This is a genomic window from Streptomyces sp. AA4 (assembly GCF_000158875.1).
Classification (GTDB): domain Bacteria; phylum Actinomycetota; class Actinomycetes; order Mycobacteriales; family Pseudonocardiaceae; genus Amycolatopsis.
In genome coordinates this window covers 8,264,260-8,311,221 of sequence record NZ_GG657746.1, presented here as the reverse complement: position 1 = coordinate 8,311,221, position 46,962 = coordinate 8,264,260, and the positions used below count along the sequence as shown (strand labels likewise).

At 68.8% G+C, this 46,962-nt stretch carries 44 protein-coding genes and 1 tRNA gene; 32 read left to right on the top strand and 13 right to left on the bottom strand.

What is annotated here, in order from left to right; genetic code table 11:
* Nucleotides 1-138: 138 nt before the first annotated feature.
* On the bottom strand, nt 139-711 hold the full coding sequence (locus SSMG_RS38040) for a hypothetical protein (RefSeq protein ID WP_009085072.1): 573 nt from the start codon (nt 709-711) through the stop codon (nt 139-141).
* Between the two features lie 136 nt (nt 712-847).
* Between SSMG_RS38040 and SSMG_RS38035 the strand changes: the two genes are divergently transcribed.
* The 3 genes from SSMG_RS38035 to SSMG_RS38025 are packed head-to-tail and all read left to right on the top strand — an operon-like array spanning nt 848 to nt 4,907.
* A complete protein-coding gene (locus SSMG_RS38035) occupies nt 848-2,710 on the top strand; it encodes a thioredoxin-like domain-containing protein (protein WP_199786106.1) in 1,863 nt (620 codons plus the stop codon).
* Between the two features lie 40 nt (nt 2,711-2,750).
* Nucleotides 2,751-3,044, top strand: coding sequence for a co-chaperone GroES (locus SSMG_RS38030; RefSeq protein WP_286157094.1), 294 nt, complete (start codon nt 2,751-2,753; stop codon nt 3,042-3,044).
* 24 nt (nt 3,045-3,068) lie between these two features.
* Nucleotides 3,069-4,907: a VanW family protein gene (locus tag SSMG_RS38025; protein ID WP_009085066.1), complete on the top strand. Its 1,839-nt coding sequence runs from the start codon at nt 3,069-3,071 to the stop codon at nt 4,905-4,907.
* Here SSMG_RS38025 and SSMG_RS38020 read toward each other — a convergent pair.
* A complete protein-coding gene (locus SSMG_RS38020; RefSeq protein WP_037716236.1) occupies nt 4,897-5,229 on the bottom strand; it encodes an MmcQ/YjbR family DNA-binding protein in 333 nt (110 codons plus the stop codon). The genes SSMG_RS38025 and SSMG_RS38020 overlap by 11 nt on opposite strands.
* A gap of 115 nt (nt 5,230-5,344) precedes the next feature.
* Nucleotides 5,345-7,033 (bottom strand): bifunctional UDP-sugar hydrolase/5'-nucleotidase, encoded by a 1,689-nt coding sequence (locus tag SSMG_RS38015; protein WP_009085061.1) that lies wholly within the window; start codon nt 7,031-7,033, stop codon nt 5,345-5,347.
* Between the two features lie 169 nt (nt 7,034-7,202).
* Here SSMG_RS38015 and SSMG_RS47435 point away from each other — a divergent pair, with 169 nt between their 5' ends.
* Together SSMG_RS47435 and SSMG_RS38010 are read left to right on the top strand one after the other, a co-directional pair.
* On the top strand, nt 7,203-7,328 hold the full coding sequence (locus SSMG_RS47435) for a hypothetical protein (RefSeq protein WP_255409791.1): 126 nt from the start codon (nt 7,203-7,205) through the stop codon (nt 7,326-7,328).
* Nucleotides 7,329-7,431: 103 nt separating this feature from the next.
* Nucleotides 7,432-8,073 carry a VanZ family protein gene (locus tag SSMG_RS38010; protein ID WP_009085055.1) on the top strand — a complete coding sequence of 214 codons (642 nt, stop codon included), beginning with the start codon at nt 7,432-7,434 and terminating at the stop codon, nt 8,071-8,073.
* A 183-nt stretch (nt 8,074-8,256) separates the two neighbouring features.
* Here the strand turns inward: SSMG_RS38010 and SSMG_RS38005 are convergent, their stop codons facing one another.
* On the bottom strand, nt 8,257-8,895 hold the full coding sequence (locus SSMG_RS38005) for a bifunctional 2-polyprenyl-6-hydroxyphenol methylase/3-demethylubiquinol 3-O-methyltransferase UbiG (protein WP_037716234.1): 639 nt from the start codon (nt 8,893-8,895) through the stop codon (nt 8,257-8,259).
* 29 nt (nt 8,896-8,924) lie between these two features.
* On the opposite strand from SSMG_RS38005, the gene mug reads away from it, so the two are divergent.
* From mug to SSMG_RS37985, 4 genes are all read left to right on the top strand, one after another.
* The gene (gene mug / locus SSMG_RS38000) at nt 8,925-9,503 is read left to right on the top strand and encodes a G/U mismatch-specific DNA glycosylase (RefSeq protein ID WP_009085050.1); all 579 of its coding nucleotides are present in this window, start codon (nt 8,925-8,927) and stop codon (nt 9,501-9,503) included.
* Between the two features lie 276 nt (nt 9,504-9,779).
* Nucleotides 9,780-10,541, top strand: coding sequence for a response regulator transcription factor (locus tag SSMG_RS37995; RefSeq protein WP_199786105.1), 762 nt, complete (start codon nt 9,780-9,782; stop codon nt 10,539-10,541).
* A 158-nt stretch (nt 10,542-10,699) separates the two neighbouring features.
* Nucleotides 10,700-12,544 carry an acyl-CoA dehydrogenase gene (locus tag SSMG_RS37990; RefSeq protein ID WP_009085048.1) on the top strand — a complete coding sequence of 615 codons (1,845 nt, stop codon included), beginning with the start codon at nt 10,700-10,702 and terminating at the stop codon, nt 12,542-12,544.
* 159 nt (nt 12,545-12,703) lie between these two features.
* On the top strand, nt 12,704-12,979 hold the full coding sequence (locus SSMG_RS37985) for a GlsB/YeaQ/YmgE family stress response membrane protein (protein WP_009085047.1): 276 nt from the start codon (nt 12,704-12,706) through the stop codon (nt 12,977-12,979).
* Nucleotide 12,980: 1 nt separating this feature from the next.
* On the opposite strand, the gene SSMG_RS37980 is transcribed toward SSMG_RS37985, so the two are convergent.
* Entirely contained in the window at nt 12,981-13,511 is a 531-nt protein-coding gene (locus tag SSMG_RS37980) for a GNAT family N-acetyltransferase (RefSeq protein WP_009085044.1), read from the bottom strand.
* An 8-nt stretch (nt 13,512-13,519) separates the two neighbouring features.
* Nucleotides 13,520-13,897 carry a nitroreductase family deazaflavin-dependent oxidoreductase gene (locus tag SSMG_RS37975; protein ID WP_009085038.1) on the bottom strand — a complete coding sequence of 126 codons (378 nt, stop codon included), beginning with the start codon at nt 13,895-13,897 and terminating at the stop codon, nt 13,520-13,522.
* Between the two features lie 115 nt (nt 13,898-14,012).
* Here SSMG_RS37975 and SSMG_RS37970 point away from each other — a divergent pair, with 115 nt between their 5' ends.
* From SSMG_RS37970 to SSMG_RS37955, 4 genes are all read left to right on the top strand, one after another.
* A complete protein-coding gene (locus SSMG_RS37970) occupies nt 14,013-14,681 on the top strand; it encodes a hypothetical protein (RefSeq protein ID WP_199786104.1) in 669 nt (222 codons plus the stop codon).
* A gap of 2 nt (nt 14,682-14,683) precedes the next feature.
* Nucleotides 14,684-15,334, top strand: coding sequence for a hypothetical protein (locus SSMG_RS37965; RefSeq protein WP_037716230.1), 651 nt, complete (start codon nt 14,684-14,686; stop codon nt 15,332-15,334).
* A 130-nt stretch (nt 15,335-15,464) separates the two neighbouring features.
* Nucleotides 15,465-16,838, top strand: coding sequence for an amino acid permease (locus tag SSMG_RS37960; protein WP_009085034.1), 1,374 nt, complete (start codon nt 15,465-15,467; stop codon nt 16,836-16,838).
* A 52-nt stretch (nt 16,839-16,890) separates the two neighbouring features.
* The gene (locus tag SSMG_RS37955; protein WP_009085032.1) at nt 16,891-17,154 is read left to right on the top strand and encodes a hypothetical protein; all 264 of its coding nucleotides are present in this window, start codon (nt 16,891-16,893) and stop codon (nt 17,152-17,154) included.
* Nucleotides 17,155-17,208: 54 nt separating this feature from the next.
* Here SSMG_RS37955 and SSMG_RS37950 read toward each other — a convergent pair.
* Nucleotides 17,209-17,279 (bottom strand) — tRNA-Gly (locus tag SSMG_RS37950).
* Nucleotides 17,280-17,393: 114 nt separating this feature from the next.
* On the opposite strand from SSMG_RS37950, the gene SSMG_RS37945 reads away from it, so the two are divergent.
* On the top strand, nt 17,394-18,614 hold the full coding sequence (locus SSMG_RS37945) for an oxygenase MpaB family protein (RefSeq protein WP_009085030.1): 1,221 nt from the start codon (nt 17,394-17,396) through the stop codon (nt 18,612-18,614).
* The gene (gene dcd, locus SSMG_RS37940) at nt 18,601-19,182 is read left to right on the top strand and encodes a dCTP deaminase (RefSeq protein WP_037354328.1); all 582 of its coding nucleotides are present in this window, start codon (nt 18,601-18,603) and stop codon (nt 19,180-19,182) included. The genes SSMG_RS37945 and dcd overlap by 14 nt, the downstream gene beginning before the upstream one ends.
* Here the strand turns inward: dcd and SSMG_RS37935 are convergent.
* Nucleotides 19,179-20,375: an NAD(P)/FAD-dependent oxidoreductase gene (locus SSMG_RS37935; protein WP_009085027.1), complete on the bottom strand. Its 1,197-nt coding sequence runs from the start codon at nt 20,373-20,375 to the stop codon at nt 19,179-19,181. The genes dcd and SSMG_RS37935 overlap by 4 nt on opposite strands.
* 71 nt (nt 20,376-20,446) lie before the next feature.
* Here SSMG_RS37935 and SSMG_RS37930 point away from each other — a divergent pair, with 71 nt between their 5' ends.
* From SSMG_RS37930 to SSMG_RS37915, 4 genes are all read left to right on the top strand, one after another.
* The gene (locus tag SSMG_RS37930) at nt 20,447-20,917 is read left to right on the top strand and encodes a MarR family winged helix-turn-helix transcriptional regulator (RefSeq protein ID WP_009085025.1); all 471 of its coding nucleotides are present in this window, start codon (nt 20,447-20,449) and stop codon (nt 20,915-20,917) included.
* 63 nt (nt 20,918-20,980) lie between these two features.
* Nucleotides 20,981-24,976, top strand: a complete 3,996-nt coding sequence (locus tag SSMG_RS37925) for a DUF11 domain-containing protein (RefSeq protein WP_009085024.1) — start codon at nt 20,981-20,983, stop codon at nt 24,974-24,976.
* A gap of 174 nt (nt 24,977-25,150) precedes the next feature.
* On the top strand, nt 25,151-27,742 hold the full coding sequence (rph, locus tag SSMG_RS37920; RefSeq protein ID WP_009085022.1) for a rifamycin-inactivating phosphotransferase: 2,592 nt from the start codon (nt 25,151-25,153) through the stop codon (nt 27,740-27,742).
* A 103-nt stretch (nt 27,743-27,845) separates the two neighbouring features.
* The gene (locus SSMG_RS37915; RefSeq protein WP_234392903.1) at nt 27,846-28,535 is read left to right on the top strand and encodes a CAP domain-containing protein; all 690 of its coding nucleotides are present in this window, start codon (nt 27,846-27,848) and stop codon (nt 28,533-28,535) included.
* Here the strand turns inward: SSMG_RS37915 and SSMG_RS37910 are convergent.
* Nucleotides 28,529-29,521 (bottom strand): cation diffusion facilitator family transporter, encoded by a 993-nt coding sequence (locus tag SSMG_RS37910; RefSeq protein ID WP_009085020.1) that lies wholly within the window; start codon nt 29,519-29,521, stop codon nt 28,529-28,531. The two genes, SSMG_RS37915 and SSMG_RS37910, sit on opposite strands and share 7 nt — an antisense overlap.
* 155 nt (nt 29,522-29,676) lie before the next feature.
* Nucleotides 29,677-31,968, bottom strand: a complete 2,292-nt coding sequence (locus SSMG_RS37905) for a (Fe-S)-binding protein (protein ID WP_009085019.1) — start codon at nt 31,966-31,968, stop codon at nt 29,677-29,679.
* Between the two features lie 169 nt (nt 31,969-32,137).
* Between SSMG_RS37905 and SSMG_RS37900 the strand changes: the two genes are divergently transcribed.
* The 3 genes from SSMG_RS37900 to SSMG_RS37890 are packed head-to-tail and all read left to right on the top strand — an operon-like array spanning nt 32,138 to nt 33,469.
* A complete protein-coding gene (locus SSMG_RS37900) occupies nt 32,138-32,464 on the top strand; it encodes a multidrug efflux SMR transporter (RefSeq protein ID WP_037716225.1) in 327 nt (108 codons plus the stop codon).
* Nucleotides 32,461-33,021 (top strand): TetR/AcrR family transcriptional regulator, encoded by a 561-nt coding sequence (locus SSMG_RS37895; RefSeq protein WP_009085017.1) that lies wholly within the window; start codon nt 32,461-32,463, stop codon nt 33,019-33,021. The genes SSMG_RS37900 and SSMG_RS37895 overlap by 4 nt, the downstream gene beginning before the upstream one ends.
* 22 nt (nt 33,022-33,043) lie before the next feature.
* Nucleotides 33,044-33,469, top strand: a complete 426-nt coding sequence (locus SSMG_RS37890) for a GNAT family N-acetyltransferase (protein ID WP_009085016.1) — start codon at nt 33,044-33,046, stop codon at nt 33,467-33,469.
* A 66-nt stretch (nt 33,470-33,535) separates the two neighbouring features.
* Here the strand turns inward: SSMG_RS37890 and SSMG_RS37885 are convergent, their stop codons facing one another.
* Nucleotides 33,536-34,075 (bottom strand): YbhB/YbcL family Raf kinase inhibitor-like protein, encoded by a 540-nt coding sequence (locus tag SSMG_RS37885; RefSeq protein WP_009085015.1) that lies wholly within the window; start codon nt 34,073-34,075, stop codon nt 33,536-33,538.
* Nucleotides 34,076-34,248: 173 nt separating this feature from the next.
* On the opposite strand from SSMG_RS37885, the gene SSMG_RS37880 reads away from it, so the two are divergent.
* From SSMG_RS37880 to SSMG_RS37850, 7 genes are all read left to right on the top strand, one after another.
* Nucleotides 34,249-35,025 carry a DUF4097 family beta strand repeat-containing protein gene (locus SSMG_RS37880; RefSeq protein ID WP_009085014.1) on the top strand — a complete coding sequence of 259 codons (777 nt, stop codon included), beginning with the start codon at nt 34,249-34,251 and terminating at the stop codon, nt 35,023-35,025.
* Between the two features lie 19 nt (nt 35,026-35,044).
* Nucleotides 35,045-35,263, top strand: a complete 219-nt coding sequence (locus SSMG_RS37875; protein WP_009085013.1) for a hypothetical protein — start codon at nt 35,045-35,047, stop codon at nt 35,261-35,263.
* Nucleotides 35,260-36,666: an alpha/beta hydrolase gene (locus SSMG_RS37870; protein WP_009085012.1), complete on the top strand. Its 1,407-nt coding sequence runs from the start codon at nt 35,260-35,262 to the stop codon at nt 36,664-36,666. The genes SSMG_RS37875 and SSMG_RS37870 overlap by 4 nt, the downstream gene beginning before the upstream one ends.
* Nucleotides 36,667-36,853: 187 nt before the next feature.
* Nucleotides 36,854-38,719: a molecular chaperone DnaK gene (gene dnaK, locus SSMG_RS37865; protein ID WP_009085011.1), complete on the top strand. Its 1,866-nt coding sequence runs from the start codon at nt 36,854-36,856 to the stop codon at nt 38,717-38,719.
* On the top strand, nt 38,716-39,423 hold the full coding sequence (gene grpE, locus SSMG_RS37860) for a nucleotide exchange factor GrpE (RefSeq protein WP_009085010.1): 708 nt from the start codon (nt 38,716-38,718) through the stop codon (nt 39,421-39,423). Before dnaK ends, grpE begins: the two co-directional genes overlap by 4 nt.
* A gap of 33 nt (nt 39,424-39,456) precedes the next feature.
* Nucleotides 39,457-40,638 carry a molecular chaperone DnaJ gene (gene dnaJ / locus SSMG_RS37855; RefSeq protein WP_009085009.1) on the top strand — a complete coding sequence of 394 codons (1,182 nt, stop codon included), beginning with the start codon at nt 39,457-39,459 and terminating at the stop codon, nt 40,636-40,638.
* A 5-nt stretch (nt 40,639-40,643) separates the two neighbouring features.
* Nucleotides 40,644-41,078, top strand: a complete 435-nt coding sequence (locus tag SSMG_RS37850; RefSeq protein ID WP_037718648.1) for a heat shock protein transcriptional repressor HspR — start codon at nt 40,644-40,646, stop codon at nt 41,076-41,078.
* Nucleotides 41,079-41,103: 25 nt separating this feature from the next.
* On the opposite strand, the gene SSMG_RS37845 is transcribed toward SSMG_RS37850, so the two are convergent.
* The gene (locus tag SSMG_RS37845) at nt 41,104-41,694 is read right to left on the bottom strand and encodes a TetR family transcriptional regulator (RefSeq protein ID WP_009085007.1); all 591 of its coding nucleotides are present in this window, start codon (nt 41,692-41,694) and stop codon (nt 41,104-41,106) included.
* 100 nt (nt 41,695-41,794) lie between these two features.
* On the opposite strand from SSMG_RS37845, the gene SSMG_RS37840 reads away from it, so the two are divergent.
* Nucleotides 41,795-42,727, top strand: a complete 933-nt coding sequence (locus SSMG_RS37840) for an SDR family oxidoreductase (protein WP_009085006.1) — start codon at nt 41,795-41,797, stop codon at nt 42,725-42,727.
* A gap of 47 nt (nt 42,728-42,774) precedes the next feature.
* On the opposite strand, the gene SSMG_RS37835 is transcribed toward SSMG_RS37840, so the two are convergent.
* Nucleotides 42,775-43,971: a globin domain-containing protein gene (locus SSMG_RS37835; RefSeq protein WP_199786102.1), complete on the bottom strand. Its 1,197-nt coding sequence runs from the start codon at nt 43,969-43,971 to the stop codon at nt 42,775-42,777.
* Nucleotides 43,972-44,297: 326 nt separating this feature from the next.
* Here SSMG_RS37835 and SSMG_RS37830 point away from each other — a divergent pair, with 326 nt between their 5' ends.
* Together SSMG_RS37830 and SSMG_RS37825 are read left to right on the top strand one after the other, a co-directional pair.
* Entirely contained in the window at nt 44,298-44,783 is a 486-nt protein-coding gene (locus tag SSMG_RS37830; RefSeq protein ID WP_009085003.1) for a MarR family winged helix-turn-helix transcriptional regulator, read from the top strand.
* Between the two features lie 11 nt (nt 44,784-44,794).
* Nucleotides 44,795-46,936, top strand: coding sequence for an MFS transporter (locus SSMG_RS37825; protein ID WP_199786101.1), 2,142 nt, complete (start codon nt 44,795-44,797; stop codon nt 46,934-46,936).
* Nucleotides 46,937-46,962: the final 26 nt, after the last annotated feature.

The window sequence follows — 46,962 nt, the reverse complement described above, 5'->3', positions numbered from 1 at the left end:
ACCCGACCCGAACACGGGATCGTGTCGGCGTCTGGCGGGAGCGGCGTGCGCGGCCCCCGGCCGGGTGCGTCGTTCCCGTCAGACGCCGACTTGAAGGCGATCCCGCCGCGCCGGCGAAGCCGGCGCCAAAGACACAGCTCACTCCACGAAACGCGACCAGAACTCCACGACCCGGACGTTCGCCGGTTCCTCCCCCAGCGGCTCCCCGCCGAACTCGTGCCGCAGGTAACTGCGCAGGTCCCAGCCGTAATAGACCACGTCGGTCTGGTACACCGACAGCACCGGATACCCGGATTCCCCGGCCGCCCCGGGCAGATACCGATGCCCGCACACCGGCACGAGCTGCGGCACCGTCGCCAGCTGCCGTCGCGCGACCGCCAGCGCGTTGCACATCGACCGCGGCCGGGCGCCCCATTCGGGAAGCCACAGGTCGTTGTTCTCCACGTCGTACAGGACGCCGTCGACCGGCCAGTCCAGGCGTTTGCGCAGCTGGTCCGGGTCGCCGTGGCGCCAATCCGGCCAGCGGTCGCCCACCGGCACGCCGGCGGTGAGGAAAATCCGGTGGTCGTCGGAAAACGTGAACCCGAACTGGTCCTCGACGTCGCTCAGTTCGGCGGGCGTGAGGCCAGGCCGCAAGGGCTCGCCGAGATTCTGCTGCAGGACGCGGGCCTCCTCCACGGTGAAGGCTTCGGCCGGCTGAACGTTTGTCATGCCCGAAGCGTACGTAGCGCCCGGCCGCGTCCGCGCGTCCTTTTTCGCCGGAATGAGCTCCCTCGGCGGGGTGAGGTTCTTCTCTCCAGCCGTGGTTGGCGGAACACTGCGTGACCGGATGTAGTTCACTCCTCCCGTGACTTCCTCACCGCAAGCCCGGCAAGCCCGCGTGCGCGCGCCCGAGCTGACCGGCGACGTCTGGCTGAACACGGGCGGCCGCCAGCTGTCCTTGGCGCAACTGCGCGGACGCGTGGTGCTGCTGGATTTCTGGACCAGCGGCTGCATCAACTGCCTGCACGTGCTCGACGAACTGCGTCCGCTGGAACAGGAATTCGCCGACGTCCTGGTCACCGTCGGGGTGCACTCGCCGAAGTTCAGCCGCGAGGGCGAGCGCACGTCGATCGAGGCCGCGGTGCGCCGGTACGAGGTGCACCATCCGGTGGTCAACGACCCGAAGATGGAACTCTGGTCGCAGTACGCCGTGCGGGCCTGGCCGACACTGGTCGTCGTCGACCCCGAGGGCTACGTCGTGCACGTCGCGGCCGGTGAGGGCCACGGCGAGGCGCTACGCCGCGTGATCGCCGACCTCGTCGCCAAGCACGACGCGAAGGGCACGCTCCGGCGCGGCGGCAACCCGTACGTGCCGGTCGAGGAACAGCGCACCGAACTGCGTTTCCCCAGCAAGGCCGTGGTCACCGCGGGCGGGCGGATCCTGGTGGCGGACACCGGACATCACTCCATCGTCGAGTTCGCCTCCGACGGCGAGACCGTCATCCGCCGCTTCGGCAGCGGCGTGCGCGGGACGCAGGACGGGCCGTTCGACCTGGCCCAGTTCGCCGAACCGGCCGGAATCGCCTTGCTGCCCAACGAAGTCGCCGAGCGCGCCGGCTACCACGCGATCGTCGCGGACACCGCCGGGCACCGCCTGCGCGGCCTCGACCTCAACACCGGCGAGGTGAAAACCGTTGCCGGTACCGGGAAACAGTGGCGCGACGGCACCGACACCGGCAAGGCGCTGGACATCGACCTGACCAGCCCGTGGGACGTCACCTGGTGGGCCCCGGCGGGCGGCGTCGTGGTCGCGATGGCCGGAAACCACACGTTGAGCGTGTTCGACCCGGTCTCCGGCACCATCCGCCGGTTCGCCGGCACCACCGTCGAGGGCCTGCGCGACGGCGACGTGCACGAAGCGTTCTTCGCCCAGACCTCCGGATTCGCCGTGGACGGCCAGAAACTGTGGCTCGTCGACGCGGAAACCTCGGCCCTGCGCTGGATCGAACCGGCCGGCGAATCGTTCTCCGTGCACACCGCGGTCGGCACCGACCTGTTCACCTTCGGCCACGCGGACGGCCCGTCCGACCAGGCGTTGCTGCAGCATCCGCTCGGCCTCGCCGTGCTGTCCGACGGCCGGATCGCGATCGCCGACACCTACAACGGCGCGATCCGCCGCTACGACCCGTTCACCCGCGACGTCACGACGCTCGCGACCGGGTTCGCCGAACCGCAGGGCCTGGTGCGCCACGACGGCGAGCTGTACGTCGTCGAGTCGGCGGGCAACCGGGTTACCCCGCTCGGGGGCAATGGCCAGGCGACCGCCGTCGCGGGCAAACGGCAAGCCGTGCGGCGTCCGCCGACCGTGCTCGCTCCCGGCGAGGTCGAGTTCTCCGTCGTCTTCACCCCGCCGCCGGGCGAGAAGCTCGACGAGCGCTACGGGCCCTCGACGCGGCTGGAGATCACCGCGTCGCCGCCGGAGCTGCTCGCCGACGGGGCCGGGGTCGGAACTGATCTCGTTCGGCGGATCAAGTTCGCGCCGGGCGCGACCGAAGGGGTGTTGCAGGTAGTGGCGCAGGCCGCGAGCTGCGACGACGGCGGCGAGCACCCGGCGTGCCGGATCACCCGGCAGGACTGGGGCGTTCCGGTGCGGTTCGAGAACGGAGGGGGGAAGGCGCTGAGCCTGATGATGGCGGGCGAGCCCAAGGCCCCGGCAACCGGTCAGTAGCATGGCTGGCGTGCCGGACACGCCCAAGCTCGAGATCCAGATGCTGCACGACCGCGTTCTCGTGCGGTTGTCGCAGGAGGAAGGCGAGCGCCGCAGCAGCGGCGGCATCGTGATCCCCGCCACCGCGCAAGTCGCGCGCAGGCTGATGTGGGGTGATGTACTGGGTGTCGGCAACAGCGTGCGGAACGTCAAGCAGGGAGACCGGGTTCTGTTCAACCCGGAGGACCAGCTCGAGGTCGAGATCCAGGGCGAAGGCCATCTGGTGATGCGCGAACGCGACATCCACGCGGTGGCCACGGAGCGGACCGAACACGGCACGGGGCTGTACCTGTAGCTCCCGTACCAGGGGAGGCAGGCGTTGCGTGAAGAAGACCGTTCGTCGGCTTTCGCCGACGACCTGCTGAGCGACGAGCTGCTGAACGACCCCGCCCTGGTCAGCGAACCCGATCTGGCCACGGAGATCTTCGCCGTCGCCGACGCGCCCCCGCCGCCGGACACGCCGTTGCGCCGCTTGCGCAAACGCGTCGGCCGCAGCTTCATGATCGTCGGCTGCCTGCTCGGGCTGTTCGTGCTGCTCTACACCGTCGACCTGATGACCAGCGCCGGCGACGTCCCGCGCGGCGTGCAGGTGGCCGGGGTCGACGTCGGCGGCCTGTCGTACGCCGAGGCGGAAGCCAAGCTGCACACCGAACTCCAGCCGCGGCTGACCCGTCCGGTGCCGATCCACGCCGGGGACGTCACCGCGACGCTGGTCCCCGCGGATTCCGGACTCGGCCTCGACTGGCCGGGCACCCTCGCCCAAGCCGGGCACCAGCCGTGGAGCCCGGTCACGCGTCTGCTGTCGTTCTTCACCACCCGCGAGGTCGGCGTCGTGACACGCAGCGATCAGCTCGAGGTGACCGACGCCGTTCAGCAGCTCGCCGGGAAGCAGCTCAACCATCCGCTGGTCGAGGGCAGCATCGGGTTCACGCCGAAGGAAGGGAACGGGGTCGCCGCGTACGCGGTCGAGCCGCGGCAGGGCCAGGAGTTGACCGATGTACCGGCCGCGGTGCAAGCCGTGGTGGCGGACTGGCTTTCGCCGCGCGGAGTCACGCTGAAGATGGCGGTGACGCCGGCCAAAACCACCTCCGCCGACGTGCACCGGCTGCTGGACACCGTGGTCGCGCCCGCGGTCGCCGCGCCGGTGGTGCTGCACGGCGAGGGCAAGGACGCCACGCTGCCGCCGTCCGCGATCGCGTCCTCGTTCCAGTTCCAGCCCAACGGGGGCGGCGGTCTCGAACTGCGGATCGACCAGGAGAAGCTGCGCGCGGCTGTCCAGCCGGACCTGGCGTCCACCGAGGCGGACAGCAAGGACGCGCGGATCACCCTCGACTCCGGCACCCCAGCCGTCATCCCGTCCGAGGACGGGCGAAAGATCAACTGGGCCAACACTTTCCAGACCCTCACCCAGGTGCTCGCGAAGCCGACCGGCCGCGATCTGCAGGTCGCCTACGACCCGAAACACCCGACCCTGACCACCGACGGCGCGAACGCGCTCGGCGTCAAGGAGGTCATCGGCGAGTACACCACCGGCGGGCTCAGCGGTCCGGCGGCGGACAACGTCGCCACGCTCGCCGGGCGCATCAACGGCGTCGTCGTGAAGCCGGGGGAATCGTTCAGCCTCAACGACTATCGCGGCGGCGGTTACGCGTCCGCGCCGGTCGACGAGGACGGCACCGGTCCGGCGGTGCCCGGCGGCGGACTGTCGCAGCTTTCGTCCACTTTGTACAACGCGGCTTACCTGGCCGGGCTGGGCGACGGCGGCCACGCGGCACACGACCACTTCGTCAACCGCTATCCGGCCGGTCGGGACGCGGTCGCCGTGGACAGTTCCGGCAACGCGGTGGATCTCAAGCTGGGCAACAACGATCCGACCGGATTCGCGATCCAGGCGAGCGCCAGCGGTGGCTCGGTGACGGTGAAGATCTGGGGCACCAAGCACTTCCGCGTCGAAGGCCGCAGCGGTGCGCCGTCGAACCAGGTGCCGCCGCCAGTGCAGTTCGGGCCTGGTCCGGACGGCCAGTGCCACGCGTCGCCGGGCGCGTCCGGGTTCACCGTCAACGACACCCGGGTGTTCTACGACCTGGCCAGCGGCGGCGAGGTCCGGGAGGAAAGCCGCAGCACGACGTATTCGCCGCAGCCGATCGTCATGTGCTGAGCCGGGCCGGGGCTTTCGCCCGCCAGGACTCGGTGAGCAGTTCCCGCAGTTGCTGCGGATCGACGCGGTCGAGGTGCACGAGGATCGAGCCGTGGCCGTCGTAGTGCGGCGTGGTGAAGAAGGCCGGATCGCCGGACGCGAGCAGCGCGGCCTTCTCGTCGAGCCCGACGAACAGCACCAGCCCGCCTTCGGCCTCGGTGCGCAGCCGGGCGTAACCCTTGCCCGCGACCTTCAGCGCGGGCGTCCGGTACCAGGTCGCCACCTCGGTTTCCGGCAGCTCCTCCTGTGCCCACGCGGTCACGTCGTCCCAGGTCATCGTCATGCCGACCATCCTCCCCCGCCGTCTCACCCTTGTCTTGGACAAACGAGAGCCCGAAAGCCGTGAGGGGAACCCTGAGGGACTCTGAGTCCCGCAGGGTTCCCCTCACGGACCTTGCTTACGGAGTCGCGGTGATCCGGTCCGCGGGCGGCGGAGCGATGCCCGGATGCGCGCCGAGGTAGGCGATGAACGCGTCCAGGTCCACCGGCCCGCCCGCCAGGTCGGTGCCCTTCTTGAACTCGGTGAACCCGTCCCCGCCCGCGGCGAGGAAGTTGTTCACCGACACGCGGTACTTGGCCGCCGGGTCGACCGGCGTGCCGTTGACCGTGATGTTCGAAACCCGCGAGCCGACCGGGGCCCCCGCCGAGTACGTGTAGTGCAGCGACTTCGAGATCTGCAGGATCTTGGTGCCGCCGGACTGGCCCCACTGCTGTTCCAGCACGTTCTTCAGGTTCGCGCCGGTGAGCGTGATCGTCTGCATGATGTTCGAGAACGGCTGCACGGTGAACGCCTCGCCGTAGGTGACGACTCCGTCGCCTTCGCCGGCCGACGACGATTTGTACGTCAGGTCAGCGCGGATGCCGCCCGGGTTCGTCATCGCGATCACCGCGTTGTTGGACTTGGTCGCCTCGAGTTGCGCGTCGGCGATCACGTCGCCGAGCGGCGATTCGCCGGACGGCCCGCCCGCCGCGGGCAGGTCCGCGGTGATGGTGCCGACCTGCTTGTTCGCGATCGGCGCGGCCTTCGTCTTGGCCTCGTCGACGAGCTTCGTCACGGCCGGGTCCGGCGTGACGTCGCGGGTGACGATCTCGTTGTGCGCCTTGGTCTGCGAGCGGACCACGTCGCGCGTGCGGCGGTCGATCTTCAGGTCCACCACCGAAAGCAGCCGGCCGAACGACGCGCCCTGGATCACCGGACGCGGCTGGCCCGCCGGATCGTTGACGACGCAGTTGTACTGCTGGTGGCTGTGCGCGGTGAAGATCGCGTCGACCTTCGGGGTCACGTTCTTCGCGATGGTCGCGGCGGCGCCGTCCGGCTGGACCTTGCAGTCGTTCGGACCCGCGCCGGGCAGCGCTTCGTCACCCTGGTGCAGCAGCACGACCTGGGCCTTCACACCGAGCCGGTCGAGGATGTTCGCGGTGCGGTTGATCGCCTCGACCTCGTCGCCGAACTTGAGGCCCTTGATGGCTTCCGGCGTCACGACCGACGGCAGGTCCTTGAGCGTCGCGCCGATGACGCCGATCGGGACGCCGCCGGAGTACTGGATGCTGAACGGCAGCAGCGCGGGCAGCCCGTTGTCGAAGTACACATTGGACCCGAGCAGCGGGAAGCGCGCGCCGTCGTAGCTCTTGCGGAACTGGCAGCCGTCGGTCTTGTTGCAGCCGCCGAACTGCATGCGCAGCAGTTCCTGGTAGCCCTCGTCGAACTCGTGGTTGCCCACCACGGACGCCTTGACGCCGAGTTCGTTGAGGAAGTCCATGGTCGGTTCGTCGTGGAACAGCGCCGAGATCACCGGCGACGCGCCGATGTTGTCGCCCGAGGACAGCACCATCGAGTTGCGCACCTGCGCCTCGAGCTGTTTGACGTGCGTCGCGAGGTAGGCCGCGCCGCCCGCGTCCACCTTGGACCCGTCCGGCAGCGTGATCCGCCCGCTGGAGCCGGACGGCGGTTCGAGGTTCCCGTGCAGGTCGTTGAACGCGATGATCCGGACGTCGGTGGTCTGTGCGGCCTCGGCGGGCGCGCTCGTGACGGCCACGGTGGCCAATGCGGCCGCGGCGGTGGCCGCGAGCCGGGTGAAGAGCTTCATGTTTCCTCCGGTGTTCGCGCCCGCCTGACCCCTGATGCGGACGCCCGGCGAAGCAGTCTGCCCAAATCGGACGGTCCTGACCAGGGCAGAACGGCCGGAGCCGGAGGAAATTTCGGTAACGTTCGCCCGCCCGGCGCCGATCCGTGCGTTAGGTGCCGAGGGAGATGAAATGGAATTGCAGCTCGTCGTGCTGACGCTCGCTGTAGTGCTTTTGCTGATCGCCGGCACCGTCTTCGCCGCCTGGCGCTCGGAGCGGGTCGACCGCGACGACGAACCGCCTTCGCGCGACGGCTGACCGATCGGTCGGCGAGCACTCGGCCATCTGGCCGATCCCCGCCCCGCTGCCTCGGGCTCTTCGACCGAAGTGCGCGCGCGGGAAGATCAATAGCGTTTTCGGTATGACGAACGCACAGGTCACCGCCCTGCAGTACGGGTTCATCGGGTTTCTCGCCGTCTGGGCGACGATCCTGATCCCGCAGCTCGTGCTCCAGTTCGCGCGCCACGGCCGCCTGCGGTTGCGCAGCCTGGTGACCACCGCGGCGGTCGTCTTCTACGCGTGCATGGCGCTGGCGGTCGTCCTCCTCCCGCTGCCCGGCCCGCACAGCAGGCGGCTGGAGCAGACGGTGCAGCTGGAGCCGTTCCAGTGGATCGCGGACATCCACACCGAACTGGTGAAACACGGTTTGCCGGCGACGGATTGGTTCGCCACCCAGACGTTCCAGCAGGCCGCGATGAACGTGCTGCTGTTCGTCCCGCTCGGCTTCTTCGCCCGCGTCCTGTGGCGCCGCGGCCTGGTGGGCGCGCTGGCGATCGGCTTCGCGGCCTCACTGGCCGTCGAGATCACCCAGCTCACGGCGAACTTCGGGACCGCGCCGTTCGTCTACCGGATTTTCGACGTCGACGACCTCATGACCAACACCTTCGGCTCCGGTCTGGGCTGGCTGGCCGGCGCGCTGCTGCTCGCTCTCCGGCCGGTCTCTTCAACCCTCCGCGTGGAGCCTGCCCGGAGCGAGCGGATCGACCTCGCCAAGACGCGCTAACCGGGCCCGCCTCGCGATCGCGGCTTGGCGCGCCGCGCGGCGGTCTTCCAGGATCACGATCACGGAGGCGATGGCGATGATCAGTGCTACCAGGCCGAGCACTAGCCACAGTTGCATGTGCTCTCCTCATCGACGCCGTTGTGCGAGAGATCACACAGGCTACCGAGCGGGGCGGCGCGTTGGCTACCCCGCGTTCGAAGGTCGTGCGGAGAACCAGTCCCGCTCAGCGGTAACCCAGCGCTCGAACCTCAGCCCGGCTTGCTCCAACGCCGGTTCGAGGGCGAAGTTTTCGCAGGTGAAGGACTGTTTCCAGGTCTGGTCGCCGAGGGAGTAGACGACCGTGGCGGAGAGCCGGTCGCCGTCCCGGCGGACGCCTTCGACGGCGATGCGCACTTCGCCCAGCCGGCCGCCCGAGCCGTCGGCGACCTGATCGAACCAGGCGGGCGGATGCCATTCGACCAGCAGTTGCCCGCCGGGCGCCAGATGCCGCCGCGCCGCCGCCAGCAGCGCCTGCCGGTCCGGCCCGTTCACCAGGTGGCTGCCGAGCACGACGACCGGGAACTGCCGGTCCAGCCGAAGCTCGTCGATCCGCGCGCAGACGGTCTCCGCGCCCGTGACGTGCGCGAGCATCTCCGCCGATTCGTCGACCGCGACCACCGGATGTCCGAGTGCGAGCAGCGGATGCGTCACGCGGCCCGATCCGCAGCCGAGTTCGAGCACCGCGGCGCCCGCCGGGATCGCTCCGTGAATCACCTCCGGCTCGCCAGCGGAGGGCAGCGCGAGATACAGGTCGACCGGGCATCCGTCAGGAGTCACGCTCATGCCCGCCACCCTGCCGGGAAACTGGACCCATGCCCGCCAAACCCACCAAGGCCGAACAAGCCGCCGCGCACGGACGCACCATCCCCGACGTCCTGGCCCCCGACCTGAACGTGCTGTTCTGCGGCATCAACCCCGGCCTCTACTCCGGCGCGCTCGGCCTGCACTTCGCCCGCCCCGGCAACCGGTTCTGGCCCGCGCTCTACGCCAGCGGGTTCACCCCGCGCCTGCTGGACCCGAGCGAACAGGACGAACTCCTCGACCTCGGCCTGGGCATCACCAACGTCGTGGCCCGGACCACCGCCCGCGCTGACGAGCTGACCGACGACGAACTTCGCGAAGGCGGCCGGATCCTGACCAAGAAGGTCGAGAAGTACCGCCCGCGCTGGCTGGCAGTGGTCGGAATCACTGCCTACCGCGTCGCGTTCGGCGAGCGCCGTGCCGCCGTCGGGCCGCAAGAACGGACAATCGGGACAACTCGGGTCTGGCTTCTGCCCAATCCGAGCGGTTTGAACGCCCATTGGACCCCGAAAACGCTCGCCGAGGAGTTCGGTCGGCTGCGCGCACGGGCGGTCATCGGACATTCACCCGAGCAGGTAAACCCTCAGTAGAGCTAACCCGCGCGGGCGGACCCGCGCTGCGCCGTCCTTCCGCATTTCGGGGCCCATTTTCTACTCAGAGTTTGCTGCGACCAGCCGTTACGGCCATGAGGGGGAAACCGCGTCACAAGCTGCTCTCGGCGGAGTCGAACCAGGGACAAGGTGTCGTTCCCGGCCGGTTCCGGCAGGGGGGACCGGCCGGCACGCCGAGGGGGTGTGCCGGTCACCGGGAGCGACCTCGATGGACGGAGGCCCGAGATGCGTGGCATCGAGCCCCACCGAACGCCCATGTCGGCCGGTCAGCCAGCCGGCGGTCGAAGCCTGGGGGTCGCGGTCGTCGACCCGATCCCGATTTTCCGCGAGGGCATCGCGGCGATGGTGCACCGCACGCTGGGCCTGCACTGGTCCGGTCAGGCGGCGAGCCACCACGCGGCGATGCAGCTGTGCGAGCAGGTCCGCCCGGACGTCGTGATCCTCGACTCCGCGCTCGACCCCAACTGCCATCTCGCGAAGCTGCTCAACGCGGGCGACCCGGCACTCGTGCTGGTCACTCTCGTCCGCGACACCAACCGCACCCAGCAGTACCTCGCCGCGGCCATCGGCGCGGGCGCGCACGCCATCGTCCCGCGCGCGGTCGATTCGCGGCGGCTCGCCGAGGCGGTCCGGCGCGCGCACCACGACCGGCGCTACATCGATCCGGCGCTGTCGGCGCTCACCGCGCGGCCCAAACGCGAGCCGTCGCCAAGAGCCGCTCCGGTCGACGGGCAGCTCGTGCAGCCCAAGGGCGCCATGCCGCTTTCCCGGCGCGAATACCAGGTCCTGCAGCTCGTCGCCGAAGGGCTGGAGAACTCGGGGATCGCGAAACTGCTCTTCCTGTCCGTGGAAACCGTGCGAACCCACGTGAAGAGCATTCTGCGCAAGCTGTCTGCCCGCGATCGGACACACGCGGTGACCATCGCGTTCCGCAGCGGCATTCTCGTTCCGCAGCTCGATGACAGCGCCGGTCCGCCGGCCGCGGTGCAGGAGGCCGTGGCGCGCAGCACGCGGTGAGGCCGGTCCCCTGGTAGGCCCGTCATTCCGAGCGAATATCCACCCCTGGAAGGGCGGATTCGCTTGCTCTGGTTACTCGTAGGTAATATCCTGATGTTACCGGCGAGTAAGGGAACCAGTGCCCGGCCGGAAAGCCGAACACGACACGGAGTGACGACATGGGCCACTACAAGAGCAACGTCCGAGACCTGGAGTTCAACCTCTTCGAGGTGCTCGGCGTGCAGGAACGGCTCGGGAAGGGCGTACTCGCCGAATCGGACGAGGAGACCGCCCGAGGCGTGCTGTCGGAGCTGAACAACCTCGCCACCGGCCCGCTCGCCGAGTCCTACGCCGACGCCGACCGCAACCCGCCGGTGTACGACCCCAAGACCTTCAGCGTGACCATCCCCGATTCGTTCAAGAAGAGCTACAAAGCGCTCGTCGACGGCGAATGGTGGCGGCTCGGCCTCACCAACGAGCTGGGCGGCTTCGGACTGCCCCCGACGGTGCAGTGGGCCGCGGCCGAGCTGATCCTCGGCGCGAACGCCCCGCTGTTCATGTACCTGGCGGGTCCGAACTTCGCCATGATCGTGGACAAGAACGGCACCGAAGAGCAGAAGCACTGGGCTCAGCTGATGATCGACCGCGGCTGGGGAGCCACCATGGTGCTCACCGAGCCGGACGCCGGTTCGGACGTCGGCGCGGGCCGCACCAAGGCGGTCAAGCAGGAGGACGGCTCCTGGCACATCGACGGCGTGAAGCGCTTCATCACCTCGGCCGAGAACGACATGGTCGAGAACATCATGCACCTGGTGCTGGCCCGTCCCGAGGGTCCCGGCATCGAGACCAAGCCGGGCACCAAGGGCCTGTCGCTGTTCCTGGTGCCGAAGTTCCACTTCGACTCCAAGACCGGCGAACTCGGCGAGCGCAACGGCGCCTTCGTCACCAACATCGAGCACAAGATGGGCATCAAGGTGTCCACCACGTGCGAGCTGACCTTCGGCCAGCACGGCACCCCGGCCAAGGGCTGGCTGCTCGGCGAGGTGCACGACGGCATCGCGCAGATGTTCCAGGTCATCGAGTACGCCCGGATGATGGTCGGCACCAAGGCGATCGCCACGCTGTCCACCGGCTACCTGAACGCGCTGGAGTACGCCAAGGAGCGCGTGCAGGGCGCTGACCTGCCGAACATGCTGAACAAGACCGCGCCGCGCGTGACGATCACGCACCACCCGGACGTGCGTCGTTCGCTGATGCTGCAGAAGGCGTACGCCGAGGGCCTGCGCGCGATCTACCTGTACACCGCGTCCTTCCAGGACCAGCTGTGGACCGGCGAGGGCGACGAGGCGTCGCTGAAGCTGGCGCACAGCGTCAACGACCTGCTGCTGCCGATCGTCAAGGGCGTCGGCTCCGAGCGCGCCACCGAGCAGCTCGTGCAGTCGCTGCAGACCCTGGGCGGTTCCGGCTTCCTGCAGGACTACCCGATCGAGCAGTACATCCGCGACGCGAAGATCGACTCGCTGTACGAGGGCACCACTGCGATCCAGTCGCTGGACTTCTTCTTCCGGAAGATCGTCCGCGACAAGGGCCAGGCGCTGGCGTACGTCGCCGGCGAGATCACGAAGTTCATCGAGTCCGAGGCGGGCAACGGCCGGCTCAAGAACGAGCGCGCGCTGCTCAAGCAGGCGCTCGAGGACACCCAGGGCATGCTGGGCTCGCTGATCGGCTACCTGACCTCGTCGCAGGAAGACCCGCAGAACATCAACAAGGTCGGCCAGCACACCGTGCGGCTGCTGATGTCGGTCGGCGACCTGCTGGTCGGCTGGAAGCTGCTGCAGGGCGCCGAGGTCGCGCTGGGCAAGCTCGACAACGGCGCGTCGGCCAAGGACAAGCCGTTCTACGAGGGCAAGCTGGCGGTCGCGTCGTTCTTCGCGAAGACCGTGCTGCCGGAGCTGACCTCGCGCCGCGCCATCGTGGAGGCCGCGGACAACGCGCTGATGGACGTGGACGAAGCCGCGTTCTGATCGCACTGGCTGGAAAAATGCCCCGCTCCGCACCCGGACCGGGGCATTTTTCGTGCCTCCGGTGGCGGTGACCCGATGCGGGCGGTAAGCCGGGTTTGGCCCGCCGGGTTCCGGGATATCCCGGCCGAGCCCGGTCCTATCGCAGAAGGAGTTTTCGCCATGGCGGTTTCCGGCATCATCAGCGCGGTCGTGATCGGCCTGATCCTCGGCCTGCTCGGCAAGCTGGTCGCCCCCGGAAAGCAAGCGATCCCCATCTGGCTGACCATCCTGGTCGGCATCGTCGCCGCGTTCGTCGGCACGGCGATCGCCCGCGGGCTCGGCTACGCCGACACCAAGGGCATCGACTGGCTGGAGATCATCACCCAGGTCGTGCTGGCCGCGATCGGCGTGACGCTCGCCGCCAGCCTGTGGGGCAAGCGCCAGGTCAAGAGCTAGCTCAGTCGTTCAGTTCCGGCTCGAGCAGGCTCATCAGGTACATGTCGTGGTACTTGCCGTCAGGCCCGCGATGGCATTCGCGGTGCCTGCCGTCCTCCACGAACCCGACCTTGCGGTACACGTGCCGGGCGCGCTCGTTCTCGGCGACCACCCAGAGCGCGATCAGGTGCAGCCGCATCACGTTGAACCCGTAGCGGCACATGAGTTTCAGCGCTTCAGTGCCGTATCCGCCGTCCCAGTGATCGGTCTCGCCGAGGTAGATGTCCAGCTCGGCGCGGCCGATCTCTGGGCGGGCGTCGCGCAGGTCGACGACGCCGATCAGCTTGCCCGCCGCGAGCGATTCGATGCCGAGCACGACGTTTTCATAGGTGTTCACCGGACGTTCCTCGCCGCGCTTGCGCAGTTGGGCGAGTGAACGCGGGTAATCGCCGGTCATGTACCGGCCGACCTCCGGATCGTGGATCCACCGGTAGATCGATTCGGCGTCCTCCGGTTCGATCGCCCGCAGCCGCACCAGCTTCCCGGTGAGCATCGCACCCCTTATTCTCGTTTCAGCACAAGGAAATCCGTGACGCCGACCAGCCCGAGGAACTGCCGCACCCCGGGTGGCATCGGCCGCCGCGATTCATCATGCACGAGTTCCGGATCGCGCACGCGGTATTTTCGGCCCCTCGTGAGCACCTCCGCCTCGCCCGCCGCGAGCACGTTGCGCACCCAGTCGGTGTCCGGCCCGTAGGTGAGCGCGACGACGAATCCGTCGGCGGTGCGGAAGATGTTGAGCGGCGTGCGGAACTCGCGGCCGGACTTGCGGCCGCGGTGCACGATCACCCCGAATCCGGGCAGCTTGTCGGCGAAGGGTTTCGTGACCCGGTTGGTGACCACGCGGTTGAACCGGGCGAGACGTTCGGGCAGCACCATGCCGCCGAGCCTAATCCAACGTCCGTGGAATTTCCTGCCGGAGACGCGCTGTGCGCCCGAGCGGGCGGGTCTGGTGGGATGGGCCCGCAGTGACACGCGAGGGGTGGGAGCGGGCATGTCCGAAGACTGGCCGATGGGGCAGGAACCGCACGCGGCGGTGCTCGTCTCGCAGGGGCTGATCGAGCATCCGGAACAACTGGATCACGTACTGCTCGACGACGAGGAAGGCTGGTTCGTCAGCGACGGCTCGGAGTTCGGCGAGGACCCGGAGCTGGACGAAAAGCAGTTCGCCACGGTGTGCCTGCACGACGTCGTCGAGTTGTTGCCGCAGTTGAAGGCGCTGGCCGAGCTGCCGGCCGGGATGGGTGCGGAGTGGGACGCCGGCAACGGGACCTGGGTGCTGATTTCCCCGCTGGTGCCGAGCGATGACGAGGAGGCCCGCGCGTACCGGGAGGCCCGGGCCGCTGCTTGGCCGCACGCCGGCTCGCCGATGGACGAGGTGAACCTCAGCCTCGGGTTGCTGGAAATCAGTACCGCGACCGACGCTCCGGCCCGCAACGTGCGCTATGTCAGCCGGGATGAAGACGGCACGTGGATGTTCGTCGGCTTCGAGGTGCCGGACCCCGATGAGCAGACCGAGGTCGAGGTTGACACGCTGGAGCTCGGCCACGTGGCGGAGCTGTACCCGGACGTGGTCGAGCTGCTGGACGCGGAGCCGGGCGAAGTGTTCTTTCGCGAGGCGCCGGATGCCGAGTGGCTGCAGGTAATCGACGACGGGGAGTGAAGATGTCCGAACAATGGCCGCTGCGGCAGGACCCGGAATCCCCGGTGATCATCGCGCACGAGCTGGTGGATCACCCGGAGAAGCTGGCCTTCGTCGTCCTTGACGATGACGACGACTGGTTCATCAGCGACGGTGCCGAGTTCGAAGAGGACATGGAGGTCAACCGCCAGCTGTTCGGCGCGATGGCCCTGCGCGAGGCGGTGACCCTGCTGCCGCACCTGGTCGCGCTGGCCGACGTGCCCGCCGGGATGGCCGCGGACTGGGACCCGGACCGCCGCACCTGGCTGCTCAGCTCGGTGTCGGATTCCGATGACGTCGACGAGGACCTCGCCCACCGCGACGCCCGGATCGCCGCCTGGACGCACCCCGGTTCGCCGCTCGAAGAAGTCCAGTTGAGCACCGGCTTGACCGAAATCGGAACCACGGCCGCCGCTCCGGCGCGCGCGGTCCGCCAGGTCGTCCGGGAGCAGGACGGAACGTGGCTGTTCGTCGGCTTCGAGGTCCCCGAGGCGGAGGATTTCGAGATGGAAGGCCTGGAGCTGGAACACGTCGTGCAGCTGTACCCGGACGTCGTGCCGACCCTGCTCGCCGCGCCGGGCCAGGTGTTCGACCGCGCGGAGCCGGGCGCGCCGTGGGAACTGGTGGAAGGCTGACGTCCTTTGTGGACCGTCTGAAATCGCAGACGCTTTCCCGTCGCCGTAGGTTGGTCGGCCGAACCCGGATCGGTTCTACTGTGCCGACCCGCTCGCGCCGCGGGCCGCCGATTTCGGGAGGTAACCGTCAATGACGACGAAGTCCGGGGATGGTTTGAGCCGCCGGTTGAACGGCAGGCACATCCGGTTCATCGCGCTGGGTTCGGCGATCGGCACCGGATTGTTCTACGGCTCCTCGGACACGATCGCCAAGGCCGGTCCGTCCGTCCTGCTCGCGTATCTCATCGGCGGAGCGGCGATTTTCTTCGTGCTGCGCGCTTTGGGCGAGATGGCGGTCAACGATCCCGCGCCCGGTTCGTTCGGCGAATACGCGCGTAAACACCTGGGCCCGTTGGCCGGTTTCCTGACCGGCTGGACCTACGCGTTCGAGATGGTGATCGTCTGCGTCGCCGATGTCACGGCTTTGGCTGTGTACATGGGTTTCTGGTTCCCCGACGTGCCCCGGTGGATCTGGGTGGTGCTGACGATCCTGGTCATCGCCGCCGCGAACCTGGTCAGCGTGCGGGTCTACGGTGAGCTGGAATTCTGGTTCACCCTGGTCAAAGTAGTCGCGATCGTCGCAATGATCCTCGGCGGTGCGGCAATCCTGCTCTTCGGTGTTCATTCCGGCAGCGTCACCAACCTGTGGTCCCACGGCGGCTGGTTCCCTAATGGCATCAGCGGTTTCATCGCTTCGTTCGCCCTGGTGATGTTCGCCTTCGGCGGCACCGAGATTTTGGGCCTCACCGCAGCCGAGTCGGAAGACCCGCGCACCGCAATGCCCAAGGCGGTCAACACAGTCCCGGTTCGGGTCCTGCTTTTCTACGTGGCGACCCTCGCGATCATCATGATGCTGAACCCGTGGAACACGATCAGCACCTCGGGAAGCCCCTTCGTCCAAATCTTCGCCGGTCTGGGATTGCACTCCGCCGCAACGATTTTGAACATCGTCGTGGTCACCGCCGCGTTGTCCGCGATCAACAGCGACATCTTCGGCGCCGGCCGGATGATCTACGGACTGGCTCAACGAGGCCAAGCCCCCGCGGCCATGGCCCGGGTTACGCGGAATGGCATCCCGTGGATGACCGTCCTGGTGGTTGCTGCCGCCCTGAGCCTTGCCGTGGTCTTGAACTACCTGTTGCCGGACAGTGCTTTCCTGCTGATCGCGTCAGTGGGCACCTTCGCGACGGTGTGGGTTTGGTTCATGATCCTGCTTACGCACTACCGCTCCCGCCGCGGCTCTTCCTCTGAGGGCTTGGCATTCCCGGTGCCGTTCTGGCCGGTGGGTCAGGTTTTGACGATGGTGTTCATGGTGTTCATCTTCGTGGTGATGGCGTTCGCTGAGGACACCCGCTTGGCGCTAATCGTCGGAGTGGTGTGGCTGGCCATGTTGTGCGGGTTGTTCTGGTTCCACCGCAGGGCAACTTCGGCTCCGAAGGAAGACGCGATGTCCGAGGCCGGGTAGCCTCCTTGGTGTCCACAGTGGACTAGCTGGATGCCGATGTCATACTCGACCAATGGGGACCCGTCGATCGCGACTGCGGCACTGGCTGCGGGACGACCTTGCCAAGGCCTCCGGCCTGGGAGACCCCGCCCGCACGATTCGCTCGTCTCCCCGGCTGCTCCTGTGGCTGCTCTTCTACCTCGTGCTCGCCTACGGAGCCCTCGTCGCGATCCTCGCTGCGACTGGCCAGCTAGGCACCTTCCTCCAGTGGGCGGGCTGCGCCGGGGTGCTCGCGGGAGGGCTGTTCAGCGCTCGGCTCCACCGGACCCGGAAATAGGCGAAAGCCCCAGGTCTAAAGTGGACAACCACTGACCTGGGGCTTTCGCAAGAGAGCGGATGACGGGAATCGAACCCGCGTATTCAGCTTGGGAAGCTGATGTTCTACCATTGAACTACATCCGCAGTGCCTCGCCAGCATACACAACCACGGTGCCCCCATGTCCAGCGGGGCACGCCTTGACGCTCCCCCGCCAAAGTGACAACACTTGTTGTCGACCCACGGTGCGGAGGTGCGCGATGCACGACCCCGAGATGGCCCCGAAGACGGCCCCCGAGATGTTCCGGCAAGGCGGGTTCCGCCTGACCGCCCGGACCCGCAGCAGCACCGCCGACGAGGCGCAGCTCGCCCGGCTCCGGGCCTTCGCGCAGCAGGAAGACGCGCTGGCCGACGCGGTCGTCGAGTGGCTGCACCGGGAACCCCACCAGCGAAGCCGGGTCGACCAGGCGCTCGCCGGCGAACCGGCACCGCCGAACTTGAAACCGTTCATCGAGCACGTCGAAGCCACCCCGTACTGGGTCGATCACCAACGGCTGGTCAGCGGCGCGAAGGCGATCACCCGCGCCGGGCTGCTCGGGCTCTTTCCCCTCGGCGACATGTCGCTCATGGGCGGATACCTCGCCTCGCGCGCGACGAAATCCCTGGTCGGCACTGGGGAAATCGAACACCGGGCGCCACGGCGGCTGGTGGAGACCGCGGCGTGGTGGATTGACGTCACTACGCCGGGGGCGCTTCGGAAACACGGCTCCGGATACCAGGCCGCGCTGAGGATCCGGCTCGTGCACGCGCACGTCCGGCGCGCGATGAACAACCGGCCCGACTGGGATTACGAGCGGTGGGACCGGCCGGTCAATCAGGTCCAGACCGCGGGCACGCTCCTTCTCTTCTCCCTCGTCTACGTCTTCGGCACGCAACTCCTCGGCCTCCGCTACACCGCCCGCGAGAAGGCCGACATCCTGCATCTTTGGCGCTACGTCGGCTGGCTGATGGGCGTCGCCGACGAGCTGCTTCCCGCTGACGAGGACGACGCCTGGCGGTTGCTCTGGATGCTCGCCGCCACCGAGTTCATCCCCGACGACGACTCCCAACGGCTCGCCCGCGCCCTCGTCGAAACGCACGCGGCGATCGGCGAGGGACGCGGCCCGGCCGGGAAGGTGCTCGCGCAGGTGAACGTCGGCGTGCACTCCGCGATCAGCCGGCTCGTGCTCGGGCGCGACAACGCCGACTTTCTCGGGCTGCCGGACAACCCGGTCGCGCAGGCCGCGGTGCTCGCCGCCGCGGGGGTGAATTACGCGGCCGAGACCGTCCGGCAGCTCGTCCCCGGCGCGACTGCGCTGCAGGAAGCACTCGGCGCGTACGGGCGCCGGCGCTACCTCAAGCGGATGAACGCGGTCTTCGGACGGAGGGGCGCCCCGGCCGCGCCCAGCGGCCCGATAGGCTGCATCCGTGCTGCTCAGTGACCGTGACCTCCGCAAAGAGCTCGACGCCGACCGTCTCGGCATCGACCCCTTCGACCCTGCCATGGTCCAGCCGTCCAGCATCGACGTCCGGCTCGACCGCTACTTCCGGGTCTTCGACAACAGCAAATACACCCACATCGACCCGCAGCTGCAGCAGGACGAGCTGACCTCGCTGGTCGAAAAAGAGGGCGACGAGCCGTTCGTGCTGCACCCCGGCGAGTTCGTGCTCGGGTCGACGTTCGAGCAGGTCCGGCTCGCCGACGACCTCGCCGGACGGCTCGAGGGCAAATCCTCGCTCGGCCGCCTCGGGCTGCTCACCCACTCCACCGCGGGCTTCATCGACCCCGGCTTCTCCGGGCACATCACGCTCGAGCTGTCGAACGTCGCGAACCTGCCGATCACGCTGTGGCCCGGGATGAAAATCGGTCAGCTGTGCATTTTCCGGCTGTCCAGCTCGGCGGAATTCCCGTACGGCTCCAGCGAGGCCGGGTCCCGCTACCAGGGGCAGCGCGGGCCGACGCCGAGCCGCGCGTACAAGAACTTCCACCGCGTCGACACCTGGCGCTAAGCCGCCTGCACCGGGGCCTCCCAGTCGATCCGGTAGTCCCACATGAACCGGTTCGGGTCGTCGGCGGCCGGTTTGCGCAGCGCCCGCGCGACGAAGAAGTCCCGCAGCACCCGGCCGACCGGACCGGGGGCTTTGGCGTCGCCGTTGCGTTTGCCTTGGGCCACAACGGCTTCCACCCGTTCGCGACGCAAGGTCTCGAAGGTCGTCAGCGCGGCGGCCGGGTCGGACACGTCGCGCAGGCATTTCGCGAGCGTCACCGCGTCCTCGATCGCCATCGCCGCGCCCTGACCGGCCGCCGGTGACGTCGCGTGCGCGGCGTCGCCGATGAGCCCGATCCGGCCGCGGTGCCACACCGGGACCGTCGGGAAGTCGTACGTCGCCCACGGTTCGTAGATGTTTTCGCTGGCCTCGATGATCGCGGTGGCCGGGGTCCGGTCGGGGCGGGCCAGGTCGAGCAGCCGTTTCCGCCAGCTCGGACCGCGCATCGCGGCGAGGTCGGATTCCGTCGGCTCGCTGTGGTGCGGCACGTTGGAGAACCACCAGATCGCGCCGTCCGGGGCGAGCACATGCGCGAAGAACGCCTTGCGGCCGAACACCATGTGCATCACGCCCGGCTCGTCGTCGAGGTCGAGGCCACGCGCGAAACCGCCGGTGTTGAGCAGCGGCACGTACCGCGGCGCCGGCGCGGAAGGATCGAGGATCCGGCGGACTGTCGACCGTAGTCCGTCGGCACCGATCAGCACGTCACCGTGGGCTTTCGTGCCGTCGGCGAAGATCGCGGTGACGCCGTCCGCCGTTTGCTCGGCCCCGGTCAGCCGCTTGCCGAACTCCGTGGGCACCCCGCGTCTGGCGGCTTCGTCCCGCAGCGCCACGTAGAGGTCGGACCGCCGGACAGTCTGGCTCACCGTGCCGTCCGGCAGCGGCCCGCCGAGCGGGAACTCGCTGAGCCGACGGCCGTTGCCGAGCCCGAGCGTCATCCGCGGAGTGTCGAAACCCAGGTCTTTGACCAGCGGTTTCAACCCTAACGGCATCAGCGCGTCGAGACCGTTCACGGCGAGCGTGAGGAACGCGCCGATGCCCTCCGCGCTGCGGTCGTACGCCTCGTACAGCACCGGTTCGTGCCCCACCTCGTGCAGCGCGATCGCGGTGATCGGCCCTGCGATTCCCCCGCCCGCGATCAAGACTCGTGCCATTATTCGCCCCTTCGAATATCTTGGAAAGTAATTCGTTCTATCGAACTAAATAGTCCGTTAGACTCGGGGGCATGTCAAGCGAACGCGAGGATCTGGTCGCTGAGCTGCTGCTTCGGGCTCGGGAGCTGTCGACCGAGACGGTCATGTTCCACACCGCGCTCGCCGAGCGGAACGGCCTCTCGACGGTCGAAAGCAAGGTCACCGACTACCTCGCCCGGCTCGGTCCGCTCACCCCGAAGGAACTGGCCGAGTACGCCGGGCTCGCGCCCGCGTCCGTGACCGCGCTGATTGACCGGCTCGAGCGCAAGGGGGTCGTCAATCGGATGCCGCATCCGGACGACCGGCGGAAAGTGCTCGTCGGGGTCGCTCCGGAGAACGTCGAGCGGGCCGCTCCGCTGTGGGACTACATCGTCGCGGCGACCAAAGCGGCCGCGGCGGGCTACACCGACGAGCAACTCCAAACGGTGATCGGCTTCCTCCATCAGGCAGCGGCGATCACCCACGAGTCAACCGTGCGTCTCACTCATCGCTCAGCGGAGTGAGGTAATCCCACTGCCGGGTAGGAAATCGCCGCCGCGTCACCGGATGGTGGAAAACTTGCGCGCATGGTTTCGGCCGGGAAACGTCTGCTCTCAGTCCTCGGCCTGACGGCCACGTTGCTGACCCCCGCCGCCCCCGTGGCGCAGGCCGGGCCGCAGCAGGAGTTGCGGGTCGCGGCGGTCGCCGAACCGCACCGGGTGCACGCGGGCGACCAGGTGACGTTCACGGTGAGCGTGACGAACCCGGCGTCGGTTCCGGTGTCCGATGTGGACGTCGTGGACGAGCAGAACCCGCAGTGCGGCAAGAAGATCGGCACCCTCGCTCCGGGGTCCAGCGCGCGCCATCAGTGCACCTTCGCCGCGCCGGACAAGGGGTTTGTCTCCACGGTCAAGGTGACTGGCGTGGGCTCCGGCGGACAGCGGCTGTCGGCGTCGGCGGGAAGCAACGTCGATGTCCTCCGCCCGGCTCTGACGTTGAGCCATCAAGTCGACAAACCGGCTTATCGTGCGGGTGATCAGGCGACGTTCACGCTCAGGACCACCAACTCGGGCGACGTTCCGCTGCACGACGTGACCATCGCCGACCCAACGGTCCGCTCGTGCGCTCGTGCCATCGGCTCCCTCGCGCCGGGCCAATCGGTGGTGGGCACCTGCACGGCAGCGGTGCCGCTGCCGGACGGGGCCAGCGCGACCGTGAAGGGGATCGACCCGCTCGGCAAGGTCGTCAGCTCGACCGCCGACGCGAAAGTCCCTCTCATCGCACCTGCGCTGTCGGTATCGAAGGCAGCCGTCCCACCGGTGGTGCACGGCGGGGACCAGGTCACCTGGAACGTGACCGTGCGCAACACCGGCGACAGCCCGCTCAACCCGGTCGACGTCACCGACGACACGACTCCGGAGTGCTCGCGGTCCTTCGGCGTCCTCACGCCCGGCACCCAGCAGACCTACTCTTGCACCGCGAAACCGGCGCGCACCACCACAAACACCGTCACCGCCACTGGTACGGACGCCACCGGTCGACCGGTCTCGGCCAAGTCCTCGGCCACCGTCACGGTGATCCATCCGGCCTTGGCAGTCACCGCCGCGGTCTCCCCCGTGCAGGTGCGCGAAGGGGACCGTGTCACCTTCACTGTCACTGTGCGCAACACCGGCGACGTGCCGCTTGACGACGTCGCGGTGGCCGACGACAGCGTGTCCGGTTGTGTCCGCAAGTTCGGCACCTTGGCGCCCAACGCGGTCGAGACTTACAAATGCGAACAGTTAGCCCCGGCGGACGACGTGACGAACACCGTGGTCGCGACTGGCAAAGATCAGCTCGGAACGACACAGCGCGCAACGGCGGACGCACGGGTCGACGTGGTTCACCCAACGCTGGAAGCCGCGGTGGCCGCCGCGCCCGCGCAGGTGCGCGAGGGGGACCGCGTCACCTTTACTGTCACGGTAAGCAACACCGGAGACGCTGAGTTCCACGACGTCACAGTGGCCGACGACCGGGTCGCGGAGTGCGCGCGAACTTTGGGAACCGTTGCAGTCCAAGGCAAGCAGGCCTTCACCTGCAGCACGGTCGCCGGAACACAGGGCTTCCCGAACGACGTGACCGTGACCGGCACCGACCCGACCGGACGGCCGGTCACCGCGAAGGCGAGCGCGTCGTTCACCGTGCAGCACCCGGCGGTGTCCTTGACCGCGACCGTCCAAGGTGGACCATTCCGCGAAAACGACGCCGTTGCGGTCCACGTGATCGTGGCGAACACCGGCGACGTGCCGCTCACCGGACTGGCCGTCACGACGATGGCCCGCGCCGAAGGCTGCGCGCAGCAGCACGGCACGCTCGCCCCCGGAGCCGACTGGACCTTCGACTGCACCACGACCGCGCCGGGCACCGACGTGACCGAAGCACTGCAGGTCACCGCGAAACCGCCGGTCGGAGCGCCGGTGTCCGCGGCGACCGAGGCGGCGATCGACGTGATCCACCCGCTCGTCACGCTCGCGCAGAGCGTGGCACCGACGGTCGTGCGCCCGGGCGAGCCCGCGACGTTCACCCTGACCGTCACGAACGCTGGCGACACCGAACTCCACGACACTCAGGTTGCCGACCCTGCCGTCCCGGAGTGCGCGAAGCGACTGGGAACCCTTGCCCCGCTAGCAAAGCAGACGTACACCTGCACCCGGCCCGCGACTGACGACCTCACGAGCGACGCGACGGTCACCGGCGCCGATCCGTCCGGCCGCCCGGTCACCGCGAACGCGAGCGCGCACGTCGACGTGATCCACCCCGCCGTCCAGCTCACCCAGACTGTCGCGCCGACGCAGGTGCGTGAGGGGGACCAAGTCGCCTTCACCGTCACCGTGCGCAACAGCGGCGACGTCCCGCTGACCAAAGCGTCCATTGTGGACGAAAAGACTCCGGGCTGTGCCCGCGACTTCCCCGCGCTGGCCGTCGGAGAAGAACAGCACTACACCTGCACCACCAAAGCCGGGCACGACGGCTACTCGAACACCGCGAAGGTGACTGCCGCTGACCCGATCGGCGGCACGGTAACCGCCACCGCGGACGCTGCGTTCACTGTCGTGCACCCCGGATTGGCATTGACGAAGACCGTCCACGGCGGCCCCTTCCGCGTGGGCGACCCGGTCACCTTCACCATCACCGCCACCAACACCGGCGACGCCCCGCTGACCGACGTCAAGGTCACCGACCAGGGCCCGTGCGCGAAAGCCCTCGACACCCTCGCCCCTAAAGCGAACAAGGCCTACGACTGCACTATCCCCGCCCCCGCCGACGACGCCGTCAGCACCGCGCACGTGACCGGCACTCCGCCGGCGGGCCCGCCGCTCACCGCGTCCGCCGACGCGCACATCGACGTGATCCACCCGGCGCTCACCGTGATGACCGCGGCGAGCCCGACAGTCGCGCGGGCCGGCGACACCCTCACCGTGACGGTCGCCGTGACCAACACCGGCGACGTCCCGCTCACCGCGGTGACCAGTGCCGATCCCGCCTGTCCGAAGAAATTCGACCGCCTCGAACCCGGTGCCGCGCAGAGCTACCAGTGCACGGTGAAGGCCAAACTGGACGACTTCAGCGTCCTCGCGACCCTGACCGGCACCGACCCGACGAACCGTCCGGTCACCGCGTCCGGTTCGGCGAAGATCGACGTCATCCACCCGGAACTCGCGATCATGAAGGACGCCCAGCCGTACGAGGTGCGCCAGGGCGACAAGGTCACGTTCTCGCTGCTGGTCCGCAACGTCGGCGACGTCCCGCTGACCGCGGTGTCCGTTGTGGACGATCGAACCCCGGTCTGCGCGCACCAGATCCCGAGCCTGGCCCCGGATGCGCAAATCGAGTACCAGTGCTCGATCACCGCAGGTCCGGACGGGTTCACGAACACCGCGACGGTGACCGGCACCGACCCGACGCAGCGCACGGTGAGTGCCTCCGCGCAGGCGTCGTTCAAGGTGAAGAAGCCCGCACTGGCGGTCGCCAAACACACCACCGGCAGCGCGTATCGAGCCGACGACTCGGTGCCGTTCGAGGTCGTGCTGACCAACACCGGCGACCAGCCGTTGCACGACATCCAGGTCGCTGACGGCCCCGCCTGCGGGCACACCTTCGCCGAGCTGCCGGTCGGCGGAATCCAGCGCTACCAATGCGTGGCTCCCGCCGCGACAGCCGCCGCCCCGGCCACCGCGACCGCGGCCGCCCCGTGGGGTCCGCCGGTCACCGCGACCGGAACAGCGGGCTTCGCGGTGCTCCACCCAGCGCTGGACCTGCGCCGCGATCACCTGCAGCAGCCGATCCGGCCGGGTGACCCGGTGACGTACGTGAGCACTCTGCGCAACACCGGCGACGCGCCCTTGCACGAGGTGACCGTTCGCGACGCGGACCCGGCCTGCTCGTTCACCGTCCCCCAGTTGGCCCCTGGCGAACAGGTCACCCGCGCCTGCACGCTTTCGGCTCGCGCGGACATGACCACGACGACTACCGCAACCGCTGCTGACCAGACCGGGCGGACAGTCACCAAGGACGCCGTCACGACGACGAAGGTCGGCCCGTGAGGAAGGCAAAAGAAAAGGCAGCGAAGAACATCTCTCCCTGCCGTATTTAACTTATAACGCATCAGGGGGCTTGCCGCAAGACCCGGGTGGTACCGCAGAATCTCCAGCCGAACAGGCTGCCGCTCGACGGGCGAACGAAAGCCGGGAACGACCACAGACGGGGGAAACGAACGAATGGGCAGCTACGTGCTCGGTCTCCAGGAGATCGACCGGGGGCAGGTCGCGATCGTCGGAGGCAAGGGCGCGCATCTGGGCGAACTCGCGCGGATCGACGGGGTCCGCGTGCCGCCCGGTTTTTGCGTGACGACCGAAGCGTTCGAGCGGATCGTCGGGAACGCGCCGGAACTGGCCGGGCCGCTGGACCGGCTGGCGAACCTGGACCCGGACGACCGGGACGCGATCAGCGCGGGCAGCGCGGAGGTCCGCCAGGCGCTCGAAGCGATCGTCATTCCGGACGATCTGGCGGCGGAGATCACCGGCGCGCTGGTGGACGGACGCGCCTACGCGGTCCGCTCGAGCGCGACCGCGGAAGACCTTCCGGGGGCTTCCTTCGCCGGTCAGCAGGACACCTACCTCAACGTGCTCGGCACCGAGGCGGTTTTGCGGCACGTCAGCCGGTGCTGGGCGTCGCTGTTCACCGAACGCGCGGTGACCTACCGGCTGCGCAACGGTTTTGACCACCGGAAAGTGCACATGGCCGTGGTCGTGCAGGAGATGGTCTTTCCGCGCGCGGCGGGGGTGCTTTTCACCGCCGACCCGGTCACGTCCAACCGGAAGGTCGCCATCGTGGAGGCCAGCTTCGGACTCGGCGAGGCGCTGGTGTCCGGTCTGGTCAACGCCGACAACTACCAGGTGCGCGACGGCGAGATCGTCGACAAGGCGATTTCCGCCAAGCAGCGCGCCATCCTGCCCGTCGAAGGCGGCGGCACCGAAGAGCAGGTGATCGCCGCGGACCAGCAGGAACAGGCCGCGCTGACCGACGACCAGGTGCTGCGGCTCGTGTCCCTCGGCCGCACGATCGAGGCGCATTTCGGCCGTCCGCAGGACATCGAGTGGTGCCTGGCCGAAGACGAGTTCCAGATCGTCCAGAGCCGCCCCATCACCACACTGTTCCCGATTCCCGAGGCCACCGGCGAGGGAAACCGGGTCTACGTTTCCGTCGGCCACCAGCAGATGATGACCGACGCGATGAAGCCGCTGGGCCTGTCGGTCTGGCAGCTGACGACCCCGCGGCCGATGGCCGAGGCGGGCGGGCGGCTGTTCGCGGACGCCACCCCGCTGCTGTCCGTGGCCAAGAGCCGGGCCGGTTTCCTCGCGGTAGCCGGGAAATCCGACCCGCTGATGGGCGACGCGCTGGAGACCGTCCTCTCCCGCGAGGGCTTCCTCCCGCTGTCCGAGGACGACGGACCGGGCGAGCAGGTCCCCGGCGTCGCACCGGCCACGATCGAAACCGATCCGGCCGTCGTCACCGAACTGATCCAGCACAACGAGGCTTCCCTCGCCACGCTGCGGCGCGAAATCGCCGCGAAGTCGGGGAACGAATTGCTCGACTTCCTTTTCGCGGACATCGAGGAAATGCGCCGGATCCTCTTCGATCCGCGCAGCCACCAGGTGTTCACGGCGGCGATGCAGGCGTCCTGGTGGCTGAACGACCACCTGCAGGAGTGGCTCGGCGAAAAGAACGTCGCCGACACGCTCACCCAGTCCGTCCCGCACAACGTCACCGCGGAGATGGGCCTCGCGCTCCTCGACGTCGCGGACGTGCTCCGGGAGCATCCCGAGGTGGTCGCCTTCCTGCAGGACGTCCAAGACAACGGTTTCCTCGACGAGTTGCCCAAGCTGGCCGGCGGCGAGGAATCGCGCGCCGCGATCCAGGGGTACCTCGACAAATACGGCATGCGCTGCGTCGGCGAAATCGACATCACCCGGCCGCGGTGGAGCGAACAGCCGCTCGCGCTGGTGCCGATGTTGTTGTCCAACATCAAAAACTTCGAGCCGGGGGCCGGGAAGCGCCGCTTCGAACAAGGCCGCCAAGAGGCGTTGGACAAGGCGCGGGAAGTGCTGGAACGCTTGCGCGCCTTGCCGGACGGCGAGGCGAAGGCCGAGGAAACCGAGCGGATGATCGAACGGGTCCGCACGTTCACCGGATACCGCGAGTACCCGAAGTACGGCATGGTCAGCCGCTATTTCGGGTACAAGCAAGCCCTGCTGGGCGAGGCTGAACGCTTGGTGGCGGCCGGGGTGCTCGCCGAGCCGGAAGACCTCTTTTTCTTGCGGCTGCAGGAATTCCGCGAGGTGGTGCGGACGAACGAGGTCGACCGCGAGCTGATCCAGCAGCGCAAGGAAGCGTTCCATTCCTACGAATCGCTGACGCCGCCCCGCGTGCTCACCTCCGACGGCGAGGCCGTTTCCGGCAAATACCGCCGCGACGACCTGCCCGAAGGCGCGCTGGTCGGGCTGCCGGTGTCCGCCGGGACCATCGAGGGCCGCGCCCGCGTCATCCTGGACCTCGCCGACGCCGATCTCGAACCGGGCGACATCCTCGTCACGGCGTACACGGATCCGAGCTGGTCCCCGCTGTTCGTCGCGATCACCGGCCTGGTGACCGAGGTGGGCGGCCAGATGACGCACGGCGCGGTGATCGCGCGCGAGTACGGCCTGCCCGCGGTCGTCGGCGTGCAGAACGCCACGCAGCTGATCAAGGACGGACAGCGGATCCGGGTCAATGGCACGGAGGGGTATCTCGAGGTGCTCGACGCTGAGTAGTGGGTGACCGGCCGCTGCGCAATTTGGAGGTAACCGTCGTAATCAGTTCGTGATAGTTTCCGCGGCTGTGTCCTCCATTAGTGTGCGCGTCCGGGTCGTGAGCGTGACTCTCAGTGTGCTTTTCGGGGGTCTCGGAGCAGCAGGTGCGACGTTCGCGCTGCGCTCCGGGCAACTCAGCACACTGAGCGTCGCGGTCCCGGAAACGCGCGACGACGGCGTCTCCGCGGGTGCGTTGCGGCCGTTCGCGGTGTCGCCGGGGTCCACCACGTCGGCGGCCCCGAGCACCGGCGCGCCCGCGATGACGCAGGAACCGTCGTCGGCATCGGGAACCGTCGCGCCGCCTCCTTCGTCACCCGCTCAAGAGTCCAAAGAGGACACTCCGCCGAGCAGCAGCGCGAAGCCCTCGCCCAAGCCGCGCAGCGCGCCGACGCTGGCGGGCCAGGTCCTCGCGCTGGTCAACGACGAGCGGGACAAAGCGGGCTGCGCCCCGGTGACCGAGGAACAGCATCTCGACCAGGCGGCGCAGGGCCACAGCGACGACATGTCCCAGCGCGACTACTTCTCCCACGACACCCTGGAAGGCGAGAGCTTCGCCGACCGCATCACCGCCGCGGGTTATCCCAAGCCGGGCGCGGAAAACATCGCGAAAGGCGCGACCAGCGCGGACCAGGTGATGCAGATGTGGATGAATTCCAGCGGGCACCGCAAGAACATTCTCAACTGCTCGCTGAAGAAGCTGGGCGTCGGTGTCACGACCGACGGCTGGTACTGGACGCAGGACTTCGGTTATTGATTCGGTCGCGGCGGGAGCCCGTACCGGGCCAGCACGGCCGCGCGCAGCTTCGGATCCGTCCGCGGCACCGGCTCGATGAACACCTCCGTGACGTCGGTGAACCGCTCGCTCAGTTCGTCCGCCAGCCGCACGCACGCGTGTTCCAGGTCGGAGGCGCCGAGGGCGTCGTCGAAGTCCACGCGGGCGCACACCAGGACTTGATCGGTGCCCATCAGCATGGTCTGCAAATCCACCAGCGCGTCGATTTCCGGCGCGTCCCCGAGGTGGTCCCGGATGCCCCGGACCAGGCGCGGATCCGCCTGCCTGCCGACCAGCAGACCGCGGTTCGTGCTGCCCAGCAGGTACGCGACGCACGCGAGCAGCACGCCGATGAGGATCGAGGCGATCCCGTCCCACACGTCCGAGCCGGTCAGCTGGTGCAGCCCGATCCCGGCGAACGCGAGCAACAGACCGATCAGCGCGGCCGAGTCCTCGAAGAGCACGGTCTTGGGCGCCGGGTCATCAATCATCCGCAGGTAAGCGAAAAACGACCGCTGTTCGGCCTTCGCGTCGCGACGGACCTGGCGGACCGCCTGCGCCCACGACACCGATTCGAGCGCGAAGGCCAGCCCCAGCACGATGTAGCCGACGATCGGTTTCGTCTGCTCCGCGCCTTCCCCGACAACGGTGGTAAATCCTTCGTACAGCGCGAAAACCGCGCCGGAAGCGAAAATCGAGACCGCGGCGAGCAACGACCAGAAGTAACGCTCCTTGCCGTACCCGAACGGATGGCGGCGATCGGCCGGCCGCTCCGACCGCTTCAACGCGGTGAGCAGCAGGACCTCGGTGATGGTGTCGGCGACCGAATGCGCGGCCTCCGACAACATCGCGCCCGACCCGGTGATGATGCCCGCGACGAGCTTCAGCACCGCGATCGCCAGGTTTACCCCGCCCGCCAGGACCACGGTGAGGGTGCTTTCGCCGCCGCCTTCCGATTCGTCGCTCACGCCGGAAAGACTAACTGCACCGCGGGGTACGCCGCCTGCTGCAAGCGGCCACGACGAGGACTGATACGCGCGCGACCAGCACCGACTGTTCGCGTCTCGCAAACGAAACGGCCCCTGGCATCCGCGAATGCCAGGGGCCGTCTTCAGGGAGAAACTCAGTCGTCGCCCTCCGGCAACGGCGTTCCGGTCGGCTTCTCGTCCGTCGGGACGTCCGGCTTGGCCGACAGTTCCGCGTCCGATTCGTCCAGCGACGGTGCGCCCGAAGCGACCAGGGCCGGCTCCGGCTTGCGCTTCACCGCCGTCAGCAGCAGCTGCGCGACGTCCACGACCTCGACCTTCTCGCTCGCCAGGCCGTCGCTCTGGCGCGAGGTGACGCCGTCGGTGAGCATCACGCGGCAGAACGGGCAGCCGGTCGCGATCTTCGACGGGGCGGTGCCGAGCGCCTCGTCCACGCGCTCGACGTTGATCCGCTTGCCGATCTTCTCTTCCATCCACATCCGCGCGCCGCCCGCGCCGCAGCACATCGAGCGGTCGCCGTGCCGCGGCATTTCGCGCAGCTGCGCACCGGACGCGCCGACCAGCTCGCGCGGAGCGTCGTAGACCTTGTTGTGCCGGCCCAGGTAGCAGGGGTCGTGGTAGGTGACGTCCTCGGCGACCGGCGCGACCGGCGTCAGGTGCTTCTCCCGCACCAGGCGGTTGAGCAGCTGCGTGTGGTGCACGACGTCGAACTGGCCGCCCAGCTCCGGGTACTCGTTGGCGAGCGTGTTGAAGCAGTGCGCACAGGTGACGACCACCTTGCGCGCCTTGCGTTCCCGGCCCTCGAACACCGAGTTCAGCACCTCGACGTTCTGCTGCGCCAGCATCTGGAACAGGAACTCGTTGCCCGCGCGGCGAGCCGGGTCACCGGTGCAGGACTCCTCCGAACCGAGCACGGTGTACTTGACGCCCGCGATGTGCAGCAGCTCGGCCACCGCGCGCGTGGTCTTCTTCGCGCGGTCCTCGAACGCGCCGGCGCAGCCGACCCAGAACAGGTACTCCGCGTCGCCCAGGTCGCCGTCGAAGACCGGGACCTCGAAGTCGAGGTCCTCCGTCCACTGCAGGCGGTCCTTGGCGTTCTGGCCCCACGGGTTGCCCTTGTTCTCCAGGTTCTTGAACATGCCGTTCAGCTCCGTGGGGAACGACGACTCGATCATCACCTGGTAGCGGCGCATGTCGACGATGTGGTCGACGTGCTCGATGTCGACCGGGCACTGTTCGACGCACGCGCCGCAGGAGGTGCAGGACCACAGGACGTCCGGGTCGATGACGCCGCCGTCGTCGCCGACGAGCGCCTTCTGCGACTCAGCGATCGCGAGGACGTCGATGCCCGCGTACATGTTGTCCCCGGACAGGCCGATCTCATCGCCAGCCATGTCGCGCTTGCCGCCCGCGAGCAGGTACGGGGCCTTCGCGTAGGCGTGGTCGCGAAGCTGCGTGATGAGCAGCTTCGGCGACAGCGGCTTGCCGGTGTTCCACGCCGGGCACTGCGACTGGCAACGGCCGCATTCGGTGCAGGTGGAGAAGTCCAGCCAGCCCTTCCAGCTGAAGTCCTCGATCTTGCCGACGCCGAAGGTGTCCTCGTCCGGGTCGGCCTCTTCGAGGTCGAGCACCTTGCCCTTGCTCATCATCGGCTTGACCGCGCCGAGCGCGACGCCGCCGTCGGCCTCGCGCTTGAAGTAGATGTTGAAGAACGCGCTGAACCGGTGCCAGGCGATGCCCATGGTCATCGTGCGGGCCACGACGATCAGCCACACCGTGGCGCTCATCAGCTTGATGAAGGCGAACACCGACACCAGCGCCGCGCTCGAGGGCAGCAGCTCGCTGAGCGGGTTCGACACGAACGCGGCCCAGGTCGGCGTCTCGTGGACGTGCATCGCGGCCTTGCCCGCGCGCACGCCGATGATGCCGATGCCCTCGACGATCACCACGGCCTCGACGAAGTAGGCCCACTTGAAGTTCGAGCCCGCGAACCGCGACAGCCGGTCGGCCCGGCGCGGGTGGTTCAGCTGCCGGATGATCGCGAGCGCGACGCCGCCGACGACCGTGCCGACGCCCAGCAGCTCCATCAGGAGGCTCCACAGCGACCAGTCCTCGAGGATCGGCCAGCCCCAGGTCGGGACGAACACCTCGCCGTAGGCCTCGAACAGCGCGAGCGACCCGATCAGGAAGCCCCACATGACCAGCCAGTGCCACGGGGCGACCTGGCGGAACTTCGCCATGCGGGTGTGCGCCGCGAACTCCTTGATCAGGGTCATCAAGCGCGGCATGAACGGGCCGTTGCGCGTCGCGTCCGGCTGGCCGAGCTTGATCACCCGCACGAAGCGGGCAATGGTCGCGATGAACATTCCCCAGGCGACGATGCCCAGGAGGACGGAAATCCCCCCGAGCGTCAGCTGTACAGCGCCCATCGTCGGGTGCCTTTCGTCCGGTGTGGTGGTGCCGCCGCGCGAGCGCGCCGGTGCCGAGCAGGGTAACGCTTCTTACTGATGGGTAACCGGTCCACCGGCCCCAAGTCCCACCGATGTGGTGCACGCCTCGCTGGCAAGTGGGACGATCGTTCAGGTACTTTCTTCAGGTATGGGTGCTTACTTGTACCTCGCTTTGGCCATCGCCGCAGAAGTGACCGCCACGGTTTCGCTCAAACTCTCCGAGGGCTTCTCCAAGGTGACGCCCTCGATTTTCGTGGTCGTCGGGTACGGCTTGGCCTTCTTCGCGCTGTCGCGGGTGCTGAAGCTCGGGCTGCCGATCGGGGTGGTCTACGCGGTCTGGGCCGCGGCGGGCGTGGCGCTGGTCGCGCTGGTCGGCGTGCTGTTCCTGAAGGAACCGATCAACCTGGCGATCATCGCCGGGCTGGTCCTCGTGATCGGCGGGGTGGTGCTCATCGAGGTCGGGAGCCAGTCGTGAAAATCCAGACCGACGGCCGCAAGGCCCGCGGCGAGAAGCGGCGGACGGAGATCATCGAAGCGACCCTGCGGGTGATCGAACGCGACGGCGTCGCCGGGGTCACGCACCGCACGGTCGCGGCCGAGGCCGGCGTGCCGACGACGTCCACGACGTATCACTTCTCCTCGCTGGACGACCTGCTCGTGGCGACGCTCATCTCGTGCGCGCGGGACATGGCGACCGAGGTGTACTGGATGATCGACCGCGCCCGGTCGCGCGGCAGCCGCGGGGCGGAGGAGGTGGCCGGGCTGCTCGCGGAGGCGCTTGGACCGCGCCGCGGGCGCACAATGGCGGAGTACGAGCTGTACCTGCTGGCCGCGCGCAAGCCTGAACTGCGCCCGGCGGCGCGGCGGTGGCTGGATGTGCTGACGTCGATGGTCCGGCACGACGACGAGGTCGCGTTCCGGGTGTTCCTCGCGGGCATCGACGGCCTGCTGATCCAGGGGTTGATCGACGACGAGCCGCCGTCCGCGGAGGAGCTGCGTCCGGTGGTGGATTACTTGCTCAAACCCGCTTGACCGCGCTGATTACCTTGCCGCTATGAGGACTGTGGGTGCTTACGAGCTGGACGACGACGTCGCCCGGGTGGATCTCGACGTGGTGTGGGAGTTCCTGTCCGGGGAGGCGTACTGGGCCCGGTGGCGGACGCGGGAACACGTCGAGCAGCAGGTGCGGACGGCTTGGCGGGTGGTCGGGGCGTACGACGCGGCGAGCGGCCGCCAGGTGGGCTTCGCGCGAGCGTTTTCGGACGGGGTCGCGATGGCGTACCTCGCGGACGTGTTCGTCGTGGCCGACGCGCGCGGCGCGGGGCTGGGCAAGGAACTCGTGCGCGAGATGATCGACCACGGGCCGGGGGCGAACTTCCGGTGGATGCTGCACACGTCGGACGCGCACGAGCTGTACCGGAAGTTCGGCTTCGCGGAGCATGAGCAGGGGCGGTACCTGGAACGCGAGGCGGTTCGCTGACCGCGGGCGCCAGTCCTCTTAGGACGGTTGCGTGGGGCCGGCGACGCCCGGCCCCACCGCGAAACCTCAGCCCTTGTTCTCGTAAACCGGCACCAGCCGAGCCCGCCCCAGCGTGTGTCCGAACATGTTGAACCCCAGGAACGCCGGCGTAGCGTCCTCCGGAACGTCCAGCGTCTCCACGTCCAGCGCGTGCACCACGAAGAAGTACCGGTGCGGCCCGTGTCCGGGAGGCGGCGCGGCGCCCAGGTACTGCCGGACCCCGCCGTCCCCCTTGAGCGTGACCGCGCCCGAAGGCAGTCCCGACCCCGCGGCGTCACCGGCGCCGGCGGGCAGCGAGGTCACCGAAGCCGGGATGTTGAACACCGCCCAGTGCCAGAAGCCGCTGGCCGTCGGGGCGTCCGGGTCGTAGACCGTGATCGCGAAGCTGCGGGTGCCTTCCGGGAAGCCTTCCCACGACAGCTGCGGCGAACGGTCCTCGCCGCCGGCGCCGAAGATGCCCGACAGGTGCTGCTGGGCCAGGGTTTCGTCGTCGGCGATGTCCGTGCTGTGCAGCATGAACGACGGAACCGACGGCAGGTAGTCGTACGGATTGGGCGGCTGGGGCATGGGCTCCTCCTGATCGACTGGGCATCAACGGGGCTCTCCGGCCGCCAGGTTAGGACCCTGGCCCGTCGGTCGCCGCCTCAGGGATGTTTCGGGGGGTTTACCGGATGTCCCCGGGGTCCCTCTCCTTCTAACGTCACTCGGGACAGCCGAGAGTGGTACTGAGGGGAACTGACATGGCACGCCCGCTTCTGGCACTGGCCGGCATCGCGGTGATCGGCGTTGGGGTGGCGATCGGATTCGGCGGGTGGGGGTTCGGGTCCACGGTTTCCCGCGACGCGACGCTGGCGCAGGAGATCCGCGGGGTGAAGCTCGAGAACGGTTCCGGCGACGTGCGCATCCGCACCGCTTCCGGCGCGGCTCGCGTGCACCAGACCCTGCGCTACCACTTCAGCGGCCAGCCCGGCGACGCCTACCGCGTCGAGGGCGACCAGCTCGTCGTCACCGACTGCGGCCGCAACTGCACCGCCGACCTGGAGCTGGTCGTCCCGGCGGGCATCCCGGTCACCGGCAGCTCCGATTCCGGCACGCTGGACTTCGCGGGCGTCGGCAGCGTCGACGTCACCGCCGATTCCGGGAGCGCGCAGGTGCAGGACGTGCCGGGGCGGGTCAAGCTCCAGCTGGACAGCGGCGCGGCCGAACTGCACAACGTCGGCGAGGTCTGGGTGCACAGCCAGTCCGGCCGGATCGAGGGCGACGGACTGCGCGGGCCGGTCGACGTTTCCGCGGGCAGCGGGCGGATCGAGCTCAGCCTGACCCAGCCCAGCAACGTCAAGGCGCGGGCCGACTCCGGCCGGATCGCGGTGACCGTGCCGCGCAGCGGGTCCTACCAGGTCACCGGCACCAGCGAGAGCGGGCACCGCAGCATCGACATTCCGCAGAACTCAGGTCCGGACGCGAAGACGCTCGAGCTGAACACGGACAGCGGCAGCGTCACCGTCAAGGCCGTCTGAAGGGGAGAACAGACACATCATGCGCACACTCGAAAAGCGGCTGCTGGCCGCGGTGCTGGCGGGCGCGGTGGGGGCGTTCGCGATCACCGCGGCGCTCGGCCACTCGCCTGAACCGCAGGCCACGACGCCGGTCGCGGTGGTGGAAATCCCGGTGCGGCAAGGGATGGTCCAGAACGCGGAGGCGGTCGTGCTCCGCACTTCGGCCGACGACCGGACGGGGCAGGTGCGCCGGGCATGAACCTGGCCGCTGCCGCGCTGACCTTGCTTCCGCTGGTCAGCGCACCGACGCCGGCGTTGCCCTGGACGCCGTGCGGGACCCAGCAGGAACCGACCGCGCAATGCGCCCAGATCGAGGTGCCGATCGACCGCGCCCATCCGGAAACCGGCACCGCGCATATCCCGCTCACCCGGCTGCCTGCCGTCGACCCGAAGCACCGGGTCGGGTCGCTGCTGGTCAACCCGGGCGGACCGGGCGGCTCCGGCGTCGGCTTCGTGCGCTTCGGCGGACTCAACACGAAGGTCATCGGCTCGGCACGGGAACCGTTGCGGGACCGCTTCGACATCATCGGCTTCGATCCGCGTGGCGTGTGGTTCAGCGATCCGAAGATCAGCTGTGACCAAGCGAAGCTGTACGACCCGAAGATCGGCCTCTTCCCCAGCACGCGCCAGCAGTACGACGCGTTCGTCGCGCACAACCGCGCGGCGGGCGAGGACTGTCTCGCCAAGACCGGCCCGATGCTCGGGGACGTCGACACCCAAAGCGCCGCCGAGGACATCGACGCGATCCGCGGCGCGCTCGGCGAGCAGAAGATCTCGTGGCTCGGCGTCTCGTACGGCACTGAACTGGGCGCGGTCTACGCCTCGAAGCATCCGGACCGGGTGCGCACGATGGTGCTCGACGGCGCGGTGGACCACTCCCGGCCGATGCGGCAGGCGATGGTCGAGGAAGCCGCTGCCACCGAGGACGCGCTGCTGCGGTTCGCCGCGTGGTGCGACCGCTCGACCGACTGTGCGTTGCACGGCAAGAACGCGCTCGCCCGCTATGACGACCTCGTCACCCACGGCGCGTACGCGAAAGCGTTGGGCCGCAAGGCAACCGGCGAGGAGCTGGCCTCCGGTGCGTACGGCCACCTCTACCTTCCGGCCGAGTGGCCGACCCTGAGCCGCGCGCTGGCGGACCCGGACGCGAGCGCGCTCGCGACCAGTTCGCAGTTCGCGAGCGACACCTACGGCGCGTACCGCTCCATCGGCTGCCAGGACTTCCCGTCGCCGTTCACCGGACTGGCGGACCTGCGCGCGACCGCCTGGGCGATCCGCGCGGTCGCCCCGCACAGCTGGCGCTACAGCGAGTACTGGGATCTCTCCGCGGGCTGCACCGGCTGGCCGCTTCCCGCGCTGAACCCGCCGCAGCCGCATCCGGTGCGCGGAGCCCCGCCGATCCTCGTCGTGGGCGGGGCGCACGACCCCGCGACGCCGCTGCCGTGGGCGCACGGGCTCGCCGCGAGCATCGACGGATCGACGCTGCTCACGTACCTCGGAGACGGCCACACCGGGCTGCTCAACTCCGAATGCGTGCGGCGTGCCGAGGCCGGCTACCTGGTGAGTGGCGTCACACCACCGCGGGGCGAATTCTGCGGGTGAACCCGGGAACAAGACCGGGGGTCCCGCCGTTATCCTGGATGCAAGGTTGAGTGCAGTCGGCTCAAGTCTGGTGGACCAGGCCGTGCGCGAGACCTCGAGAACCTGCTAAGAAGGTACTCAAGAGTGCCTCGAAACCGCAGGTCACGAACATAGCAGCTACCCAGTCCAGAACACGAGAGGAACCACCATGGCGCGAGCGGTCGGCATCGACCTCGGCACGACCAACTCGGTCGTCGCCGTCCTTGAGGGCGGCGAGCCGACGGTCATCGCCAACTCGGAAGGCTCCCGTACCACCCCGTCCATCGTCGCCTTCGCCAAGAACGGCGAGGTGCTCACCGGTCAGCCGGCGAAGAACCAGGCCGTCACGAACGTCGACCGCACGATCCGGTCCGTGAAGCGGCACATCGGCACCGACTGGAAGACCGAGATCGACGGCAAGGCCTACACGCCGCAGGAGATCAGCGCGCGCGTGCTGATGAAGCTCAAGCGCGACGCGGAGGCGTACCTGGGCGAGGAGATCACCGACGCGGTGATCACCGTCCCGGCGTACTTCGAGGACGCGCAGCGCCAGGCCACCAAGGAGGCCGGCCAGATCGCCGGCCTGAACGTGCTCCGGATCGTGAACGAGCCGACCGCGGCCGCGCTGGCCTACGGCCTGGACAAGGGCGAGAAGGAACAGACCATCCTGGTCTTCGACCTCGGCGGCGGCACGTTCGACGTCTCGCTGCTGGAGATCGGCGAGGGCGTCGTGGAGGTGCGCGCCACCTCGGGTGACAACCACCTGGGCGGCGACGACTGGGACGAGCGCATCGTCACCTGGCTGGTCGACAAGTTCAAGGCCGCCAACGGCATCGACCTGACCAAGGACAAGATGGCGCTGCAGCGCATCCGCGAGGCGGCGGAGAAGGCGAAGATCGAGCTGTCCAGCTCCAACTCCGCCAGCATCAACCTGCCCTACATCACGGTGGACGCGGACAAGAACCCGCTGTTCCTCGACGAGACGCTGTCGCGCGCCGAGTTCCAGAAGATCACCTCGGACCTGCTGGACCGCACCAAGGCCCCGTTCAACAACGTCATCCGCGACGCGGGCATCTCGGTCGGCGACATCGACCACGTCGTGCTCGTCGGCGGTTCCACCCGCATGCCCGCGGTGGCCGAGCTGGTCAAGGAGCTGACCGGCGGCCGCGAGCCGAACAAGGGCGTGAACCCGGACGAGGTCGTCGCCGTGGGCGCCGCGCTGCAGGCCGGCGTGCTCAAGGGCGAGGTCAAGGACGTCCTGCTGCTCGACGTGACCCCGCTGTCGCTGGGCATCGAGACCAAGGGCGGCGTCTTCACCAAGCTGATCGAGCGCAACACCACGATCCCGACCAAGCGGTCCGAGATCTTCTCGACGGCGGACGACAACCAGCCGTCGGTGCAGATCCAGGTGTTCCAGGGCGAGCGCGAGATCGCCGCGGCGAACAAGAAGCTCGGCATGTTCGAGCTGACCGGCCTTCCGCCCGCCCCGCGCGGCGTGCCGCAGATCGAGGTCACCTTCGACATCGACGCCAACGGCATCGTGCACGTGACCGCGAAGGACCTCGGCACGAACAAGGAGCAGTCGATGACGATCACCGGCGGCTCCGCGCTGCCGAAGGACGACATCGAGCGCATGGTCAAGGACGCCGAGGCGCACGCCGAGGAAGACAAGAAGCGCCGCGAGGAAGCGGAGACCCGCAACCAGGCGGAGACGCTGGTCTACCAGACCGAGAAGTTCGTCAAGGACAACGACGACAAGCTGCCCGAGGACCTCAAGGGCAAGGTGAAGACCGCGATCGACGAGGCGAACGAGGCGCTCAAGGGCACCGACTCGGCCAAGATCCGCGAGTCCATCGAGAAGCTGAACACCGCTTCGCAGGAGATGGGCAGCGCGCTGTACGCGAACGCGGGCGCGGCCGGTGCCGAGGGCGCTCCGGGCGCTGAGGGCGCGGCCGGTGCCGCGGGCGACGCTCCGAAGTCGAAGGCGGACGACGTGGTCGACGCCGAGATCGTGGAAGAGGACGAGAAGAAGTGACCCCCCGCCACTCCGAGACCGAGGGCACTGGCCCCGAGGAACCGGTAGTCGTGCGGGATCGGCGACGGGTGGACCCGCAGACCGGCGAGGTCCGCCCGCCGGCCGCGGAGGAAACTCCGGCCGGTGAGGAGCCCGCGCAGCACGCGGGCCCCTCGCTGGGCGATTCCGTGGACGAAGCCGTTCCGGCCGCCTCCGACATCGAAAAGCAACTGTCCGAGCGCACTGCCGACCTGCAGCGTCTGCAGGCGGAGTACGCGAACTACCGCAAGCGGGTCGACCGCGACCGCGAGGCCGTGGTGCAGGGCGCGAAGGCGTCCGTGGTCGGCGATCTGCTTCCGCTGCTGGACGACCTCCAGCGCGCGGAGCAGCACGGCGACCTCACCGGCGCGTTCAAGGCGGTGGCCGACAAGCTGGTCTCCAGCCTGGAGCGGTCCGGCCTGGAAGCGTTCGGCACCGAGGGCGAAGAGTTCGACCCGAGCATTCACGAGGCCGTGCAGCACAACACGTCCCCGGACGTGAAGGGCCCGACGGTCACCCTCGTGATGCGCCGCGGCTACCGCTTCGGAGAACGGGTGCTGCGGGCGGCGCTGGTCGGCGTGACCGACCACGAGCCCGGCGAAGCCCCGGCGGAGCAGCCGGTCGATCCGCCGGTCGGCGGCGAACTGCCGCTCGACGGTTCGGTCGATGAGTCCGGCCAGCAGTAACAATCGGTTTGCAGCGAAAGGAGGAGACACCCGATGAGTGCTCGGGAGTGGATCGGCAAGGACTTCTACAAAGAGCTGGGTGTCTCCTCCGACGCGACCGCGGACGAGATCAAGAAGGCCTACCGCAAGCTGGCCAAGGAAAACCACCCGGACGCCAACGCGGGCAACACCGCGGCCGAGAACAAGTTCAAGGCCGTGTCCGAGGCGTACGGCGTGCTGTCCGATCCGGCCAAGCGCAAGGAGTATGACGAGGCGCGCACGCTCTTCGGCTCCGGCGGCGCGGGCGGTTTCGGCGGCTTCCCGGGCGGCGGCGCGGGCGGGTTCGACATGAGCGACCTGTTCAACCAGGCCGGCGCGCAGGGTCAGCAGGGCGGCTTCGGCGGGCTCGGCGACATCCTGGGCGGCATCTTCGGGCGCGGCCGCGGCGGTGCCGCCGGTGCCACGGCGAACCGGCCGCAGCGCGGCGCGGACGTCGAGACCGACGTGCGGATCGACTTCCTCGAGTCGGTCAAGGGCGCGACGCTGCCGTTGCGGCTGTCGAGCCCGGCGACCTGCTCCACCTGCGGCGGCAACGGCGCGAAGCCGGGCACCTCGCCGCGGATCTGCCCGACCTGCAGCGGGTCCGGGCTGGTCAGCCGCAGCCAGGGCGCGTTCGCGTTCTCCGAGCCGTGCCAGGACTGCCGCGGCCGGGGCAAGATCATCGACGACCCGTGCCCGGAGTGCGGCGGCGAGGGCATCAGCACCCGCACCCGCACGCTCACCGTGCGCATCCCGCCGGGCGTGAAGGACGACCAGCGGATCCGGCTGGCCGGACAGGGCGAACCCGGCCGGGGCGGCGCGCAGGCGGGCGACCTGTACGTGCGCGTGCACGTGGCCCCGCACAAGCTGTTCGGGCGCAAGGACCTCAACCTCACGCTCACCGTGCCGGTGGACTTCACCGAACTCGCGCTGGGCACCACCGTCACGGTGCCGACGCTCGAGGGCAAGGTGTCGCTGAAGGTGCCCGCGGGCACCGCGAGCGGACGAGTGTTGCGAGTGCGCGGAAAGGGCATTCAGAAGCGGGACGGCGCGCAGGGCGACCTGCTGGTCACGCTCGAGGCGGCGGTCCCGGCGAAACTCGACGACAAGGCGCGGTCGGCACTCGAGGCCTACGCCGAGGCGATGAAGGGCCACGACCCGCGCCCTGAGATCACCGAGTTGCTCGAAGGCAGGTGAGGGTGATGTTCGGCGGTAATCCGGGACTCCCGCACGGCGCGGACGAGGACACCCCGGTGTTCGTGATTTCGGTGGCGGCCCAGCTTTCCGGGCTGCACGCGCAGACGCTGCGCTCCTACGACCGGCACGGCCTGGTCTCGCCCGGCCGCACCGCCGGCGGCGGACGGCGTTACTCGCTGCGCGACATCGCGCTGCTGCGCGAGGTCCAGCGCCTCTCGCAGGAGGACGGGGTCAACCTGTCCGGCATCAAGCGCATCATCGAACTGGAGAACCAGGTCGACGCGCTGCAGTCCCGGGTGCACGAGCTGACCGAGGAACTCGCCGCCGCCTACGCGGCCGCCGAACAGGCCGCCGCCGCGGTGCACGCTTCCTATCGCAAGGATTTGGTGCCGCTGCGGCAGAACACGTCGCTGGTGGTGTGGAAGCCCAAGCGCCGCTGAGCTTTTCGCGCACGGCCCTCTCGCGTTACGACGCGGGAGGGCTTTGTGCTGTCCGGACTTCTGCGCCGAGCGTGCGCAGATCGGCGAACGCCTCGGTCAGATAGTCGTCCAATTCTCGCGTCGGGTCGCTGATCCAGGCCTGCGTGGCGTGCTGGAACGTCGCCCATCCGGCGTGGGCGGCCAACCGCGCCAGCCGATCCTCGACGCCGCGCTGCCGCAACGCTTCCGCGAGTGCCTCGGCGAGCGTCGCGGCCTTGGCCAGATTGCGTTCGCGCAGGGTCGGAGTCGCCGCGATCAGGTCGCGCCGGGGCTCGGCGAACGGGAGGTTGCGCTCCATGATCCGCCCCGCCTTGCGGAAGGCGCGCAGCAGGATTTCCAGCGGGGCCAGGCCTTCCGGGGCTTCGGCGACCGACTTCGTCAGGTCGTCGCGCAGGTCGGCTTCCCCGTCGAAGAGCACCTCGCGCTTGTCCGGGAAATGCCGGAAGAACGTGCGCTCGGTGACGCCTGCCCGGGCCGCGATCTCCGCGGTGGTCGTCTTGTCGAACCCGTTTTCCCGGTACAGCTCCAGCGCCGCCTGCTTGAGGCGGCTGCGCGCTTCTGCTCCGCTCCGTGGCACGTCGTGAGCCTACCCGGAGTTCGCGACAGTGACTGACACCACATTGCGTCAGTCACTGTCGTTACGCGTAGAGTCAGCGACTGACACTAAGGAGTCCTCCATGCATGTTTTCGTCACTGGCGGATCCGGCCAGACCGGTCCCGCCGTCGTTGCCGAGCTGGTCCAGGCCGGGCATACGGTCACCGGGTTGGCCCGCTCGGACGCCTCGGCCGCGCGGCTGGAATCGCTCGGCGCGACACCGCACCGAGGTTCGCTCGAAGACCTCGACAACCTGCGTCGCGGGGCCGAAGCTGCCGACGGGGTGCTGCATATGGCCCAGGGCGGCAGCTACGCCGACCCGGACGATCTCATCCGCCGCGACTGCGAGGCGATCGACGCGCTGGGCCAGGCGCTGGTCGGCACCGGCAAACCGTTCGTCAGCACGTCCGGCACGCTGGTGCTGAAGGCCGGCCAGGTCAGCACCGAACTCGACCCGGCGGATCCCGATTCGGTGGCGTACTTCCGCATCCCCGGCGAACAGACCTGCCTCGGCTTCGCGGACCGGGAGGTCCGAGCGAGCGTCGTGCGGCTCGCGCCGACCGTGCACGGACCGCGCGACCATGGCTTCATCCCGGCGCTCATCGCGGGTGCGCGCCGAGCGGGCGTCTCGGCGTACATCGGCGACGGCACGAACCGTTGGCCCGCCGTCCATCGCAACGACGCGGCGGTGCTTTTCCGGTTGGCGCTGGAGAAAGCGCCCGCGGGGAGCATGCTGCACGGGGTCGGAGAAATCGTCGAGATCAAGAGCGTCGCGGAGAAAATCGCGCAGCTGCTCGGCATTCCGACGGCGTCCCTGACTCTCGAAGAAGCCGCCGAACACCTCGGAAACCCATTCCTGGCAAGGTTTTTCTCGCTCGACGTGCCCGTGTCCAGTGCGCACACCCAGGAGCTGCTCGGCTGGACCCCGCACCACGCGACCCTGCTGGAGGACCTCGAAACCGGCGACTACTTCACGCCCGAGGCCAGCGACCGGGCCGAGGCGGTCTGGCGGTAGTTCAGTGATCCGTTGGCGGTTATCCCGGAATCCGGAGGTCCACCGGCTCAGTCCACGGTGAACGGGTCGTACTGGATCTGGTCCAGCGCGCTGCCCGCGACCAGCATCCGCGACACCGTCGCGCGGATCATCGCCGGCGACCCGGACACCAGGATGTCGTGGTCCGGCCACGCGCCGTACCGCGTGACCGCCTCGGCGAGCGTGCCGTGTTCGCAGCCCGGCAGGTGGTCGCCGCGCTCGACGACCGGGGTGATGGTGAGCCACGGGTTGGTCGCGGCGAGCGCGCGCAGTTCTTCGAGGTCGTAAAGGTCTTCCCGGGTCGGCCCGCCGTAGAACAGCCGGGTCTTCGGGTTCTCGCCCCACAGCGCGAGGTGGTCGAGGATCGCCCGCAGCGGCGCGACCCCGGTGCCGCCCGCGACCATCAGCACGCCGCGCGACTGTTCTCGGTTGACGGTCATCCGGCCCAGCGGCGGGCCGAGCCGCCAGACGTCGCCCGCCTGCGTGTGGCTCACGATCGCCCGCGACACCCAGCCGCCGTCGACCGCGCGCACGTGGAATTCGATGCCGCCGTCCTCGCGCGGCGCGTTCGCGGGCGACAGATACCGCCACAACCGCGGCCGCTGCGGCACCTCGACGCTCATGTACTGCCCCGGCGAATACGGCACCGGCTGGTCCGGGATCACCCGCACCAGCGCGAGATCCCAGGTGAGCCGCCGGTGCTCGACCACGGTGGCCGACCACGACGCCGGGTTCTCGTCCGCCGCCGCGGCCTCCTGCATCGCGCGCGCGACGATGGTGAACGCCTCCGCCCACGCGCGTTCGACCTCCGGCGTCCAGTCCGGGCCGAGGTGGTTCTTCAACGCGGCCAGCAGCGCGGTGCCGACGGCCTCGTAATGCTTGGGCGCGACGCCGAACTTGCGGTGGTCGCGCCCGAGCTGGCGCAGGAACGGCAGCAGGTCGTCCGGTCGGTCCACCATCTGCACGACGCGGGCCAGCGCGCGGATGATGCGCCCGCCCTGCACTTCCATGTTGATCGGGAAGAAATCGCGCGTGGCGGGCGCGAGGGTGAAGAGCATCCCGTAGAAGAACTGAGAGATCTCCGGCGCGTACGGCTCCGATTTGGCCCAGGTGTCGCGGATGAGCTGCACCATCGCGACGACGGCAGCGGGCGCCTGCCGGGGCGCGGCTGTGGTCCGCGGGAGCGGGCTGATCGAATCGGCTGTCATCGGGCTGTCGTCGTTCATGGGTCGGGACCGGAGGCCGGGGGGTTGGGAGGGAATGGTCACGAGAGCAGGGAAGCCGTGGTTGCCGGATTCGGCTCGCGCCGTCGCGCGGGGGAATTCGCCACTCCTGCTCCTCGTTGTCCACGACGTGCTCGCCGCGTCGGCATCGCGGGGCGTCTGGTCCGCAGAGTAGCCGCACTGAGGCGGATTGCCCGCATCGTTGCTCCGGTCGGGTTACCGGCCGGTCGGGACGTGGGGCAGCTCACCGATTAGATAGTTGTCCTACGCAACCTTCGAGCTTAAACTTGTAGAATACAAGCAAGTGGGCACCAGGCCCGGGAGGAACGATGAGCCCAGCTGACGACGTGCGGCTCGAACTGCTGCGGGAGCTGAAGGCGTCCGCCCAGCTCCAGCACCTGTGGATCATGCAGGCGTGGCAGAACGAGCCAGGGCTGCACCCGGCCTCGGCGATGCTGCTGTCCGACCTCGCGAAACACGGCGAGGCCCGTCCGTCGGAGGTCGCCAAGCGCAGGCTCGTCGACCTGTCGGTGATCAGCAGGCAGATCGCCCAGTTGCAGGCCGCCGGGCTGATCCAGCGCCGCCCCGCCCCCGAGGACGGGCGCGCGTCGCTGATCAGCGTGTCCGAGGCCGGTCTCGAACGGCTCGAACTGTGGCGGAAGCAGTACCTCGAGTTCTTCGAGACGGCACTGGGCGGCTGGGACGAGGCCCGGATCGAGGGCCTCACGTCGCAGCTCGCCGAATTGAACGAAGGTCTGCGCGCGACGCTCGGCCCGTCCGGGTACTGCGCCGGCGCACCGCACGCGGGAAAGTGAAGTAGCGAATAGTGGAAACCACCGCAACCGGGCAGCCGATGACGCACCGGGAAATCCTCAAGGCCTTCACCGGCCTTTTGCTGGCCCTGCTCGTGGCGTTGCTGTCGTCGACCATCGTGTCCAACGCGCTGCCGACGATCCTCGCCGACCTGCACGGTTCGCAGAGCGAGTACACCTGGGTCGTCACCGCGACGCTGCTGACGTCGACCGCGACCACCCCGATCTGGGGCAAGCTCTCCGACCTGTTCAGCAAGAAACTGCTGTACCAAATCGCGATCGTCGTCTTCACCGTCGGTTCGGCACTGGGCGGGATCGCGCAGTCGATGCCCGAACTCATCGCCTACCGCGCGCTGCAGGGCATCGGGCTCGGCGGCTTGCAGGCGCTGATCCAGGTCGTCATCGCGGCGATGATCGCGCCGCGCGACCGGGGCCGCTACACCGGTTACACCGGCGCGGTGTTCGCCGTCGCGACCGTCTCCGGCCCGTTGATCGGCGGGCTGATCGTGGACTCGCCGCTCGGCTGGCGCTGGTGTTTCTGGGTGTGCGTGCCGCTGGCCGTCGTCGCCTTCGTCGTGCTCGGCCGGACGCTGAAGCTGCCGGTGCTCAAGCGCAAGGTGCGGATCGACTGGCTGGGCGCGACCCTGCTGGTCGGCGGCGTCGCGCTGCTGCTGATCTGGGTTTCGCTGGCAGGCGGCAGCTTCGGCTGGGTCTCGTGGTCGAGCGCCGCGTACGTCGGCGGCGCGATTGTCGCGCTGGCGCTGGCGGTTCTCGTCGAATCCCGGGTCGCGGAGCCGGTGGTTCCGCTGCGGCTCTTCCGCAACCGCACCTTCACGCTGTCCGTGCTCGCCTCGCTGGCGGTCGGCACCGCGATGTTCGGCGGTTCGGTGTTCCTCGGGCAGTACTACCAAATCGCCCGCGGGTTTTCGCCGACGCACGCCGGTCTGATGACGCTGCCGATGGTGCTGGGTCTCGCGGTCGCCTCGACCGGGGCGGGGCAGGTCATTTCCCGCACCGGGCGCACCAAGCCGTTCATGATCGCGGGCGGGATTTCGCTGCTGGCCGGGCTGTTCCTGCTCTCGACGGTGGACCACGCGACGAACCTGACGCTGATGGGCGGCTACCTCGCGCTGGTCGGCCTCGGGCTGGGCTTCCTGATGCAGAACCTGGTTTTGGTAGTCCAAAACACGGTCGCGATGAAGGACATCGGGTCGTCGTCCTCGGTCGTCACGTTCTTCCGGTCGCTCGGCGGCGCGGCGGGCGTGTCCGCGCTCGGTGCGGTGCTCGCCGCCCGGGTGGCCACGAACATCGCGAACTCCCTTTCGCAGTTGGGCATTCACTCGAGCGGCGCGGCTTCCGGTGGCGGCGGCACGTTCGCCATCTCGTCGCTCCCGCCGGCGCTGCAGCCGGTGGTGCGCGGGGCTTTCGGCGACGCGACCGGCACGGTCTTCTTCGTCGCGGGCTGCATCGCCGTGGTCACCTTCCTCGCGGTGCTGTTCATCAAGGAGGTGCCGCTGCGCCGGACCCTCGACGCGGACGCGCCGGCACCGACCGCGGTTTCCGCCGAGGCCGTCTCCGTGGTCGAGGCTCCGGTCGAGATGACCTCCGTGTTGCGCGGCCGGGTTCTCGACGCGGCTGGGCGCCCAGTGTCCGGTGTCGTGCTCACGCTCACCGATATGGCGGGACGGCAGGTCGATGTCGGGCGTACGGGACGTACTGGCGCGTACGAGTTGTCGGCGAACACTGTGGGCGAACACGTCCTTCTCGCGACAGCTGGTTCGACGCGGCCCGCCGTGTCGACCGTGCGGCTTAACGGCAACGCGCGTTGGCACGACTTGCTGTTGGACAGCCAGGGCACCATCTCGGGTCGCGTACGCGTCGCTGGTCGCCACGCCGTCGTCGCAGGCGCGGTGCTGACTCTCACCGACCAGCTGGGCATTGTCACCGCAACGCACATCGCGGGCGGCGACGGCGCGTACCGCTTCACGGGAATCGAACCGGGCGCGTACACGCTCACTGTGTCCGCGCACGGATACACGCCGCACGCCGAACCGATGACGGTCGGCGATGGTGCGGCGGCACAACATGATGTCGAACTGAGCGAAGCCGTCGAGCGAGAGTTCGTTAAGCACCAAGGAACACTCAGCGTCGACTAAAGGGGCTCGTGAGTGTTTGTCCCGGA

Excerpts from the sequence above, each read along its gene's own strand:
- SSMG_RS38030 (WP_286157094.1), top strand. The coding sequence starts at position 2,751 with ATGCTGCACGACCGCGTTCTCGTGCGGTTGTCGCAGGAGGAAGGCGAG.
- SSMG_RS38015 (WP_009085061.1), bottom strand. The coding sequence starts at position 7,033 with ATGAAGCTCTTCACCCGGCTCGCGGCCACCGCCGCGGCCGCATTGGCC.
- SSMG_RS37880 (WP_009085014.1), top strand. The coding sequence starts at position 34,249 with ATGGCACGCCCGCTTCTGGCACTGGCCGGCATCGCGGTGATCGGCGTT.
- dnaK (WP_009085011.1), top strand. The coding sequence starts at position 36,854 with ATGGCGCGAGCGGTCGGCATCGACCTCGGCACGACCAACTCGGTCGTC.
- SSMG_RS37935 (WP_009085027.1), bottom strand. The coding sequence starts at position 20,375 with ATGGCACGAGTCTTGATCGCGGGCGGGGGAATCGCAGGGCCGATCACC.
- SSMG_RS37870 (WP_009085012.1), top strand. The coding sequence starts at position 35,260 with ATGAACCTGGCCGCTGCCGCGCTGACCTTGCTTCCGCTGGTCAGCGCA.
- SSMG_RS37905 (WP_009085019.1), bottom strand. The coding sequence starts at position 31,968 with ATGGGCGCTGTACAGCTGACGCTCGGGGGGATTTCCGTCCTCCTGGGC.
- SSMG_RS37930 (WP_009085025.1), top strand. The coding sequence starts at position 20,447 with ATGTCAAGCGAACGCGAGGATCTGGTCGCTGAGCTGCTGCTTCGGGCT.
- SSMG_RS37960 (WP_009085034.1), top strand. The coding sequence starts at position 15,465 with ATGACGACGAAGTCCGGGGATGGTTTGAGCCGCCGGTTGAACGGCAGG.
- SSMG_RS37830 (WP_009085003.1), top strand. The coding sequence starts at position 44,298 with ATGAGCCCAGCTGACGACGTGCGGCTCGAACTGCTGCGGGAGCTGAAG.
- SSMG_RS37925 (WP_009085024.1), top strand. The coding sequence starts at position 20,981 with ATGGTTTCGGCCGGGAAACGTCTGCTCTCAGTCCTCGGCCTGACGGCC.
- SSMG_RS37965 (WP_037716230.1), top strand. The coding sequence starts at position 14,684 with ATGTCCGAACAATGGCCGCTGCGGCAGGACCCGGAATCCCCGGTGATC.
- SSMG_RS37875 (WP_009085013.1), top strand. The coding sequence starts at position 35,045 with ATGCGCACACTCGAAAAGCGGCTGCTGGCCGCGGTGCTGGCGGGCGCG.
- SSMG_RS37840 (WP_009085006.1), top strand. The coding sequence starts at position 41,795 with ATGCATGTTTTCGTCACTGGCGGATCCGGCCAGACCGGTCCCGCCGTC.
- SSMG_RS37995 (WP_199786105.1), top strand. The coding sequence starts at position 9,780 with ATGTCGGCCGGTCAGCCAGCCGGCGGTCGAAGCCTGGGGGTCGCGGTC.
- SSMG_RS38020 (WP_037716236.1), bottom strand. The coding sequence starts at position 5,229 with ATGACGATGACCTGGGACGACGTGACCGCGTGGGCACAGGAGGAGCTG.
- SSMG_RS37890 (WP_009085016.1), top strand. The coding sequence starts at position 33,044 with ATGAGGACTGTGGGTGCTTACGAGCTGGACGACGACGTCGCCCGGGTG.
- SSMG_RS37885 (WP_009085015.1), bottom strand. The coding sequence starts at position 34,075 with ATGCCCCAGCCGCCCAATCCGTACGACTACCTGCCGTCGGTTCCGTCG.
- SSMG_RS37850 (WP_037718648.1), top strand. The coding sequence starts at position 40,644 with ATGTTCGGCGGTAATCCGGGACTCCCGCACGGCGCGGACGAGGACACC.
- SSMG_RS37955 (WP_009085032.1), top strand. The coding sequence starts at position 16,891 with ATGGGGACCCGTCGATCGCGACTGCGGCACTGGCTGCGGGACGACCTT.
- SSMG_RS37980 (WP_009085044.1), bottom strand. The coding sequence starts at position 13,511 with ATGCTCACCGGGAAGCTGGTGCGGCTGCGGGCGATCGAACCGGAGGAC.
- SSMG_RS37835 (WP_199786102.1), bottom strand. The coding sequence starts at position 43,971 with ATGAACGACGACAGCCCGATGACAGCCGATTCGATCAGCCCGCTCCCG.
- SSMG_RS37990 (WP_009085048.1), top strand. The coding sequence starts at position 10,700 with ATGGGCCACTACAAGAGCAACGTCCGAGACCTGGAGTTCAACCTCTTC.
- SSMG_RS37975 (WP_009085038.1), bottom strand. The coding sequence starts at position 13,897 with ATGGTGCTGCCCGAACGTCTCGCCCGGTTCAACCGCGTGGTCACCAAC.
- SSMG_RS38005 (WP_037716234.1), bottom strand. The coding sequence starts at position 8,895 with ATGAGCGTGACTCCTGACGGATGCCCGGTCGACCTGTATCTCGCGCTG.
- SSMG_RS37985 (WP_009085047.1), top strand. The coding sequence starts at position 12,704 with ATGGCGGTTTCCGGCATCATCAGCGCGGTCGTGATCGGCCTGATCCTC.
- rph (WP_009085022.1), top strand. The coding sequence starts at position 25,151 with ATGGGCAGCTACGTGCTCGGTCTCCAGGAGATCGACCGGGGGCAGGTC.
- SSMG_RS47435 (WP_255409791.1), top strand. The coding sequence starts at position 7,203 with ATGGAATTGCAGCTCGTCGTGCTGACGCTCGCTGTAGTGCTTTTGCTG.
- SSMG_RS38010 (WP_009085055.1), top strand. The coding sequence starts at position 7,432 with ATGACGAACGCACAGGTCACCGCCCTGCAGTACGGGTTCATCGGGTTT.
- dnaJ (WP_009085009.1), top strand. The coding sequence starts at position 39,457 with ATGAGTGCTCGGGAGTGGATCGGCAAGGACTTCTACAAAGAGCTGGGT.
- SSMG_RS37945 (WP_009085030.1), top strand. The coding sequence starts at position 17,394 with ATGCACGACCCCGAGATGGCCCCGAAGACGGCCCCCGAGATGTTCCGG.
- SSMG_RS37900 (WP_037716225.1), top strand. The coding sequence starts at position 32,138 with ATGGGTGCTTACTTGTACCTCGCTTTGGCCATCGCCGCAGAAGTGACC.
- SSMG_RS38040 (WP_009085072.1), bottom strand. The coding sequence starts at position 711 with ATGACAAACGTTCAGCCGGCCGAAGCCTTCACCGTGGAGGAGGCCCGC.
- mug (WP_009085050.1), top strand. The coding sequence starts at position 8,925 with ATGCCCGCCAAACCCACCAAGGCCGAACAAGCCGCCGCGCACGGACGC.
- SSMG_RS37970 (WP_199786104.1), top strand. The coding sequence starts at position 14,013 with ATGTCCGAAGACTGGCCGATGGGGCAGGAACCGCACGCGGCGGTGCTC.